The organism is Niallia sp. Kr1 (genome assembly GCF_050389805.1).
In the GTDB taxonomy this organism is placed as follows: domain Bacteria; phylum Bacillota; class Bacilli; order Bacillales; family Cytobacillaceae; genus Bacillus_BD.
This window is the reverse complement of sequence record NZ_CP130945.1, coordinates 625,001-682,420: the sequence shown is the minus strand read 5'-3', so window position 1 is coordinate 682,420 and position 57,420 is coordinate 625,001. Positions and strand designations below refer to the sequence as shown.

General features: G+C 37.6%; 53 protein-coding genes, 26 tRNA genes and 2 rRNA genes (2 of these 81 only partly in view). 13 read left to right on the top strand and 68 right to left on the bottom strand.

Translation table 11 applies throughout. The annotated features are described in order from the left end of the window. The 3 genes in view from Q5760_RS03485 to Q5760_RS03475 are tightly spaced (at most 11 nt apart) and all read right to left on the bottom strand, a layout consistent with a single transcriptional unit that may run on beyond the window. A protein-coding gene (locus Q5760_RS03485) for a hypothetical protein (RefSeq protein ID WP_428910861.1) crosses the window boundary here: on the bottom strand, positions 1–223 show its beginning. Its footprint begins 611 nt before the window's first position; only the first 223 of its 834 coding nucleotides appear in the window; it begins with the start codon at positions 221–223; the stop codon falls past the left edge of the window. After that, positions 220–909, bottom strand: a complete 690-nt coding sequence (locus tag Q5760_RS03480) for an ABC transporter ATP-binding protein (protein ID WP_428910860.1) — start codon at positions 907–909, stop codon at positions 220–222. The genes Q5760_RS03485 and Q5760_RS03480 overlap by 4 nt, the downstream gene beginning before the upstream one ends. A gap of 11 nt (positions 910–920) precedes the next feature. Beyond that, positions 921–1,295, bottom strand: a complete 375-nt coding sequence (locus Q5760_RS03475; protein WP_428910859.1) for a GntR family transcriptional regulator — start codon at positions 1,293–1,295, stop codon at positions 921–923. A 387-nt stretch (positions 1,296–1,682) separates the two neighbouring features. On the opposite strand from Q5760_RS03475, the gene Q5760_RS03470 reads away from it, so the two are divergent. Further along, the gene (locus tag Q5760_RS03470) at positions 1,683–2,894 is read left to right on the top strand and encodes an MFS transporter (protein WP_428910858.1); all 1,212 of its coding nucleotides are present in this window, start codon (positions 1,683–1,685) and stop codon (positions 2,892–2,894) included. A gap of 253 nt (positions 2,895–3,147) precedes the next feature. Here Q5760_RS03470 and Q5760_RS03465 read toward each other — a convergent pair whose 3' ends face one another. The 8 genes from Q5760_RS03465 to Q5760_RS03430 form a co-directional block, all read right to left on the bottom strand. Then, on the bottom strand, positions 3,148–4,716 hold the full coding sequence (locus Q5760_RS03465) for a hypothetical protein (RefSeq protein WP_428910857.1): 1,569 nt from the start codon (positions 4,714–4,716) through the stop codon (positions 3,148–3,150). Positions 4,717–5,178: 462 nt separating this feature from the next. Further along, the gene (locus Q5760_RS03460; RefSeq protein WP_428910856.1) at positions 5,179–6,165 is read right to left on the bottom strand and encodes a diaminopimelate dehydrogenase; all 987 of its coding nucleotides are present in this window, start codon (positions 6,163–6,165) and stop codon (positions 5,179–5,181) included. A gap of 307 nt (positions 6,166–6,472) precedes the next feature. After that, complete coding sequence (locus Q5760_RS03455) at positions 6,473–6,847, bottom strand: nucleotide excision repair endonuclease (RefSeq protein ID WP_428910855.1); 375 nt, start codon at positions 6,845–6,847, stop codon at positions 6,473–6,475. Positions 6,848–7,087: 240 nt separating this feature from the next. Beyond that, positions 7,088–8,818, bottom strand: coding sequence for an amylo-alpha-1,6-glucosidase (locus Q5760_RS03450; protein WP_428910854.1), 1,731 nt, complete (start codon positions 8,816–8,818; stop codon positions 7,088–7,090). Between the two features lie 15 nt (positions 8,819–8,833). After that, positions 8,834–10,168 carry a PTS sugar transporter subunit IIC gene (locus Q5760_RS03445; protein WP_428910853.1) on the bottom strand — a complete coding sequence of 445 codons (1,335 nt, stop codon included), beginning with the start codon at positions 10,166–10,168 and terminating at the stop codon, positions 8,834–8,836. Positions 10,169–10,192: 24 nt separating this feature from the next. Next, entirely contained in the window at positions 10,193–10,501 is a 309-nt protein-coding gene (locus Q5760_RS03440; protein ID WP_428910852.1) for a PTS sugar transporter subunit IIB, read from the bottom strand. 77 nt (positions 10,502–10,578) lie between these two features. Next, positions 10,579–10,935 carry a PTS lactose/cellobiose transporter subunit IIA gene (locus tag Q5760_RS03435; RefSeq protein ID WP_428910851.1) on the bottom strand — a complete coding sequence of 119 codons (357 nt, stop codon included), beginning with the start codon at positions 10,933–10,935 and terminating at the stop codon, positions 10,579–10,581. Next, positions 10,935–12,854, bottom strand: coding sequence for a BglG family transcription antiterminator (locus Q5760_RS03430; RefSeq protein ID WP_428910850.1), 1,920 nt, complete (start codon positions 12,852–12,854; stop codon positions 10,935–10,937). Before Q5760_RS03430 ends, Q5760_RS03435 begins: the two co-directional genes overlap by 1 nt. A 243-nt stretch (positions 12,855–13,097) precedes the next feature. Between Q5760_RS03430 and Q5760_RS03425 the strand changes: the two genes are divergently transcribed. After that, positions 13,098–14,057: a D-2-hydroxyacid dehydrogenase gene (locus tag Q5760_RS03425; RefSeq protein WP_428910849.1), complete on the top strand. Its 960-nt coding sequence runs from the start codon at positions 13,098–13,100 to the stop codon at positions 14,055–14,057. A gap of 178 nt (positions 14,058–14,235) precedes the next feature. Here Q5760_RS03425 and Q5760_RS03420 read toward each other — a convergent pair whose 3' ends face one another. After that, the gene (locus Q5760_RS03420) at positions 14,236–15,426 is read right to left on the bottom strand and encodes a YecA family protein (RefSeq protein ID WP_428910848.1); all 1,191 of its coding nucleotides are present in this window, start codon (positions 15,424–15,426) and stop codon (positions 14,236–14,238) included. A 391-nt stretch (positions 15,427–15,817) separates the two neighbouring features. Between Q5760_RS03420 and Q5760_RS03415 the strand changes: the two genes are divergently transcribed. Beyond that, positions 15,818–16,807 (top strand): aldo/keto reductase, encoded by a 990-nt coding sequence (locus Q5760_RS03415; protein ID WP_428910847.1) that lies wholly within the window; start codon positions 15,818–15,820, stop codon positions 16,805–16,807. A gap of 175 nt (positions 16,808–16,982) precedes the next feature. On the opposite strand, the gene Q5760_RS03410 is transcribed toward Q5760_RS03415, so the two are convergent. Next, positions 16,983–17,594 carry a DUF421 domain-containing protein gene (locus Q5760_RS03410; RefSeq protein WP_428910846.1) on the bottom strand — a complete coding sequence of 204 codons (612 nt, stop codon included), beginning with the start codon at positions 17,592–17,594 and terminating at the stop codon, positions 16,983–16,985. Positions 17,595–17,844: 250 nt separating this feature from the next. Here Q5760_RS03410 and Q5760_RS03405 point away from each other — a divergent pair, with 250 nt between their 5' ends. Continuing rightward, entirely contained in the window at positions 17,845–18,183 is a 339-nt protein-coding gene (locus Q5760_RS03405) for a DsrE family protein (RefSeq protein ID WP_428910845.1), read from the top strand. A 204-nt stretch (positions 18,184–18,387) separates the two neighbouring features. On the opposite strand, the gene Q5760_RS03400 is transcribed toward Q5760_RS03405, so the two are convergent. Then, positions 18,388–19,170, bottom strand: a complete 783-nt coding sequence (locus tag Q5760_RS03400; RefSeq protein WP_428912484.1) for an undecaprenyl-diphosphate phosphatase — start codon at positions 19,168–19,170, stop codon at positions 18,388–18,390. A gap of 320 nt (positions 19,171–19,490) precedes the next feature. Between Q5760_RS03400 and Q5760_RS03395 the strand changes: the two genes are divergently transcribed. Beyond that, entirely contained in the window at positions 19,491–20,108 is a 618-nt protein-coding gene (locus tag Q5760_RS03395; RefSeq protein WP_428910844.1) for a hypothetical protein, read from the top strand. 73 nt (positions 20,109–20,181) lie between these two features. Here the strand turns inward: Q5760_RS03395 and Q5760_RS03390 are convergent, their stop codons facing one another. The 3 genes from Q5760_RS03390 to Q5760_RS03380 form a co-directional block, all read right to left on the bottom strand. Then, the gene (locus tag Q5760_RS03390; protein ID WP_428910843.1) at positions 20,182–21,357 is read right to left on the bottom strand and encodes a M20 family metallopeptidase; all 1,176 of its coding nucleotides are present in this window, start codon (positions 21,355–21,357) and stop codon (positions 20,182–20,184) included. A gap of 81 nt (positions 21,358–21,438) precedes the next feature. Beyond that, a complete protein-coding gene (locus tag Q5760_RS03385; RefSeq protein ID WP_428910842.1) occupies positions 21,439–22,635 on the bottom strand; it encodes a hypothetical protein in 1,197 nt (398 codons plus the stop codon). A 232-nt stretch (positions 22,636–22,867) separates the two neighbouring features. Then, on the bottom strand, positions 22,868–23,440 hold the full coding sequence (locus tag Q5760_RS03380; RefSeq protein WP_428910841.1) for a helix-turn-helix domain-containing protein: 573 nt from the start codon (positions 23,438–23,440) through the stop codon (positions 22,868–22,870). 163 nt (positions 23,441–23,603) lie between these two features. Between Q5760_RS03380 and Q5760_RS03375 the strand changes: the two genes are divergently transcribed. Next, the gene (locus Q5760_RS03375) at positions 23,604–24,086 is read left to right on the top strand and encodes an HXXEE domain-containing protein (protein ID WP_428910840.1); all 483 of its coding nucleotides are present in this window, start codon (positions 23,604–23,606) and stop codon (positions 24,084–24,086) included. A gap of 289 nt (positions 24,087–24,375) precedes the next feature. On the opposite strand, the gene Q5760_RS03370 is transcribed toward Q5760_RS03375, so the two are convergent. The 3 genes from Q5760_RS03370 to Q5760_RS03360 all read right to left on the bottom strand — a co-directional run bounded on the left by Q5760_RS03370 (position 24,376) and on the right by Q5760_RS03360 (position 26,972). Further along, positions 24,376–24,828, bottom strand: coding sequence for a nucleoside deaminase (locus Q5760_RS03370; RefSeq protein WP_428910839.1), 453 nt, complete (start codon positions 24,826–24,828; stop codon positions 24,376–24,378). A gap of 400 nt (positions 24,829–25,228) precedes the next feature. Then, positions 25,229–25,921 carry a DapH/DapD/GlmU-related protein gene (locus Q5760_RS03365; RefSeq protein WP_428910838.1) on the bottom strand — a complete coding sequence of 231 codons (693 nt, stop codon included), beginning with the start codon at positions 25,919–25,921 and terminating at the stop codon, positions 25,229–25,231. 67 nt (positions 25,922–25,988) lie between these two features. Continuing rightward, positions 25,989–26,972, bottom strand: coding sequence for a glycosyltransferase (locus Q5760_RS03360; RefSeq protein WP_428910837.1), 984 nt, complete (start codon positions 26,970–26,972; stop codon positions 25,989–25,991). A gap of 139 nt (positions 26,973–27,111) precedes the next feature. On the opposite strand from Q5760_RS03360, the gene Q5760_RS03355 reads away from it, so the two are divergent. Next, positions 27,112–28,116, top strand: coding sequence for a DUF4855 domain-containing protein (locus Q5760_RS03355; RefSeq protein WP_428910836.1), 1,005 nt, complete (start codon positions 27,112–27,114; stop codon positions 28,114–28,116). A 277-nt stretch (positions 28,117–28,393) separates the two neighbouring features. Here Q5760_RS03355 and Q5760_RS03350 read toward each other — a convergent pair whose 3' ends face one another. From Q5760_RS03350 to Q5760_RS03335, 4 genes are read right to left on the bottom strand one after another with little or no spacing between them, the layout of a single operon-like run. After that, positions 28,394–29,383: a glycosyltransferase family 4 protein gene (locus Q5760_RS03350; RefSeq protein ID WP_428910835.1), complete on the bottom strand. Its 990-nt coding sequence runs from the start codon at positions 29,381–29,383 to the stop codon at positions 28,394–28,396. A gap of 3 nt (positions 29,384–29,386) precedes the next feature. Next, positions 29,387–30,331, bottom strand: coding sequence for an NAD-dependent epimerase/dehydratase family protein (locus Q5760_RS03345; RefSeq protein ID WP_428910834.1), 945 nt, complete (start codon positions 30,329–30,331; stop codon positions 29,387–29,389). Positions 30,332–30,333: 2 nt separating this feature from the next. Next, positions 30,334–31,410 (bottom strand): Gfo/Idh/MocA family protein, encoded by a 1,077-nt coding sequence (locus Q5760_RS03340; RefSeq protein ID WP_428910833.1) that lies wholly within the window; start codon positions 31,408–31,410, stop codon positions 30,334–30,336. Next, positions 31,411–32,514: a DegT/DnrJ/EryC1/StrS family aminotransferase gene (locus Q5760_RS03335; protein ID WP_428910832.1), complete on the bottom strand. Its 1,104-nt coding sequence runs from the start codon at positions 32,512–32,514 to the stop codon at positions 31,411–31,413. It abuts the gene before it with no gap. Between the two features lie 400 nt (positions 32,515–32,914). Here Q5760_RS03335 and Q5760_RS03330 point away from each other — a divergent pair, with 400 nt between their 5' ends. After that, positions 32,915–34,225, top strand: coding sequence for a nucleotide sugar dehydrogenase (locus Q5760_RS03330; protein WP_428910831.1), 1,311 nt, complete (start codon positions 32,915–32,917; stop codon positions 34,223–34,225). Between the two features lie 251 nt (positions 34,226–34,476). Here the strand turns inward: Q5760_RS03330 and Q5760_RS03325 are convergent, their stop codons facing one another. The 3 genes from Q5760_RS03325 to Q5760_RS03315 all read right to left on the bottom strand — a co-directional run bounded on the left by Q5760_RS03325 (position 34,477) and on the right by Q5760_RS03315 (position 36,644). After that, positions 34,477–35,019 (bottom strand): cysteine hydrolase family protein, encoded by a 543-nt coding sequence (locus tag Q5760_RS03325; protein WP_428912483.1) that lies wholly within the window; start codon positions 35,017–35,019, stop codon positions 34,477–34,479. 270 nt (positions 35,020–35,289) lie between these two features. After that, on the bottom strand, positions 35,290–35,808 hold the full coding sequence (locus Q5760_RS03320) for a hypothetical protein (RefSeq protein ID WP_428910830.1): 519 nt from the start codon (positions 35,806–35,808) through the stop codon (positions 35,290–35,292). A gap of 212 nt (positions 35,809–36,020) precedes the next feature. Further along, a complete protein-coding gene (locus tag Q5760_RS03315; protein ID WP_428910829.1) occupies positions 36,021–36,644 on the bottom strand; it encodes a YczE/YyaS/YitT family protein in 624 nt (207 codons plus the stop codon). A gap of 329 nt (positions 36,645–36,973) precedes the next feature. Here Q5760_RS03315 and Q5760_RS03310 point away from each other — a divergent pair, with 329 nt between their 5' ends. The 3 genes from Q5760_RS03310 to Q5760_RS03300 all read left to right on the top strand — a co-directional run bounded on the left by Q5760_RS03310 (position 36,974) and on the right by Q5760_RS03300 (position 40,132). Further along, positions 36,974–37,855 carry a VOC family protein gene (locus tag Q5760_RS03310; protein WP_428910828.1) on the top strand — a complete coding sequence of 294 codons (882 nt, stop codon included), beginning with the start codon at positions 36,974–36,976 and terminating at the stop codon, positions 37,853–37,855. A gap of 148 nt (positions 37,856–38,003) precedes the next feature. Further along, on the top strand, positions 38,004–39,266 hold the full coding sequence (locus tag Q5760_RS03305; RefSeq protein ID WP_428910827.1) for a phytoene desaturase family protein: 1,263 nt from the start codon (positions 38,004–38,006) through the stop codon (positions 39,264–39,266). Further along, the gene (locus Q5760_RS03300; RefSeq protein WP_428910826.1) at positions 39,263–40,132 is read left to right on the top strand and encodes an RNA polymerase sigma-70 factor; all 870 of its coding nucleotides are present in this window, start codon (positions 39,263–39,265) and stop codon (positions 40,130–40,132) included. The genes Q5760_RS03305 and Q5760_RS03300 overlap by 4 nt, the downstream gene beginning before the upstream one ends. A gap of 67 nt (positions 40,133–40,199) precedes the next feature. Here the strand turns inward: Q5760_RS03300 and Q5760_RS03295 are convergent, their stop codons facing one another. The 9 genes from Q5760_RS03295 to Q5760_RS03255 form a co-directional block, all read right to left on the bottom strand. Next, positions 40,200–40,499, bottom strand: a complete 300-nt coding sequence (locus Q5760_RS03295) for a hypothetical protein (protein ID WP_428910825.1) — start codon at positions 40,497–40,499, stop codon at positions 40,200–40,202. A gap of 45 nt (positions 40,500–40,544) precedes the next feature. Further along, positions 40,545–41,411 (bottom strand): HD domain-containing protein, encoded by an 867-nt coding sequence (locus Q5760_RS03290; protein WP_428910824.1) that lies wholly within the window; start codon positions 41,409–41,411, stop codon positions 40,545–40,547. 127 nt (positions 41,412–41,538) lie between these two features. Further along, on the bottom strand, positions 41,539–42,012 hold the full coding sequence (locus Q5760_RS03285) for a DUF4825 domain-containing protein (protein ID WP_428912482.1): 474 nt from the start codon (positions 42,010–42,012) through the stop codon (positions 41,539–41,541). Between the two features lie 126 nt (positions 42,013–42,138). Further along, on the bottom strand, positions 42,139–42,312 hold the full coding sequence (locus Q5760_RS03280) for a hypothetical protein (RefSeq protein ID WP_428910823.1): 174 nt from the start codon (positions 42,310–42,312) through the stop codon (positions 42,139–42,141). A 54-nt stretch (positions 42,313–42,366) separates the two neighbouring features. Then, positions 42,367–42,870 carry an N-acetyltransferase family protein gene (locus tag Q5760_RS03275; protein WP_428910822.1) on the bottom strand — a complete coding sequence of 168 codons (504 nt, stop codon included), beginning with the start codon at positions 42,868–42,870 and terminating at the stop codon, positions 42,367–42,369. Between the two features lie 217 nt (positions 42,871–43,087). Further along, positions 43,088–43,879, bottom strand: a complete 792-nt coding sequence (locus Q5760_RS03270; protein WP_428910821.1) for an ABC transporter permease — start codon at positions 43,877–43,879, stop codon at positions 43,088–43,090. After that, positions 43,880–44,665: an ABC transporter ATP-binding protein gene (locus tag Q5760_RS03265; protein ID WP_428910820.1), complete on the bottom strand. Its 786-nt coding sequence runs from the start codon at positions 44,663–44,665 to the stop codon at positions 43,880–43,882. It abuts the gene before it with no gap. A 7-nt stretch (positions 44,666–44,672) separates the two neighbouring features. Then, a complete protein-coding gene (locus Q5760_RS03260) occupies positions 44,673–45,716 on the bottom strand; it encodes an ABC transporter substrate-binding protein (RefSeq protein WP_428910819.1) in 1,044 nt (347 codons plus the stop codon). A 213-nt stretch (positions 45,717–45,929) separates the two neighbouring features. Further along, positions 45,930–46,682, bottom strand: a complete 753-nt coding sequence (locus tag Q5760_RS03255; RefSeq protein WP_428910818.1) for a Rossmann-like domain-containing protein — start codon at positions 46,680–46,682, stop codon at positions 45,930–45,932. A gap of 249 nt (positions 46,683–46,931) precedes the next feature. On the opposite strand from Q5760_RS03255, the gene Q5760_RS03250 reads away from it, so the two are divergent. Further along, the gene (locus tag Q5760_RS03250) at positions 46,932–47,234 is read left to right on the top strand and encodes an iron-sulfur cluster biosynthesis family protein (RefSeq protein ID WP_428910817.1); all 303 of its coding nucleotides are present in this window, start codon (positions 46,932–46,934) and stop codon (positions 47,232–47,234) included. A 362-nt stretch (positions 47,235–47,596) separates the two neighbouring features. Then, on the top strand, positions 47,597–48,895 hold the full coding sequence (locus Q5760_RS03245; protein WP_428910816.1) for a DUF3994 domain-containing protein: 1,299 nt from the start codon (positions 47,597–47,599) through the stop codon (positions 48,893–48,895). Between the two features lie 296 nt (positions 48,896–49,191). Here the strand turns inward: Q5760_RS03245 and Q5760_RS03240 are convergent, their stop codons facing one another. From Q5760_RS03240 to Q5760_RS03085, 32 genes are all read right to left on the bottom strand, one after another. Continuing rightward, entirely contained in the window at positions 49,192–50,046 is an 855-nt protein-coding gene (locus tag Q5760_RS03240; RefSeq protein WP_428910815.1) for an ABC transporter permease, read from the bottom strand. Continuing rightward, positions 50,043–50,957: an ATP-binding cassette domain-containing protein gene (locus tag Q5760_RS03235; protein ID WP_428910814.1), complete on the bottom strand. Its 915-nt coding sequence runs from the start codon at positions 50,955–50,957 to the stop codon at positions 50,043–50,045. The genes Q5760_RS03240 and Q5760_RS03235 overlap by 4 nt, the downstream gene beginning before the upstream one ends. 241 nt (positions 50,958–51,198) lie before the next feature. After that, positions 51,199–52,020 (bottom strand): conserved phage C-terminal domain-containing protein, encoded by an 822-nt coding sequence (locus tag Q5760_RS03230; RefSeq protein WP_428910813.1) that lies wholly within the window; start codon positions 52,018–52,020, stop codon positions 51,199–51,201. Positions 52,021–52,036: 16 nt separating this feature from the next. Next, the gene (locus tag Q5760_RS03225) at positions 52,037–52,405 is read right to left on the bottom strand and encodes a hypothetical protein (protein WP_428910812.1); all 369 of its coding nucleotides are present in this window, start codon (positions 52,403–52,405) and stop codon (positions 52,037–52,039) included. Positions 52,406–52,943: 538 nt separating this feature from the next. Further along, positions 52,944–53,017 (bottom strand) — tRNA-Arg (locus Q5760_RS03220). A gap of 18 nt (positions 53,018–53,035) precedes the next feature. Beyond that, positions 53,036–53,126 (bottom strand) — tRNA-Ser (locus Q5760_RS03215). 12 nt (positions 53,127–53,138) lie between these two features. Beyond that, positions 53,139–53,213 (bottom strand) — tRNA-Asn (locus Q5760_RS03210). Between the two features lie 15 nt (positions 53,214–53,228). Beyond that, positions 53,229–53,305 (bottom strand) — tRNA-Ile (locus Q5760_RS03205). A gap of 11 nt (positions 53,306–53,316) precedes the next feature. Next, a tRNA-Gly gene (locus Q5760_RS03200) sits at positions 53,317–53,390 on the bottom strand. A gap of 25 nt (positions 53,391–53,415) precedes the next feature. After that, a tRNA-Cys gene (locus Q5760_RS03195) sits at positions 53,416–53,487 on the bottom strand. A gap of 5 nt (positions 53,488–53,492) precedes the next feature. Next, positions 53,493–53,564: transfer RNA gene (locus tag Q5760_RS03190), tRNA-Gln, on the bottom strand. An 11-nt stretch (positions 53,565–53,575) separates the two neighbouring features. Next, positions 53,576–53,651, bottom strand: a tRNA-His gene (locus Q5760_RS03185). A gap of 18 nt (positions 53,652–53,669) precedes the next feature. Next, a tRNA-Trp gene (locus tag Q5760_RS03180) sits at positions 53,670–53,740 on the bottom strand. 8 nt (positions 53,741–53,748) lie between these two features. Next, positions 53,749–53,832 (bottom strand) — tRNA-Tyr (locus Q5760_RS03175). 31 nt (positions 53,833–53,863) lie between these two features. Continuing rightward, positions 53,864–53,939, bottom strand: a tRNA-Phe gene (locus tag Q5760_RS03170). Between the two features lie 184 nt (positions 53,940–54,123). After that, positions 54,124–54,200: transfer RNA gene (locus tag Q5760_RS03165), tRNA-Asp, on the bottom strand. 3 nt (positions 54,201–54,203) lie between these two features. After that, positions 54,204–54,277: transfer RNA gene (locus Q5760_RS03160), tRNA-Met, on the bottom strand. Positions 54,278–54,298: 21 nt separating this feature from the next. Further along, a tRNA-Ser gene (locus tag Q5760_RS03155) sits at positions 54,299–54,391 on the bottom strand. Positions 54,392–54,406: 15 nt separating this feature from the next. Then, a tRNA-Ile gene (locus tag Q5760_RS03150) sits at positions 54,407–54,480 on the bottom strand. Positions 54,481–54,508: 28 nt separating this feature from the next. Beyond that, positions 54,509–54,582: transfer RNA gene (locus Q5760_RS03145), tRNA-Met, on the bottom strand. A 28-nt stretch (positions 54,583–54,610) separates the two neighbouring features. Further along, positions 54,611–54,683 (bottom strand) — tRNA-Ala (locus Q5760_RS03140). A gap of 13 nt (positions 54,684–54,696) precedes the next feature. Then, a tRNA-Pro gene (locus tag Q5760_RS03135) sits at positions 54,697–54,773 on the bottom strand. An 8-nt stretch (positions 54,774–54,781) separates the two neighbouring features. Beyond that, positions 54,782–54,855: transfer RNA gene (locus tag Q5760_RS03130), tRNA-Arg, on the bottom strand. A gap of 14 nt (positions 54,856–54,869) precedes the next feature. Further along, positions 54,870–54,958, bottom strand: a tRNA-Leu gene (locus Q5760_RS03125). 10 nt (positions 54,959–54,968) lie between these two features. After that, positions 54,969–55,040 (bottom strand) — tRNA-Gly (locus Q5760_RS03120). A 133-nt stretch (positions 55,041–55,173) separates the two neighbouring features. Further along, positions 55,174–55,258 (bottom strand) — tRNA-Leu (locus Q5760_RS03115). Positions 55,259–55,262: 4 nt separating this feature from the next. Continuing rightward, positions 55,263–55,338, bottom strand: a tRNA-Lys gene (locus tag Q5760_RS03110). Between the two features lie 96 nt (positions 55,339–55,434). Beyond that, positions 55,435–55,510: transfer RNA gene (locus Q5760_RS03105), tRNA-Thr, on the bottom strand. A 4-nt stretch (positions 55,511–55,514) separates the two neighbouring features. Next, a tRNA-Val gene (locus tag Q5760_RS03100) sits at positions 55,515–55,590 on the bottom strand. A 44-nt stretch (positions 55,591–55,634) separates the two neighbouring features. Continuing rightward, positions 55,635–55,709 (bottom strand) — tRNA-Glu (locus tag Q5760_RS03095). A 62-nt stretch (positions 55,710–55,771) separates the two neighbouring features. After that, positions 55,772–55,887, bottom strand: a 5S ribosomal RNA gene (gene rrf / locus Q5760_RS03090). Positions 55,888–55,946: 59 nt separating this feature from the next. Further along, positions 55,947–57,420 (bottom strand): 23S ribosomal RNA (locus tag Q5760_RS03085) (it continues 1,463 nt past the right edge of the window).

The window sequence follows — 57,420 nt, the reverse complement described above, 5'->3', positions numbered from 1 at the left end:
GGGAATTAGTCGCATCGAATAATGAGAACGTCCCGTGTTGTTCAAGGAACTCTTTCATCGGCATGGATTCCTTATAAATGAGTTCATTGGCTTGGTCTAAGTATCTACGAGATGTAGTAAAAACAGCGATCATTTGAAAAAGGAACGTAATGCCAATTAACACAAGATAAATTTTAAAAAATCGATTCATTTCAAAATGAACGAGCTTTAAATAACGGTTCATGCTTGATACACCTCTCTCATGACATCCACTACAGACTTGCCTTCATTCTCTCTAACTTCTTCTGTGTTGAATTCTTTCAAAACCACTCCATTATCCACTAAAACGACCTTATCAATTAAATGTTCAATATCACTAATTTCATGGGTTGTAATAATAACGCCACGGTCTTCAATTAAATGACTTGTAAACACATTCGCTATTTGTTCCCGACTGAAAATATCAATACCTGAAAATGGTTCGTCCATTAAGACATAATCAACATCCAATGCTAGTCCAAGCAGAAGATTTACCTTTGCGGTATTTCCTTTTGAAAGGTCAGAAATTCGATCACTTTCCTTTAACTTGAAAAATTGAAGAAGTTCAGATGCACGAGCCTGATTCCAGCAATCATAAAAATCAGCCATAAACGTGAACGCATCACGAATCTTCATATGTGGCAGCATGGTAATTGTATCGGGAATAAACGTAATTTTTTCGTAGCTGTTCTTATTGATTTTTTCGCCATCAATAAGAATGCTCCCGCTGTCGATCGGGGTTAAGTTCATGATTGCTTTCATAATGGTTGTTTTCCCAACTCCATTAATTCCAATTAAACAAGTGATTTCTCCTTTCTGTGCTGTGAAGGAAATCCCGTCTAATACTTTTTTCTTTCCGTATTTTTTGGTAATATTCTTTACTTCAATCACGATAGTCCCCCCTATTCATTCCTTTTCTTTTCATACGTTTCTTTCACTAGACCCAATACTTCTGGGAGTGGTACATTAATGGTTTGGAGCGAATATACGAAATGGTCAACAGCCTCTACAATTAGTTCTTCTCGTACACTTTTGAGCATTTGTTCATCTTTTGTGATTCGGCTCGGGTTATTTCCTTCAGTAAAAATCAAACCTAGTTCCTCCATTTCTTTGTACGCTCTTTGCGCAGTATTCGGATTAATCTTCAATTGATTGGCTAGTTCTCTTCTTGATGGAATTTCCTGTCCTGGTTCAAAGTAACCTTTGGCAATTTGTTCTTTAAAATGCCGTATCACTTGCACATAAACAGGATCCCGATTATTAAATTTCGCTTCCATAGGTCCATCTCCTAAAAACTTAGTTTGTTTATTCTGTATCAAGTGATTGATACACCAAACGCAAAAAATAAGAATTCTCTATACTTCATGCGTCCCATGGCAGTGTATCACCCCCTTAATACAGCGGAGGTAAAAATCTCGTGTATTAATGGATTAATACAGACTAAGTAAAAATATGTATCAATACCTTAATACACCTTCGTAATGTATTATATGCTTCATACACTGTAGATGTCAATAGCAAAAAAAATACCCAATACCTTCATATTGAATTTAGTAGATTACATGACTACAATAGTTAAGGAAGTAAAATAATAGAATGGAATGAACAAACATTCCCTCATCATGTCGTACAGTTGCAAAACTGTAGGTAGAATGGAGGAAAATATGGAACAGAAAAAAGAAACATTTCCATGGCTGTATTTATTAATTCTCTCTAGTGTGACCTTTATGGGAATCTTATCGGAGCTGGTGCCATCAGGAATTCTGCCAGAAATGAGTGAAGGACTGCATGTTTCTTATTCTTCGATAGGCTTATTGGTCAGTGTGTATGCAATTGCCTCTGCAGTTGGAACGATTCCGTTAATTACATTGACGATGCCAATGAACAGGAAAAAGCTCCTCACGATATTGATGATTATTTTTGGTGTTTCAAATGTATTCATCGCCTTCTCTTCATCTTATTCACTTATTGCTGTTGCTAGACTCATCGGAGGAATTAGCGCTGGGGTATTGTGGCCCATGGTTTCAGCTTATGCCATGCGACTCGTATCCCCACGATTTCATGGAAGGGCCATTGCCGTGACAATGGCTGGATCCACCCTTGGTCTTGGGATTGGCTTGCCGATTATGACTACGATTGGGACAGAGTTTGGGTGGAGAATTGAATTCGGTGTTCTATCTGCCGTTATTTTTGTTATTGCTATTATTGGACAGATCGTTTTACCTTCAGTTGAAGGCGAGAAACGTACAAAAACGAATTCACCGCTTTATATCATCCGTAATAAGTCAGTGATGATTTGTTTAGTTGTGACTTTCCTTACCATCATGGCTCACTATGGTTTGTATACGTATATTTCTCCACTTGTCGAATATTTCGATTTTGCCGGTGGAATTACACTAGCTACTACCATATTCGGAATTGGAACGATAATCTCCGTTATCTTAGCTGGTAAAATAATTGATGATCATTTAGGACCCTTAACCGTCTTCATGTTAACGTTGGCTTTTGGAGCGATGTTACTGTTTGTAGGCTTTAAGGGAATGCCTGTTGTTTCACATCTTGCATTCCTTTTATGGGGTGTATCTTTCGGGGCACTCGTTACCATCTTCCAGGCTGCAGTAACTAGACAAGTTGAAACGGGAAAAGATGTCGCCACCTCCCTTCAATCCAGTACGTTTAATTTTGGAATTGTCATAGGAAGTGCATTAGGTGGTTTGATTGTGGATCAGGTATCAGTCTATCAAATTATATACGTAACGATTGGATTGCTTATTATTCCGATCATCTTAAGTGTTTTTTCTAAAAAGACATTTTGGAATAGTGACACGGACAAAAGTAGGTCTGAGGTTGTTCATTATAACGAAAAAACGTTATAAAATAGAAACCTCCATTTCGTTTAAATAGTTCCGATAATGTAGAGAAACTGTAAAAAAAATTTGAAATCATCGAAAAAACGCATGGACCCATGCGTTTTTTTAATGTTTTTGTGGACATGGAGTACGTTATTATTATAAATATTTCCTAAAAGAATATGAAATCGCAATTATTGTTGCAAATAACGGAACCTGTGTCCTACTATATGTTTCTCCACAAAAACTGAACTACTTACATATCGTTGGAGGTTTCTTCTCAATCTATGAGCCAGTTATAAATCTCTAATGCGGTTTTCTTCATATTGGTTTGTCCGCTTAAATAATAAAGGGGGGTTTGGTTTTCACTTAATTCTTTCATTATTTTTTTATAAAAAGAATGGGCAAATACAGTTGTATTGACAAAAACGGCATCGACTTGTTGGATCTTCGAAATATCTCTATTTATCTCATCAACATCAAAAAATTCAATGGTTGGCAGATGGTCTCTCAGTTTTAACTGCCAATTTCGGTTTCCGCCAAAGACGACGACCCGTTTCGACTGAATCAACTCGGTTATCGTTTGTAAGGAAGGTACTTGATCAACGTGATCGAGCTTTTGTTCCTCTCTATGGATATAGTTTCGAAGAGAATACACTTCCTTTTTATAATCATCCATGTCCTCAATATGCTGTTCCAATTGCCGAATTTTAGCTTGGGCGTCACGAAGCTCCTCTGTTAATCCGTCTATTTCTTTTTGTTTCTTTCGTTGCAGAACCATCCATATTTGTTGCTTCCTTAGCAGTTCCGCTTCCTTCTCACAAATTTCAGCCTCTTTTGCCTTCAATTCTATATAATGGTCCCGCTTTGATTGGTCCAAATAAACTTCTTTTGTTTCATGATAAAGAGAACTCATGCCTTTTAAATATAAACATGTAATAAAAAACAAATCTTGATCTTCTTTTGAAATATATCGACTTTTTTTGGCGTAAAAAAGTTCTAAAAAAACATGATCCAGATCTCTTTTTGTAAATGGGACCTGTTCAGTGGCGTCCAGCTCATGTATTTTAAGGGATTTCAACCAGCCGCCAATAGCTCCGATATATTTAGCCGGAGATCGCTGAAAAACTTTTTTCTCCGCCATTTCCGCATCACAATATGGATAGGTTCGATAGACTTCTTTTAAACTGTTGCTAATCAAGTAATCAATAAAGTTCCCTAACGTTTCAAAACGGAGTGTTTTTGGAATGTTGTATTCTTCATATAGATCACTTATTTCATCTTTGTATTTTTCTAAAGACTCTTTCGAAAAAATGATATCTTTTAATTTTGTATCATTTATCGATGCAGATAAGACTTCCTGAAAAGATAGCCAAGCCACATTCGTGCTATTGAAGGGCTTATTTTCTCGAACACACAAGTACCAAAGGATGATATTTTGATGAATGAGCTCAACCTCTTTTACCATCTTTCCTTTGCTCTTTAACATTTTGGCAAAACTACGCATAAAATGCTCAAAATCGATTCTTGTTTGACGTTGAAAATAAAGATAAGCGAATTTATAGCCTTTTTTAATTAATTGATCGAGTTGTGAGAACTGTTGAGTCTGATAACACCACTCAACAAGCCCTGCTACCTGCCTAATTTTCTCTTCACTTTTTGTTGTATACATGGAAAAAAGCGGATTTCCATTCAACTTACTCTTTTGATACGCTTCATAAAATTCCCACTCATTTTTACGATAACAAGCATCAATGTTGGGATGTAAAAAAGGATTAGCCCCTAAGGCAATACATAAAAATGGAGATAATAGTTGCTCTTGATGCAAGGCCTCAATTTGATCGATCATTCGTCTTCACACCTTGTTTTATTTTAAATAACGGATTGCTAGGACTCTAAGCCATCTCATATCGACTATCAGAGGGTTATCTATTTTTAGAAATTATAATGGAGCCATTTCTTCACTACAATGACTTTTGTTACGTTTTATTAAGTTTTGTTTAGTTCTATATCAAAATTAACATAATTGTCACAATTTGTTCAATTTTTATCGTGATCGAATCAAAAATAAACGGACTTACCCATTATAGTAAGTCTGTTTATTAGTACATTAATTTGTAATGATCATTTTAAATTATTCTTTAACAACTTTTGTAGAATAACTAAATAGATTTTGACCATATGCATCAAGTAATATGAGTTTCAAATATTAGGATGTCTCTTACAAAATGGAGAAAATGATGCTTTCTCTAGAAATTAAAAAAGACCTGCCTTCTGAGCATGGAACGTCGCTCAGGAAGCAGGAACCTTCTTATAATAGATCTCTTCTCAAATCTTCTGGAGATTTTGGTGATAAATATCCTGGTGCCACATCAAATACTGTTTTCGCACCAGCTTGTCCTTCTTTATTCAAACGATAAGCTGCACGAGCATACGCTACAAGGACACTTGCTGTAAACTCTGGGTTACTATCTAGGTTAAGGGAGAATTCGATAATTTGATTATTATCCTCTCCTGTTTTTCCACTTCGAATCACAAATCCACCGTGTGGCAATTTAGAGTGATTTTCTTTTAACTCTTCTGCTGTAATAAAGTTTACTTCTGTTTCATAATCAGCAAAATAGTTCGGCATTGTTTTAATATCGTGTTCAATTTTAGCTGTATCATAGCCTTCTTCTGCTACCACATAACATACACGACGGTGTTTTTCACCTGTTGAAAGCTCAGGGTTTACCCCACTTTTTACCTTCTCGATCGCTTCATCAATCGGAACCGTATACTGAACTCCACCTACTACACCTTCTACACGACGGATTGCGTCTGAATGTCCTTGGCTAAGTCCTTTCCCCCAGAATGTATACGTTGCTCCATTTGGTAAAATCGCTTCTGTCATTAAACGATTGATAGAGAATAAACCTGGGTCCCAACCAACAGAAATGATACTAATCTTGCCACTTTCTTTAGCCGCTTGATCAACCACACTAAAATACTCAGGAATCTTTGCATGTGTGTCGTAACTATCAATGGTGTTAAACATTTTAGCAAATTGAGGAGCTTGTTCTGGAAGGTCGGTTGCAGAACCGCCACATAAAATCATGACATCAATTTTGTCCTTATAATCCTCAGCACTTGAAATATGTAAAACCTCTACTTTGGGTTCATTGACGGACAAACTTTCAGGTGCTCTTCTAGTAAAGAGTGCCACAAGTTCCATATCTGAACATTGTTTAATGGCTTCAATTGTTCCTCTTCCTAGGTTACCATAGCCTACAATTCCTACTTTAATTTGACTGCTCATAATCTATACCACACCTCTGTCCTTCGTTATTTTCTAAATATAGCTTTTACCTACAAAAACCATTAAATAGAATATTTTTACTTTATTTATTTTAAATACTTTTCGACAAAAAAACTACCCCGAAGCCTTCATTTTTTCCATTTAATACTAAATAAATTTTAATACTATTTTTCAACCCCTCAATAAATATCTTGGAGCCCTTTGCAATTTAAGTATTTTCTAATAAACAACTGCTATTCCAAACTGTGAACCTTCCCTTTTACCGGTTGCTGTCTGACAATTTTTTCAGATTCAGTCTGATTAGAGCTTATTTATAAAATACTTTATCAATATTATACTTAGCTTGTTTTGTGTTAATGATATAGGTTTCATAAATTTCTCTTTCCATTGGATCTTCCACAACGGATACCGCAATTCTATATACCTCATCGCGATGCATCTTAATAGGAGAAACATTATCCTCAAAATGCTTTTTCACTCTCGGACGTAGCTTCCTGGCTTTACCAACAAATAAAAGTTCATCCTCTTTGTTGAAAAACAAGATCATTCCGCCTTTATCACGAGGAATTCGATGATAATCAGTAAATCCATATTCACTGCTAATGACGGCCTCTACTTTTTCCCCTAACTGGTTCTTTTTCGTTAATACAACATCCGGATTCGGAATTTCAATTTTTATCATATTCTACACGTCCTATTCTGTATTTCTCAATAAATTCTATCAGTATGTCTCAAAATACATGAGTTTGTTATGTTTTTCAAGTTATTTATGAGAGGCCATAAAAACAGTTACGCCATTTTCGGGGACTTCGAAGATATTTTTGTTTTTATCCCGATGGGGTACTTCCACGCTGTCCCTCTATCCCTCTAATAAAGAAAGGTGCTCAATTCGTTGAGCACCTTCTAATAATAGGATATTTGTTTAGGTTATTTTATTACACAAGTATATAAAACTGCTTGATGTCCACGTATGAGCTTTATCACATAAAGCATCTCCTGTAACCGCATCAAAGTTTTCTGCACATCCACTCTTTTTCACAAGTTCACAAAACCTAACCGTTAGTTGGTTTGCAAACTCCACTTCACCACAATCCTCTAATGCGTCAATTAATAGGACCATGGTTGGTGCCCAAATCGGGCCTCTCCAATAACCATCTGACTCGTAATATGGACTATCTACAGCCTCTGTAGCAAGACCATAATCTGTTAAAAATTGAGTGCTTTTTAGCTTAGCAATCATCGAAGCTCTTAATTCAGCTGGTAATCTTTCCCCCAACACTAATAAACTGTATGGAAGAATAGAATCAGAGTAAATTGCCTTTTTGCCGATGGTTTCTCTTGCAATGGGTTGATTATTTTCAACGAATGTCTTTAATGTTAATGCTGTCAATTGATCCGCTTTCAGCTTCCATTGCGATTTCTCATATCCTCGTCCTAACTTCTCGGCGATTGAAGCTAGTAGATCCATTGCTTTTATGAGAAAAGCAGATAAATCAGGAGATTCTACCAAAAATCCATTGATAAAAATGGTACTATTATCATAACCTGAATCATTTCCATGATGGTACTCACAAATTCCATCCTGGTCACTGTCCTTATAATTCAGCCAAAAATGAACTTGTTTTTCAATACTTTCGTAGACTTCGATAAGTTGCTCGTTTGTAAATGACATTTTCTCCATCATTTTTTGAACGAATAATCCATGAATAGGTGGCTTAGCAAAATTCCAGCGGATTGTAGAGTCACTGACTGAGCCTGGAAGTTGGCCACTCTCATCTTGATGATCAAAAAGAATCATCATTTGGTCGTACGCAAGTTGATTATGGACGCCTGCAAGTCCAATGGCATTATAGCAATGATCCCAGCTCCAGATTCCGGGAAATACATTATTCGACATATACACTGAATCCCTACCAAGTAACCCTTGTTTTTTAACGGTACAAGACCATGTTACATATACTGCTAAACGATTCGTTTCTTCATACTCAGGGCTAACCTTTGGAAACTTGGAATAAAATGTTTCAAAATCAGTGATGGTCTTTTGAACGCTTTCCTCAAATGAATATTGCTTTTGGGTTGGTTTGATCATATGAGTTGGGATTTCTTCTACGACAGCTAAAAGTTCATTTGTTTCATTAGCGTTAATATCAATATAGCTTTCTAAGCTGCCCAGCATACTTTCACTATATTCCTGTACTATGTTAGTAGATCCAACTACATTTTGGACGATATACTTTGTTAATGTTTTATAGCTATTAATGATATGATAGGTACCACTCTCATTTTCTAATGAAAAGTTATAATCATATTCATTTATTGGCATACAGTCGAGGCGAACCCCAATATTTTCTCCTGTACCTTTAAAGACCAGCCTTGTATCGCCGTCAAAGGTAATCCCTATGATTCCGGCGTCTGTTTTTAATTCAATCTTCCCATAATCTGCTTCATACGTATAATCAACTGGTTTCTCGTTTATGGTTGGAATGATTTTAAAGACAGCTGCGTTTCCCCTTGACTTTCCCCGAACTGATTTTAAATAAAGCCCTTCTCCCTGTACATTTTTAAAGCTTTTAAGTAAACTTTCATCCCCATTATAATAAGCGATGGCCATGTATGACCCATACACACTAAATGGTACATCAATGATATTCATTTTTACTTCCTTTCTTTAAGCTTTTTTTATATTTAAGACCTTTTCAGATGAAGACTTTGTTGGTTCTTCTGTTCCTGCTTCCTCTTTATATTTTTGCTTATCATACATTTTTACAAATGGAATTGAAATGAGTATATAGATTACTCCTAATATGATTTGCCATACAAAGCCTGAGATATGACCGCCTGTTGCTAAAAATCCATAAATTCCAGGAGGGGTTGTCCAAGGTACACCCGTGCCTGTAAGCTTTGCAACCCAGCCAAGGGAGGTAACGATATAAGTTAAGATAACCCCTATAACGGGAGCCATAATATAAACAAATCCTAAGAATGGGTTGAACATAATTGGATAACCGAATACCAATGGTTCGTGAATTCCGAAAATCGCCGGAACGATCCCTACTTTTGAAATTTCCTTCATTTGTTTACTTTTGGCAACGATTAATGCAGCAATACAGATGTATAACCCAACGCCGCCTGTGTAAGAAAAGAATTCATAGGTTAAGATATTAGGAAGCTCTAAGCCCGCTTGAGCTGCTTGTCTATTTGCATCACTAGCCATTAATAAAACTGGAGCTAAAGCACCAAACATAATAATCGATGATCCATGGATTCCAAAAACCCATAATAGATTCGTTAAGAATACGGCAATTGTAAATCCTACAACACTTGTTCCTAATCCAGCTAAAGGCTCTCCAATGATCGTATTGATGATGACATGAATATTTTCAAAAGGAGTGGCTAATAAAATTAATTTAATAATCCAGAAACCAAATAGGATGATTCCCATCGGTATTAAAGTAGCAAACGATCCTGCTACTGCTGGAGGTACAGAGCTTGGTAATTTAATTTGCAAATTTCTATTCATTAAAAATCGATAAAGTTCAGGTACAGTAAGACCTACAAAAATAGCAACAATTAAACTAGTGGCGCCTAATTTTGCATATTCCAGCATGACCGCTCCATCAACAGTTTGAAGTGGGGTTACTAGAAAATATACACACAAACTGATAACGCTTGCATACATAGGGTCAATTTCTTTATATTCCTTCGCTAAATAATAAGAAATAAATAGTAAACAGATAATGGAAGCAATGTCCATCGTTCCGTTCATAAAATAATTAAGTTTTTCTTGCCATACAGCTGCTTCTGAAACCCTTAAAAGCTTCGTTACAAAATTTATATAGGTTTCGGAAGGAAAGTTTGCCAAAAGTAGGGCAATCGATGCAATAATGGTAAAAGGTACATACGCAATCATCCCATTTTTTATGGCATTGATGTGACGTTGAGATGTAAATTTTTCAATGGCATCAAACATGATATCTTTAGCTTTTTCCATTTTTACTCCCATTTGAACATTCCTCCGTATGAAAAATTAGTTAAATGATTGATACATTTCCTCTGCTGCTTTTAATACGGCTGCTCCATCACATTTACCATAATCGACTGGATTGATTGTATCGACAGGAGCCTTTCCATCTACAAGCTTTGTCAATTTCCTTTTTAGATAACTGATCTGAGGTCCTAATAATAAAACATCAAAATTCCCTAATTCTTTTTCCACGGATGCTTGATCCACCGCCCAAATTTTATAATCCTTTCCTTGCGCTTTAGCAGCCTCCTCCATTTTTGCTACAACTAAACTAGTGGACATTCCCGCATTACAAGCTAACATAATATTCATTGTGACTCTCTCCCTTTTCCTATTTTTGTTGACAAGTAGTTATTTTTTTCGATTTAAATCGTTTGGCAACGCCTTCATTACACGATATTGGTGTTCTTTTTTGTTACATATTGTTCTTTGATTTCTTTAATCATTTGGTATAAATTAATAAATTCTTCAGCCTGATCCTTTATTAGAATCGCTCCCGATAAGTGATCTTGGGCATGAACAAGGATGATATTTACCTTCACCTTTTCGCCTTTTGCCTCATTTTGAATTAAGTTCAAGTGAGAATTATGGGCTTTCGTCAGTTTCTCACCCGCCTTCATTAAATGTTCTTTTGCCTCTTCAAATTGAAATTCTCTTGCACATTCGATTGCCATCATTGATTCTGATTTAGAATCACCAGCATGTGAAATTAGCTCAAATGCTACTGTATATTCCATCTCCTCCATTAATAATCCATCTCACTTTCTACTGTATTTAATAAACGTATGAGTGTTTCAAAGTCCTTCTTTTTCCGTAATTCATTGATGTAGTTTTTATGAATAAGGAGCTTTGAGGTTGTTTTATAAAACTTTTGAATTTCTTTACTTGGCTGATCTTCAATCGATACAAGAAAGACAACCTGTACTTCTTGTTTCTCCCAAATAATCGGCTTCTTTAAGATTGCGACACAAGCGAAGGTTTTTTTACTTAAAGTCCTCGAGGGATGAGGGATCGCCACAAAATTTCCAAATTCTGTTGGTGCGAGCCGTTCTCTCGCAAAAACAGCGTCCTGAAAATCATCGGGTACATCCTCTATCTCCTGGATCCTTTGACACATATATTGAAGAACTTCTTCCTTAGTAGATAAATCTAAATCCGCGAAAAATAGGGATTCACTATAATATTGAGTAATGTTTTCACCGGTATCTCTCGTTAATACTTCAAATACATGTTGTGCATCTTTATTTTCTAAAAAGTATTGGACTTCCAATATGGGGACCTTTACTTTCGCTTTAATAGGAACCGTTGTAAAAATATAGTCAATATTATCTAAACTTCTACTGGCTAAAGTGTGAACATCGCATGTTTCAATCTCATTAATATAGTTCCCAAATCTTTCAAGGTACTGATGTTTCAATAGTTGGGCGCTTCCTTTTCCTGAAGAACATACAATTAAGATATTTTTTTTACGAATATTGTATTTATCTCTTTGTAATGCCAATTCAAACGACATAGCAAAGTATGCGATTTCATTTTCATCTAATAGTTTGTTATAGTGCTGACCGATAATTCCACATGCAAAAGTTGCAATTGAATAGGCAAATAAAAATCTCTCTTTAATTTCATTCAATAACGGGTTTTTCATCGTCATATCAAATTTCAGACGAACCTCTAAAGGAACAATATGTTGGCTTAAAGACATTCTCAGGTCAAGATTATCTCTAAAATCAATCTTAAAAGATTCATATATTTTCTCTAATATTTCTGTAACGAGTTGATCGATTCTTCCACTAATAACCAAGTTTTTCCCGCTTTTATTACCGTCCAGCATCCTCTTGCCTGCTAGATGAATAGCTAGGTATTTTATTTCTGATTTATTAAAAGAAACGGAGATTCTTTGTTCAAGTTTTTCAGCTATTTCATTCGCAATGATAAGCTCTGTTTCGAATGTCAATGTCAAAGAACCTAATTGTTCGTCGTTTAAAACAATTTCATGCTCCTCTTTAATTCTTTCGATCGAAACGAAAATATGAATAAGTAAATTCTGAAGAGCAACATCCGACATTCTAAATTGGTGTTCCTGAAGTATCGGATTCACACATAACGCTATATCATCCATTTGCTGTTTTTCTTCTTCATTTAATGATATAGAGCCATATTTCATGGCCAAGCAACTGGCTTGACATAACCTTAGATCAAATTCTTCTCCTTGAACTTTGATTCCATGATTTGTTCGTATGAGCTTAATATTGTATTTGTCAAAGTCCTCTTCAACCTTTTTTAGATCATTTGTAATGGTTTTTCTTGAAATATAAAGAAGCTCACTCAATTGATCTAATTTACAATAACCTGTTTGATTCAATAAATATTCTTTTAAAAATTGAACCCGTTCTTCAGGCGTATTAGGTATTTTTTCTTGGTACTCTTTTGATAAGGACCGTTTAAACTTTTCAAACTTTTTATGGTTCTTAATCTGAAGCCGATATCCCTGTCCATGTTTAACTTCAATATGGGCTCCACTTTCTTCGAGAATGTCATTTAATTCATTAAGAAGCACTCGGGCTGTTTTATCACTTGTCTCAATTTTTTCAGCTAAATAAAGTGCTGTTTGGTACTGATCTTCTTTAAGGTGTTGAAAAAGATCCATGTATCTTTTATCAAGCATCGTTTCAACTCCTTTCGTTAAAGAATTGATTTATGTTTGTAATATGATGGTAACATTCCATTTTAGAAATCTCCATGAAGGTTTTTTCCTTTATAGTAACGGAAATCCTTTCTAACCAAATGGACTCCGGAACTTTCCACGTCCCCAGAGTCCCTTGTATTTGTATAGTTTTTTAAAAAAACTTTAGAAGTTAGATAGTCTGAGTTTGGTATGATAGATATAGAACCAAAAAGGAGGATTTGGATGAGCAGACGTAGTCCTAATATTTTAGTATTTAGTCCTAGCCAAACAGAAGTGGATGGATATGTTGAATCTATCCGTAATCAGGGATTTATATCCGTAAAGGGCGCAACCACTTTCGCGGAGGCAGAAAAATACCTACCAAGTACCGAGATTATATTAGGTTGGAAATTTCCTACCGAACTCTTAAGTGAGCCCATTGCTGCGTCAGTCCGATGGTTTCAGTCGATGGGAGCGGGCGTTAATGACCTCATTTTAGACAAGTCAATTCCTGAAACCATTACGTTAACCAGAATCGTCAATCAATTTGGGACTCACATCTCTGAGTATGTATTTTCATTTCTTTTATACATCGTGAAAGATGGTCAACGAATGCAAGAGTCCCAGTTAAACAGCATGTGGGACCCTTTTATTTCCGATACGCTTAAAGGGAAAACGATCGGGGTGGCAGGCCTTGGATCAATTGGGGCCGAAATTGTCCGAAAAGCCCGTGCATTTGATATGAGTGTGAGTGGATTGAGTTTTAGCGGAAATCAAGCATCATTAGTTGACCAACACTATTATCCGGATCAGTGGCTGGAATTTGTGAAGGACTTAGACTACTTGGTCTTGACTCTTCCTTTAACGAACTCTACTCATCATATTGTTAACAAGGACATTCTATTAGGAATGAAACCAAATGCTTGTCTTGTAAACGTTGGTCGAGGCGCATTAATAGACGAAGGGGATTTAATAACCGTTCTGCAATCAGGTCATCTTCAGGCTGCTGTTCTCGATGTATTTGAGAAAGAACCGTTGCCCAAAGACCATATCTTCTGGTCTATGTCGAATGTATTTGTCACTTCCCATTTATCGGGACCAAGTACAGTTGACGATGTCAGTACCTTTTTTATCGAAAATGTAAAACGATATCTAAATGAAGTGCCTTTACACGGTCTAGTAGACCGACAAATAGGGTACTAAAAGGAGGGACAGTATATACTGTCCCTCTCTCTATCCGAGTAGGCGTAAAACCTATTATTAATCATTAAATGACTAAGACCAGGGGTATATCGGCCTGCATTTTTTTAAATATGCAGTAAGATCCTCTAATACTATACCATCCAAATGGCGGGCTATGTTCTCATTTGTTTATACCCATTTACCCTTCTAATACCAAGGAATTAAGCTCATATCGTTTCTCTATCCATTTGATAAAGGCATTTACGGTAGATTCAATTGCTTTTTTCTGGGTCTTTGTTCGAATATTATTTAATTCGAATTCTTCATCGGAAATGAGTTGCTCTAACGAATCCAGTATACGTGCATCCCAAGAATCTACGCTCTCATCCAAACTAGAAAAATAGTCTACTAGATATTTTAAGCTATTTTCATATTTAGCAATGGTCCTCTCCGTCTTTCCATCTGTTTTTTCTAAAAAGAAATCTACAATATCTTGTCCATAAAATTTAGTTGCTGTTTCAGGAGTAAAGCCCAATTGCTGAAAATAAGGACTTTCCGCTTCATTCATTTCTACTGTATCTTCTGGTTCTGCTAGTTGGCTCAGACTTGTTTCTTTTTCTTTAGTCGAGTCGGTCAATTTTTCCTGAATCACTTGTTTTGGATCGTTATCCTCACTTGATACACGTACATTAGTATGGTTAATGATGATCGAGATCAGCTCAGGATAATATTCTATAACAATTTCATTATAGGATTTTCCCGTTTTAGCTATTAATCGATCAATCTCATTTTTTACCATATCCGCTGTACCTGGAACTGCCCATGCCGTAACACCATTAAGATAGTAATCATGATCGAAGGGCTCAATTAAGCCAAACGTTACTTTCCCTTGTTTTACATTGGGTAAGGTTTCACAATAAGGCATATATACCGTTTCGTTTGATGGGTATGTTTCGACACTGATCCCATTCTCATCATGGTTAACGGCTTGAATAAGTGTAGGTGTAAGGGTTGTCCATCTCTGAGCTAACTCTTTCAGTTCAGGAAGAAGAGTTTCTCCTCTTTCTTCATAAAACCATTCGACCCCACGACGATTATTTTCAAATTCGTGGAAAAAGAGAAGGTAGAATTGAAAAAACGAATTGAAAACATCTTTAGGTATTTCTGCATTGATTCGTTTTCTAAATGTATTTTCTAGGATAAATCTTTCTTTAAATGATACCTTTGAAGAAGTAAAACTTGATGCCATCCTCACCATTTCATGTTTTAATTCAAAAAACCGCTCACGTTTGGCTTGTTTCAGAGCGATCGCATGATCTTTTATAAGACAACACTTTTTATATTTCTTTCCACTTCCACAAGGACACGGATCATTTCTTTTAACTGACATTTTCTTCACATCCAAATCTATATGTATTTCTTGTTGTTAAGATCCTATTAAAGTCATAAACATGATTAAAATCAAGTTATACCTTATTCTATTCATTCACTAACTAATTGCAAGTATACCTTATTTTCCAATAATAAGTTTATCATGTTAATAATAATGTCCCAATAGTTTTTTATGAATTTTAGCTATTCACTACAAGGTCTTTATAAATCGGTTGTAAGACAAATAAGGAATATTCCTTGCCTTGATTGATTTTAGCCCTAGCAAATGACGTATACAATGCAGCTAAAGAATGATTAAAATTTGACTTACAATCTTATATTGATTTTAATGAAACTAACATATGTTTACGTTTACAGAGATAATTTCATAAGAATAGGAGGCGATTAATATGAAATATCGACATCTTGGAACCAGCGGATTACGAGTTTCTGCACTCGGACTTGGGGGAAATTCATTTGGCAAACGTGCTGACAAAGATACATCTATCCGCATCATTCATCAAGCGCTCCATCAAGGGATAAATTTGATTGATACTGCGAATATCTATTCAGGAACAAAGTCAGAGGAAATCATCGGTGAGGCTTTGGCAGATCGCAGACATGAGGTGATCATTGCAACAAAAGCAGGACTTCCCTGTGGTCAAGGTCCAAATGACAAGGGCTCTTCTCGGTATCATATTCAACGTGAAATCGAAGGAAGCTTAAAACGACTCCGAACCGACTATATCGACCTTTACCAAATTCATAGCTTCGATCCTAATACTCCATTAGAAGAAACATTAAGAGCACTTGATGATCTTGTAAAGTCTGGAAAGGTCCGCTATATTGGCGCTTCGAACTATGCAGCATGGGAACTCATGAAGGCGATTGGAATTAGTGACAAACAAGGACTATCTCGATTCGTTACGGTTCAACAATCCTATTCCCTCGCTGACCGTACGCCGGAGCAAGAATTGATTCCATGCTGCCTCGATCAAGGTGTTGGGATCATCCCTTATTTTCCACTTGCAGGTGGTCTTTTAACTGGAAAATATGGCGATGGAAAGCAAATCCCGGTAGGTTCGAGGTTAGATAAAGATCCCAACTCGAATATCGGAAAACGTCTTGATGATAAACATCTACAGCTAGTAAAACAAGTTGCACAGTCGGCAAAGAATCTTGACACAACCCCAGCAGCATTATCGCTTGCATGGCTGTTAAGTCGTTCAGTTGTTTCTTCCATTATTGTCGGAGCAACAAGCGAAGAACAGGTGATTGAAAATCTTAGGTGTCTATCACTAAACTTAGACTCAACCACCATCGAGGCACTTGATCACGCTAGCAATCCTTTCCGTTATGGGGAGCCCTTTGCTTCGTATCGATTACCTAAAGAAGAGTAGGAAAGTAATTCGGACTTGATTGTTTTTTTATTAATTACTCTCCGAAGAGGGGTTTTATATGGACTTGTCCATATCGGGCTTCTTTTCGGACTCAATTACTTCTTTCTTAAATTTTTGTTCGAATCTTTTCCATAAATAAGCCTATCCTCTTCGTTTTACAACAAATGTTTGTCCTTTATGAAGGCTCATTTTTTCCTTCAAATTGTTTTGTTTTCACTTCTTCAAAAATATTAGTTACCTGATTTTCAAACGATTGTGTATTTGTATAAACGCCCAATGATTTCTTTAGCCCAGAGATTTCATTCATGAGTAAATTGAAATCTTCTTTCGTCATTGTTTTTTTATTTTCCTTTAATTCATAACCGATTTGACCACTCACTTCAATCGTAGCGTATTTTACATCTTCAATGGAAGACACCCCAACTTGCCTTAATCGTGTTTCAAGTCGATCAACTGACATTCGAAGTTTTCTTAAATTCTCTGTGTTGATTTGACCATTTTCGATGACCATTTTTGCTTTTCCCGTTGAGATAGTTTCCATAAGGTCAAACTTCATCTCTATGTATTCAGTTAGGACCATTAGAATAATGATCAATAACGCGATACCAAAGGTACGTGATAGCCCTTTACCAGATACGGGTTGAATTAATAACGACCCGATCCCGACCATGACAACGACCTGAGTAATGGTCATCTGGGAAATTGATTTTCTTCCGGCTATCCTCAAAATAAATCGACCTATATAAAAAATTAAGATTGTCTGCCAAATCCAATGTAAATCATCCACACGATCACCTTCTTAGTCAATATCCACTTTCAAATATAATAATGCTATAAAGACGAAACACTAATAAACTTTGGGAGTGAGTCTCTCATTACTAGTGTTAATTAACTACACGTCTTTCATTCATTAAATAGATGTTTTTTTATCATTCCCATTAATTAAATGAATAGGAGACCAAATGAATAGAATGATAAAATGAAGTTGTGAAAAACATAACAATGATATATCTAATTTAATCAGCGAGGTGCAATAATTGAAAAATAAAGTGATTTTACTATCATCCGATCAGCTTGGTAAAGGAGAAAAAGAATTAGGCGAAGGCTTATTAGAAACGTTCTTTACTATTCTTAAACAGAAGGAAGGGTTGCCTGTTGCTGTTTTTTGTGTAAATCGTGGCGTTTTTACTTTAACCGAAGAATCTCTTGTATCTCTTCAATTAGCAGAACTGCAAAATAAAGGGGTTGACATTCTTGCTTGTAAAACATGTGTGGACTACTATGAGCTGAATGAGAAACTAGTAGCTGGAAAAATTAGCGGAATGGATCAATTTATTGGATTAGCATCAGAATTTGAAGTGATTACTCTATCATAGGTTTTAAAAAATCAAGAAAAAGTATGGAATCTTTTTTATTATTATTCCGGATTTTAAAAAATAAATCTCTACTGATTTTCAATTTTTCTATTTGATTTTGTAAAAAAGGAAGGCTCTGTAGGGAGTCAAATCACTACAAAACTTTCCTTTTCCTTTAACCCTCATATTCTATTAAAATTGTCATTTTTGGAAAATATCGTTCCATTAAAAGAAAAGGAACAGTAAAATTCCAACGATGAAACAATAATAACTGAAATAGACGAGTTTTCCACTTTTCATAATACCCATAAACCATTTTAACGCAAAGTAGGTCATAACAAGGGTGGAAATAAAAGCAGCTAAATATGGAATTGCTAAATCAGCTTTATTGGGTTCATCGATAAAATCAGTAAATCCGAGGATTACACCGCCCAGACTCACAGGAATATAAAGCATAAATGAAAATCGCAGCGCAGTTTCTTGTTTCATTCCAACTGCAATTGCCGAAATAATCGTCGCCCCTGAACGGCTAATTCCCGGAGTTAAAGCAACAGCTTGTCCCAATCCAACTAATATTGCATCCTTCGTAGTAAGTTGATGATCATCTTTCGTTCCTTTCATATTCCGAATGAACCAAATCGCAATCCCTGTAACAAAAAGCATGAGTGCAATCGTCGTCATACTAACATTTTCAGCAATAAAGTCATTTAATAAAACACCAAGAACTCCTGCAGGAATCGTTCCAATGACAACAAAACAAGAAAAACGAAAGTCACTTTTATAGCGTTCTTCCCTCGTTTTTAGATAATGAATCGAATGGATGACGAGTCTTGCAATATCTTGTCTGTAAATAAAAAGAACAGCCAGCAATGAAGCTGTGTTTGTTAATATCGCAAACGTAAATCCTTGTTCACCAAGTCCCAAAATTTCACTCGCAATCATAACATGCCCACTAGATGACACAGGAATCGGCTCAGTAAAACCTTGTACCAATCCGATAATGATCATCTTAATAATGTAAATAATATCCAATTGTCCTATTTACCCTCCCTTTCCATGCTTGTTTCATTATATATAAACCCTATTAAATTTAATATGACTTTCTGTTAATAAGTTCTTTACAAATCTGAAACAAACACTCCAACATACCGTTTTCCTTAAATCTTTATTCGTTTGGTCAAAAAAGATCAAATATTATATTGACTTTTTTTGATAAAGTTGTAAAATATAATTGAAAGGTCAAAGATAGTCAAAGTCAAACATTGGCTGTGACCTGAATAAACTATTATTTTAGCAGTTATTAATACTATATTTAGGAGGTTTTTCATATGTTCCCATTTTTTAACAAAGACTTCTTCAAATCCATGATGAATGGTCAAAAAGAATTGGAGATGAAAGCCCCGAACGGAGCGATTTATCGTTTTTCAACGAATGCCATCGATGAAAAAATGTTCGATAACTTCCGAAAAAAACTTGAAGAAGCAACAAAAAATAATGATCAATCTGCATTTGATCAAACATGGAAAGAATTAACTGGTCAGAACCAACTGATTCCAAATATCGAAACAGAATTTAAAAAACTTCATGATCACGTCCAGCAATTATTCCAAGAAACAAGTCCGTTTTTCAAAAGCAATTTTTCATTATTAAATGATCCCTTTTTCGCTGAACCGAAAATGTTATCAGAAGAATCCATCGACAATCAAATCCAACAATATCAACAAAAAATCGATGAACTTCAAAACAAGAAAAAGAATATGGATGTAGAAAAAAGAAAAGTACAAATTAAAGAAGTTATTGCGAATAAGAAAAAAATGATCGATGAGAAATTGGATGAATTTGCGAATAACCTAGACAATGAAGACATGAAGAAAAAGTTAACAGAAGAAATGACAACCTTAAATAACGAAATTAAGCAACTCGAAAATGAATTACAGAACCTATAAAAATAGGAAAAAGGGGTCAGCCCCCAACTGCGTTAATCCTTTAGCAGAGGGGGCTGATCCCTTTATTTTGTCCCTATTTATTTAGATATGCCCAAGCATATTGTGCATACAATTCTGCTCCGGTTGCCAGGGCGTCTTCATCCACATTAAACTTACCATGGTGATGGGCCCACTCTGTATCCTTATCTGGATTTCCCGAGCCTACTAAGGCAAAGCTTCCTGGTACTTCGTCTAAATAGAAACTAAAGTCTTCCCCACCCATTGTTGGTTCTTCATAGTAAAGTACATCTTCACCAAATGCATTTGAAGCGACTTTTTGAACTAACTTTGCACTTTCTTCATCATTGATAACCGCTTGAGTTCCGCGGAAATAGTCTACCTCTGCAGTTGCCCCATAAATGGATGCAACTTGCTCTGCGTATACTTGTAATTGCTTCTCAATATGATCACGTGTTTCTGGATCAAAGCAGCGAACCGTTCCTTCAATGACAGCATTTTCGGCAATAACATTAAAACGTGTTCCTACGGTCATTTTCCCAATGGTTAACACAGCAGGTTTTTGCGGATTAATCGTTCTTGAAACGACAGATTGTACATTCATCACAAAAGACGAAGCCACAATCGCTGCATCAATACAGTCATGAGGCATAGCTCCATGACCTCCCCGGCCTTTAAAGGTTACCGTAAAGATATCCGCTGATGCAAAGGTAGGACCTGGGTAACAAGACACTTTTTTCGTTGGCATTTGCGACCAAATATGCATACCAAAAACATTATCGACACCCTCAACTGCCCCTTGTTTGACCATTTCCTTTGCACCTGTGGCGACTTCTTCAGCAGGTTGAAAAATCAAACGGACATTACCTGGAAGTTCTTCTTTTATTTCATTTAATGCTTTTACGGCAATAAGGAGCATGGCAGTGTGCGCATCATGACCACATGCATGCATTTTTCCTTCCGTTTTTGAAGCATATGGTAGGTCTTTATTTAACTCTTCCACAGATAAAGCGTCCATATCTGCTCTTAATGCCACCGTCTTCCCTGGCTTGCCTCCCTTGATTTCAGCAATGACTCCAGTAGGATTTGTTTTTTGATTCTCAATTCCGAGCTTGTTTAGATATTCTGAAACGTACTCGGTTGTATGGTATTCTTCCCAGGATAATTCTGGCTCACTATGCAGTTTTCTACGAATTTCCGTTAATTCTTCACTATATCGCTCTATTGCTTCTTTTATTTTTTCATGTATCAATATATTCAACCTCCGTTAATCTCTTAACTGCTTCACTCCGTCCGAAACTCCAAACACGACATCTCTTCGAAACTTCCATTCTTATAAAAAGGATACAAATATTCCAGCCAAAAGAACGGAAACGATTGTTACGGTTATAAAACCACCGACCAACATTGGTGGCATCATATGACTTGTTAATACTTCTCTTTCCTTCTCAACTTTTGTTAAAGATTTGATGACTTCATTTGTAATAATATAATCAGCTGGAAATCCGTACAAAGCTGTTAAAGATACGGCGAAAGCCATGTTTTTACTGACTTTTAGTAATTTTCCTACAATTAAAGAGAAAATATACATACCGATTACCGCCAAGATAATCGTAACGATCAGCGGGGTGATAATTTCCATCATCATTCCTGGTGTTGCATGTTTTAAACCATCGAAAATGAATAGCATAAGTCCCATAATAGCTAAACCAAACCCATTCGCCTTTTGCAGTGCTTGTGTTTCGAGAAAACCTACACTCTTAGCAATAACACCGAAAAGTAAGCAAAGGACAAGCGCATTAACTTCAACGAATGGAGCTAATAAAGTAGAAACTAAATAAGCAACATAGCCAACAACTGCTATTCTTAAAAACTTGAAATAATCCGTATTATATTTTTCAGGAATTTTTTCAATGAATTTCAGCTTTGGTGCTGTTTCTAAAGTTGCGGCCACTTCCTCATTCGCGTCTTTTTTAACCGTTATTTGACCATTACGGTATTGTTCTAAAAGTTTTTTACCTTCTTTTTTCAAAACAATAGAGGTTAATGGATATCCCGCAAATCCTTGCATCACATAAATAACAATCGCAAATACGGATAAACTCGTTAGTCCTGCATTTGCAGCCCCTTCAGACATAATTAACGCTGATACAAGTCCTCCTACTAATGGTGGAATCGCAACGATCATCGTTTGTAAATCAAAGATAAATGATCCGACTCCAAAAAGAACAACGATAATCCCTACAATACCAGATAGCGCAATTAAGATGGTTTTCCATTGTGCCAATAATTGTTTAACGGATAGTAATGTTCCCATATTAACAATTAATAGATACATCATCATCGTCGCAACTACGGATGGAATACCCGCTAATGCAACAATATCCTGTGGAAAAAAGGTCCAATATCCGAATAAAAATAACACCGCACACACAAACACGGATGGTACCCATGCCTTTGTTCTCACTGAAACAAAGTCTCCAATAAATAAAATGAATAGTAAGATAACTAAAGCTAACATTTGAGACATTTTGAGATCCATCTCCTTTTGTGTATTATCATATTTTAATATTTTAATATAATAACATATATCAATATAATGAAAAGTCTTTTTTGTAAATTGATATAATTTAGCAATTATTATTATCTTCTCTGATTCTACTGATGATTTTATTTTTTAAAAATAGTATTTAAATAATAAAAAGAGGTTAGCCCCCCCCACTGCATTAATACGTTTGCAGACTGGGGGGCTGCCCCCTTTATTAAATGGTGTATGTAAACTTTTTGAAGAGATTGCCATCCACAACACATTTCTTACCTTCAAATTTATCATGTAATTCTTTACTCTCTATAAAGGTTTTCGTTTCTTGTACGAGTAGATGCTTGTTATCCATTTCAACCAAATAGTATGAGGACGTATCATTAAATGCATCTGCAACTTGCAAAGTACCTGGCTGAACAATGAAATCAACAATTTCTTGTGCAAAATTTAGTTTTTTCCTTCTAATTAAAGGGTAAATAATTTCAGCATTTGGATACTTTTCTTTTACAACGGCATCGTACTGAGAACGACATTTTCCAGTTACCCCATAGGATTCAATATCAATTTCTTCTTTTATTACGATTGCCTGACTATCTTCCGGACTATTAATCAGTGAATCAATACTTACATCAAATAACTTTGCTAAGTATTGCAAGTTTTTGATATCTGGAATTCCTCTATCGCTCTCCCATTTTGTAATAGCCTGCCTGGACACCCCTATTTTTTCTGCTAACTGTTCCTGCGATAACCCTACTCTCATTCTAAAATCCTTTATTTTTTCACCTAATGTCAAAATGAACTCCTCCCTGTTCTTTTCATTACGAACTTTATATCATTTTGTTTCACAAAATACTAGAAATTTCAGTTAACATTGGTGCTACTTTGCGTAGCATAAAGGGATTTTAGGAATATTTGTAGAATTAATTATAGAAATTGTGTGGTATGGAGGGGTATGAATGAAAAGTTACTATGCTTTTTTCTTTTGTTTAGCGATTACTCTTCATAATGTAGAAGAAGCATTATGGTTGCCCCAATGGTCACAAATTGGGGCAGCATTACAAAAACCAGTAGCACAAAATGAATTTCATTTTGCGGTACTCATTATAACTGCACTTGCCTATTTTATTTCTTTTCTTTACTTAATTTTCCCCAAAATATCGATATTGAAATGGGGATTTATCGGATATTTAGGGTCTATGATAATGAATGCCTTTTTTCCCCATCTCATGGCTACCATAATCATGAAAACATATGCTCCTGGTCTCGGAACAGCCTTGTTATTAAACGTACCTATTAATAGCATAATCCTTTATAGATTTTATAAGTCAAATGTAGTTACCTTAAAAGAAATTTCTATTTCAACAATTGTGGTAGGAGCTCTTTTATTGGCGATCATTCCTTTTTTGTTTATGCTTGGAGGCAGCCTCATCAATTATTAATAGTAGTAAGCTAAAAACAGAAAAAAGAAAAAACATGACCCCTCGATTATGTCTGTATCATTAAAAAATTCCAAATTCAAACCTAATTAGATCATAACGGGTACAATGACAAAACTCGAAAAAACCTTTTCGTTTTGATCCTTTCTTCACCATCCCCTGTGTTTTTTATCACGATCGAACACAAAGTAATCCATAACATTGAATAAACAAGAACTGTCCTTTATTTCTACATTAGGAGTGCTAAGGTTTGAAAATTCGCATTCATTTATCCATCCACACAATTAAGGAACTATGATCGTTCCTTCCAAAGCATCATCGGATTTTCCTGTTCCTTATTTAAGGGCATGTGCACCATCGAAAGGGCTCGTTCTGCTTTTGTTTTTTGAAGATCTTCATAGATCATTTTTGATTTTCCTAGTCCCACTTCAACAGCATCTTCGACAGTTGCACAGTAATAAACTATTTCAATCCCTGCAAAATACATGGCGGTTAGACACATCGGACAAGGTTCCCCACTTGCATACATCTTATAACCAGAAAGATCACTTGTTTGATACTTCTCCTGCGCACGACGGATTGCAAGTAATTCTGCATGTCCACTCACATCATACTTTTTATGTAACTCATTCACACCTTCAGCTACAATCTCATTATCTTTTACAAGCACTGCGCCAAAAGGTTGTCCTCCAGCACGCACATTTTCAGACGCTAGTTGAACCGCACGTTCCATATATTTATCCATTCAAATACCTCCAATTACTGTTTTTAGAAAACACAGGACTAGTTTTCTTGTTCTCCAATACTCCATTTTAAAATATAGGAACCATCCTGCAGGTCCATTATACCATCTAAACTTTTATGTATAATTTTAGTGATTTACATATATTAAATCGATTCTAGGGTTTTGGGTGCATCAATTGGGATTAAACTTGTTTTCAAAATTAATAGAGAATAAAGCCTAATTCTGAAATTAGGCTTTATTCGTTGACTAATCTATTTCGTTTACACAATAAATCTATCAAAGGATGGTTATTCTTTCTTCTCTAATCAACGCACAAGCACCCTATCATCAAAATAAGAATAAAGCATCCCACTCCTTGAAGTGCCCTTTTTTTATCCTTATCTGTACTTATATCATGAGGCTATTTAATAATCTTCCCCGGATTACCAACAACTGTTTTATTTGCAGGCACATCCTTCGTAACAACGCTTCCTGCCCCCACAATCGCATTTTCTCCAATAGTTACAGCCGGTAGCAAGGTGGCGTTGTTACCGATTTTAGCTCCTTTTTTAATAATGGGTCCCTGATGCTTGAAATTCCCCATTCCCATATACTTATCATTCGAGGATGAACAGCATGGTCCAATAAACACCTCATCCTCGATCTCCATATCTGCCGTTATATAGCAACCTGTTTGAATGGTAACACGCTTTCCGATTTTCGTGTTTGTCTCCACGATAGCGTTACGCCCGATAATGCTGTCTTCTCCTACTGTAACTTTTTCGCGGATACTTGTTAAATCTCCAACAAAAACCCCTGTATCAAGCTTTACATGGCGGTAAATAACACTGTTGCAGCCAATGGTGACATGACTTTCGATTATTAAAGGATCAAGAACCATTTCTGGCTTTCGTTTCATTTTTTTATTCGAAGACGTCGGTTTGCCAAGAACCGTCAGCTCCCCAATTTGCACAAAATCCCCGATTTTAGTATCTTTTTTAATAATCACGTGATGCCCGATGGATACATCATTTCCTATTACAACATTTTCTTCGATTACTACATTCTCCCCGATCGTAACATTTTCCCCTATTTGTGCTGATGCATGGATCATACACCGTCCCCCTTTTTTCTCAATAAGCTATAAGAGAAGCCACTTCCAGCTTAAAGAACTTCACTTATTATAACTGCTTATAAATATTTAATAATTCATTTGTTACCCGTTCTGCAGAATGATAATTTTCTACATACTGTCTGCTAGCCTTTCCGATTTTATGCCGACGTTTTGGATTTTGAATTAAGTCAAGTAGCACTTCAGCAAGGGTTTCCGGTGTTGCCTGTACAATTGGCAGGGCATCCGGGAACTTGCTGCGGACATCATCTCTGATAAAAGCTATAACAGGCTTACCCATTGCCATGGCTTCCACACTAAACATTCCATATGTTCCACATAGCAGCTGATCAATGATGATATCTGCATTCCTATACATAGCAAGAGCCTCATCATGACTCTTTTTTTCAAGAATCTGATACGTAAACTCACATTTGCCTTGAATTTGATTAATAGCTGATTCTATATAATCCGATCCTTTAAATGCTCGATTCGTTGGGGCATGGATAATGAGAGGTTTATTATTTTTGACTGATGGATAAGAAACTTGAAAGTCTTCAATATTACATGCGAGTGGCAAGACAAAAACGTTTTTGTAGTAGTCTTTTACGTAAGAATAAGCTTCATAATCCTGAACAATTGCTGTATCAATGAACTGTGATAGATCTGTAAGCTGCTTGTGAATCTCTTCATCCGTATAATAAGTCGGAGGAAGAGGATAGGGATTTAACTTATTAACCATTTGAACGGTACGAACATCATTTCCCCAGTGATGCATCACCATTTTCTTCCCCTTCTCTTTCAATAGTGGAAGATCGGCGAAATCCTGAATAAAAGTGTTGGCATTATGGAAATGAAAAATATCAGTATGCTTCAAAAGGAAATCTATTTCCCTTATCACCTCAAATGCATCTGTATTGATAATAGCGCCTTTATAATTCAAATAGGTGTGAAAACAGTTGTACCCTACTGCATGGTGCCCATTTTTCCTCAACTCTTTGCAGAGAGTCCCCATCTGTCCCGCTATTTCCGTTGGGGCATGTACAATTTTCATACACATTTCTCCTTTCACCATAGTATATTCACGAGAGATCAATTGGTTATTTTAACTTGATAAATAGGGACATGTAGACTCACCATTTATTCCGCGATCTCATACTCTGTAGTAGAACTAAAAAAAGGGTGAGATTCATTTGTCAACAAATCAATTTATGACAGCAGAAGAGATCGGTGTACAAAATCATATCTGCCTGCTTCCCTGTGGAGAAGAATCTGGAAGTGCGATTATCAACTGGTCAGTAACGGACTTAAAGCCGTACCAATCTTATCTAGTTAATGAAGAAGTGGTAGATACTATGTTTAGAGGTTTGATCTTCAACCCCATCAGTGGAAGAACAAACCATTTTATTCATCCCATGTATGCTCATTTTGGAGCTACAGCAGAAAAGAAGGATTGGGAAATAGCATTAAAGAGGCTTTTTTTGGACAACTATAATTTCGATGCAGCGGCAATCAATACAGAAGAAGGGAAAAAAACCGATTTATGGGTAACGATTCCTTATCCTATTCTTACCCAAACAAAATTTGGCAAAGTAAAGGATGAATGGTTGAATTTTAATGTGGAAGAAGATAGATTTACAGCGGTAAAGTGGTGGGTGAAAAAGTTTTTGAAAAAGTGGGAAAAAGCAGAACATCTCCATGAAAAATTAACATTTAAAGGATTTGTCTGGCCACGTGCCTCTATTGACGGCCGTGATGAAATCTTTGTTAAGAGAATGACAGCCTTTATTCGTGAAAAAGATCTGCTGTCATTATGGCTACAGCAGTATGGCTCAACTGGGTGTGTGGAATGGAAGGAATTTGGGTTTGACGCCGCTTGCACTCATCCTAACTATTACGGAGCAACTGGACCAGACTTTAAATGGATTAGTAACGCTTCGGCATTTGCCCGGCATTTCCATCTAGGCATGCAAATTCCCTTTGGCAAAGGCATTCTTTTTAAGGAAAACCATTTGTTGGATTATTTAAACTACGGTATATACAACGAATATATGGACAAGAGCCTGCTCGTTTTTCAATTTCCTAATCAAACAATGGGTGAGATATACAAAAATCAACGTACTGAATATGACTTCATCTATTCTTTCATAAAAAAATCCTATACACCTATTTATCCAACTGCAGCATTCCCATCATAAAGACTTCTCCAACTATTACAATCAATATATTTGAAGTTACCCCGAACAGTTTGCTTAGAATGGTATATATTACCTGAGGATTGAATCCTATTGTAAAGGTCTCAATCCTTTTCATGTTTGACATTTTAATTAAAAATCGATAACTGTTAAATCATATATACGAAAAAAGCATTGTTTTCCTCGATTTTACGAAGGAAGACCATGCTTTATTATTCGATTTGAACTTTTTCCGTTCTCACTCAAAGTACGTTAGGATCCACCGTAAATGAACCCCGTACTAGGGTCTCAAGTTTGAATAGATTGTTAACAATTGATCTACCAGTCTATCATGTGAATGATACTTTTCTGAATAGCGGCGCCCTTTTACTCCAAGGTCCCGGCGCAGCTCCGGGCTGTCGAGTAATCTTTTGACTTGTTCATATAAATTATCTGGATTGGCATTAACAATTGGCAGATCAGTAGGAAAGGAAGAAACAAGGTCAGGACGAATAAAAGTTAAAACAGGCTTTCCTAACGCCATCGACTCCACACTGAGCAATCCGTAAGATCCACATAAAACCTGATCAATGATTATATCTGCCTTTTCGTAAAGCTTAATCACTTCTTCATGATTCATTTTCTCGATGCGTTGATAATCAAAGTCATACTCCTCTTTCAATTTCTCAATCGTTTTTTCAATATAGAAGGTCCCCTTAAAATCTGGATTTGTGGGTGCATGCAGAATGAGTGGCCTTCTCTTTTGTAAAGACGGGTATTGAGGTTGAAAATGTGCAAGGTCAATAGCAATTGGCAATACATGTACTTTATCATAATAGTCTTTCACATAATCATACACTTCGTAGTCCTGAACAATCGCCTCTTTAATATAGGCAGTGATTTTTGTTAATTTGGCATGGATGACTTCATTAGGCGGTGAGTCCCCCGTATATACATAAGGATTATGGATTCTTGCTTGTTCATGAAACCTTACATCGTTACCCCAGTGATGCATAATCATTCGCTTATTTTTTCTTTTAATTTTCGGCAAATCGGTAAAGTCAGGGGAGAGAGTCGTTCCATAATGAAAATGAAATAAATCATAATTTTCTATAATTTCCTGACACATTTGCTCAAGTCCTTCTTGAGTAGTATTAATGAGATGATCTTTATAGCCTAGATAAGAATGGAAAGTATTATAGCCAATGGAGTCGTGACCTCTTTTTTTTAAGGCGCTGCTCAAAATTCCCATTTGCCCCGCAATTTCAGTAGTTCCATGGAAAATCCTCAATGTTTACTCCTCTCCTTTAAGCCAGCTGTAGGTTTTTGCTATCCCTTCTGCTATGGAATGTTTGTTTCTCCAATTCAATTCTGTGAAAATTTTCTCAGTCCCGATGCTTCTTCGCTGCACAACATCGACTTTCCGTTTTGGCTCAAACTGTAATGGAAGGTCCTTATGTCCGCTAGCCTTTTGAACCTCTTTTGCAAGGTCGAGGACGCTTGTCTCCATTCCCGTTCCAACGTTATAGACAGTTCCCACTGCTTTCTCTGCCACTGCTGCCAGCAACACGGCATCCATGGCATCCTCAACATACGTAAAATCCCTTGTTTGGCTGCCGTCACCAAATATGATCATTGGCTTTTGATTCATTGCCGCTTCAAAGAACTTCGCTACTACCCCACAATATGGATTTGCTGCGAGTTGCCCTGGACCATATACATTTGAAAATCTTAAAATCGTTACTGGTAACCTATACATTTGATAATAAACATGGCAGTAATGCTCCATTGAAAATTTACTAGCTGCATATGGAAGTTTGATATCATAGTAAGATTCTGGTGTGGGTAGGATTGTGGCTTGACTATAAATAGAGGTGGTGGAAGCATATACAAACCGTTTTAGTCCTTTACAGTATTCCTGGGCCTTTTGAAGCAGTAAGAAGCCTCCGTACAGATTCGTCTCGAAGTCATCATTCAAATTTTCAACAGATAGGACAAGATTTTTACATGCAAAATGAAAGATATAATCAACTTTTGGCAATACTTCTTCCAAAATTTTTTCGTTTGTAATGCTTTCTTCATAAAATGTTATCCGTTCTGATTGAGGTACAGCCGACCTATTTCCAGTTGATAAATCATCAATAATGAATATATGGTCAGACAAAGGTAGAAGCCTTCTCACAAGCTGTGACCCTAAAAATCCCGCTCCGCCTGTTACAACAACTTTTCCAAGTTTCATGGTCATTTTCCTTCCTTTCTAATCATTTCAGATGTGGCGAATGATGTTAAAGGAAAGTGAACAACCTGTTTAGACAATTCTGATTGGTAAATAGCAAAAATGATTTCAAGAGCTTTTTTTCCTTCCGTCCCATCAATCAACACATGTTTATCATGTGAATTTACAGCCTCAATAAAATTTTCATACATATACATTTGCTCCATATCATCACTAACGAGACGATCTAGTTCTTCCTTGTCCGTTTGCTCTCCATCAATGAACCAACGGGAAATTTTATTAAGAGAAGGTCCTTCAATAGAAATGGTTCCTTTTTCACCAAAAATGGACAAAGAATACCCTAGATTATTAGGCTGAGTTACAATATTGGCCTCAACGATCCCCTTTGCCTGATTCTTAAAATTGATAATCCCTACAGCTGCGTCTTCTGTTTCCTTAATAAAAGATTGCTGTCCAGTTTCCCCGTACACCGTTTTTACTTCACCTAGAAACCACTGTAACAAATCAACAACATGAATCCCTTGATTAATGAGCATTCCCCCATCACTTGCCCATTTCCCTCTCCATGAAGCTGAAGTATAATAATCCGGTGACCGGTTAATTCGAATTGAAGCAACGCCTAAAATAGGTTTTCCGATCTTTCTTTCCTCCATAATCCTTTTGACTTTTTGCATCAACGGCCGAAAACGGAGCTGGTGACAAATCATAAGCTCTTTTTGCTGTTTTTGTGCCAATGCAATGAGTTCATTGGCTTCTTCGATAGACAAAGCCATTGGCTTTTCAAGAACAACGTGTTTTTGGGAAAGAAGCGCTGCTTTAGCCATCTCCGCATGAAGTCCAGAAAAGGAAGAGATTATAACAGCGTCGAGCTGTGGGTCTGATAGCATTTCTATATAATTTTGATAATACTTGATAGGATGGGGATCACTTGAATATTCTTGATAATATTTTTTCGCTTCTTCAATTCTGGTCTCTTGAAGATCACTAAGTGCATCCAGCCGTGCACCCTTACAGACTGCCAGTACCTGTAAATGTTTTTTTGAAATATAACCGCAGCCAATCAATCCAAATCGAACGACCATTTAGTTCCCTTCCTTTTGCTGTAGTATGGAAATAATTTGATCCTGTTCACTCTCTGATAAAAACGGATGCATGGGAATGGCAAAAAGCTTTTCTGATAAAGCTTCAGCTATTGGGAAATCCCCTTCTTTATAATCCAGTGAAGAGTATACTTCTTGTAAATGTAGACAACGCGGATAATAAATTCCAGTTTGAATTCCTGCGTTCAATAGTGCCTCCGTTATTTCTTCACGATGCTCTGACTCTATACAAAACAAGTGGTAAATATGATAGCAATCATCGGCTTCGGTCGGCAATTTTAAATGTGACGTATTCCCAAGTTGCTGTCTATAGCGTTGGGCAAATCTTCTCCTTGCTTGATTCCATTCATCTATTTTCGTGAGATTTACAAGCAAGATCGCAGCATGCATTTCGTCAAGGCGGCTATTATAACCGATCTGGTCATGATAATATTTCTTCGTTGTTCCATGTGTGCGAAGTTTTCTGATTTTATCAGCCAATACTCCATCTGAAGTTGTAATGATTCCTCCGTCACCCATAGTCCCTAGGTTTTTTGTTGGGAAAAATGAGAAACATGCAGCATCTCCTAAACTCCCCACCTTCTTATTGTTATAAGAAGCCCCAAACGCTTGACAGGCATCTTCAATTACCAAAAGTTCATGTTTTTTAGCAATCTTGTTTATGTTATCCATATCAGCGGGATGTCCAAATAAATGGACTGGAATGATTGCTTTTGTAGCTGAGGTAATTTTTTTCTCAATTTCAGACGGATCAATATTGTAGGTAACCAGATTAATATCCGCAAAAACAGGAACGGCTCCAACACGCGATATAGCCTCAGCACTCGCAAAGAAAGTAAAAGGTGTAGTAATGACCTCATCCCCCTTACCAATTCCATAGGCTTCAAGTGTAAGAACAAGAGCATCTGTACCATTTGCAACAGCAACAGCGTCAGAGACACCGAGCCTTTTCGCTACTTTCTCCTCTAGTTCCTTGACTTTTGATCCTAATACGTACTGCCCGCTTTCAATCACGTCATCGATTCCTTTTAGAATCTCATGTTTAACGCTTTGAAATTGACGTCTTAAATCCACTAAGTTAATCATCTTTTCCCCCTCATCTCTATATCATTTATGCTGTTTATAAAAATGGTTAGCGTATCTTCTTTTAACAGTGCCAATGTGAGATTCTTCCATGCCCTTATTTCACTGCTATTGCTAGAGAAAAGCAGAAAAAACGGATTCGCATAATTAGATACAGGTATTAAATTTATTTCACCATAACCTATGACTCGTCTTTTCGCTGTGGAACGGCTAGAAACCATTATTCATTTCTATTTTTAATTTTTTATCCTAGCGAATACTTCTTGCCTGATCCATACAAGGTATTTTCTTTTCATATCAAAACTTAAAATTTTTATAGAAATAGTGGTTTGTCCACTCCATTCTCTGGCACAGTGCATAGTTTAAAAGGAATTCTTTTTTTAGAGAGCGGGGAGTAAATATAATGAACATTGATGATTCACCGAGAAAAAATGAGAAAATCGCTGTTATTGGTTTAGGGTTTGTCGGTCTTCCGTTATCTGTCATGCTTGCAGAAAAAGGGGGGAATGTTACGGGAGTTGATTTAGATCAGAGTAAAGTAACTAAGCTTCAAAATTCTAAAAGTTATATTGGAGATATTAGTGACAATGCGATAAAGAAAGTTATAGATAGTGGTCATTTCCATGCAACTACTAATTTTGATGAAATAAAAGAAGTGGACTGTATTATTATTTGTGTACCTACTCCTCTAACTGAACAAAAAACACCGGATTTGCGCTTTATCATCAGTGCAGGCATGGAAATACAAAAGAGACTTCAGAAAGGGCAGCTCATTATATTAGAAAGCTCAACTTTTCCTGGCACAACAAAGGAAGTATTATTGCCTATTCTTGAAAAAAGTGGGTTACACGTTGGCATCGATTTCTTCCTAGCCAATTCACCCGAAAGAATTGACCCCGGGAATACTCAATTTCTTGTTGAAGAGATCCCGAAGGTAATCGGAGGAATTACAAATAAATGTAAAGAGAAGGCATTATCCTTTTACCAGAATATTTACGAAAAAGTTGTTCCCGTTTCCTCAACGGAAGCGGCCGAGTTAACCAAGCTTCTTGAAAATACGTTCCGTTTTGTTAATATTTCCTTTATAAATGAGATGGCCATTCTTTGTGATCAATTAAAGGTTAATATCTGGGAGGTAATCGGGGCTGCTGCTTCAAAGCCGTACGGATATACCCCATTTTATCCCGGTCCCGGTATAGGTGGTCATTGTATTCCAGTTGACCCTTTGTACCTCCAATGGAAGATTCAGCAAATCGGGACAAATAGTGAATTTATCACGTTATCGGATCGGACAAACCAAAAGATGATCGACTATATCGTAAGCCGCACAGATGAGCTTATAAAACCTAAACATTCTCTATCAACAGCCAAAATTCTTATTTATGGGATTACCTATAAAAAAGATGTAGCAGATACACGAGACTCATCGGCTTTAAAAATTATCAAGCAACTCAAACAAAAAGGGGCTTCCGTCCGCTATCATGACCCCTATATTCCCTCAATATATATTGGACAAGACTTATTTACGAATACAGATCTTACAAAAGACATGTTAAGTGAAATGGATTGCGTTCTCATATTAACCGACCATTCTGTTATTCCACTGGACAAAATCTTAAACCATGCTTCACTTGTTTTTGATACTAGAAACGTGACAAAAGGACATCATGGAACTTCTCGTGTCATCCGCCTCGGAGAAGGAGATGATCTATAATTCTATAGAAGCGACCAGTCTACATTACCAGCCGCTTTGATAAAATAAATTCTATTTTCCAACCTTTTCGTGATGAAAAAAGGGGACAGGCACTTCCAAATGGGATAGTGCCTGGCGCTTTAGATTGCATTACCCGGATTGATCAAATGCCGAATGTATATTGAATAAATATAAGTTTAATTAGGTTAACAGGATCATATTTGGAGGACCTACTTCTGTCTGCATTGAAGAGAGATCAATAGCCCCCTCCATTATTCGATTACTTCAGTATGGAAGCAACGTTTCATATGGTTAAGCATTGTGTCTCCAAGGTCCGTAAATGTAGCGACCCCTCGTCGATGAATGGTTGTTTTAAATCCTTCTGCATCGGCTCCTGCTACGGTTAAAAAATCACAAATATCCGTAGTAACTCCAACAATATGAACCTTTTCTACTCCTGAACCTCTTAATTTTTCAGCTAAATCGGTTTGAAAGAATGCATTATAGTTCGTTTTCGGTGAATAGATGACATTTTCATGCTCTTTATGAGTTTCAAACCAATCATTTAATTCCCCATACAATTGCTGACCTTCAGTATCTACAATATTATGTGGTGGCCATAATTCAAAATGTGGGTCATCTGGTTGATGGGCATCCATCGATACGACAACGACATTTCCCTCCGCTAAAAATCTTGTTGCCAAATGTTTAATATAAGGCACGATTTCTTGCCCAGGTTTCCCAACCGTTAATGTTCCATGATCGGCTACAAAATCATTACTCATATCCACAATTAATAAAGCCTCTTTTGTCATTTTCATTTAACCCCCATTATTTAAATTGCAATTTACATTCATTTTTTAGTGGTTCAGCTACCATTTATTATAGTCGTTTGATTACTTATTTTCACAGGTTTGGATTTATCTAACTACTACCATTTCATTATTTTGATAACCATTGAAAGTTAATGTTTCTGATAATAAAAAGGGAATATAAAATGATGGTTTAGTTCATCTTAACTACTTACACAGCTGAAGCAGTGAGCTTTCTCGTTCGGGAAGTTCTGTAAAAAATATCCAGCAATTTTAAGCTTTCGAAAAACCTGTTATAACCATACATGTAACAAATGCCATAGAGGTCACGATCATAGCAAATACTAATCCAACGGCACCCATGAATGTATCATCGCCAGGATAAGATGGCGTCAAAGTAACTAACCAAAATACAAACATCATGGTTAAGAAAAGATAAAAACTGCTTCCTACCGCTCCAAGCTTTAAACGGTTCCTTTTTGTCCCTTTCCAAGACTTATGAATGATTATCCAGACATAGATGCTTATCATGACAGCTAATAACATAACAAAAAAATGAACGAACGGGATAAATAAAAACATAAACAAATAGAGAATAAGAACAGTTGAAAAGAATAAAACTGCGTTCAGACCAAACAAGAATAGTCCAGATAACCAATGGTTTTGAAACCAATTTGCATTTTGGAACTTATACACTATCTTATTATCTTTAGCGATTGTATCGATTATTGGTCTTTTTAAAAAAAGAACGAGTAAGATTCCAATCATACCCATTAATAAAATGAGACTCATATCATCATTCCCTCCATTGCAAATGAATTATTATATTTCTATCTTAAAACAAAATTTATTGATTATCAATAAATTTTTATTGTTTATTATAGGAATCTTACTCATGTTTTATTTGTTTTTTAACGCATCTAAAAAAATGAACAGGGAGTCGATTCTAGCGTTTTCTAGATGCATAGCATCTATGAAACGCCTAGAACCGTCCCCCTGTTTCACTACGCTTGAATTTCTACGGTATCAGTTTGAGTGCTTAATAGCTTTTTAACTTTAGCATTAGAAAATTGAATGATTCTTCCTAAAAATAATGCGGTTACGATGGTCCCAAATCCTACTGGTCCACTTAATAAAAATCCTAAGATCACACCCGTAATCTCAATACTCATTCTTGATTTGTTTAGACTCCAGTTCCATTTTTGACTTAACGCAACCATTAATCCATCGATCGGTGTTTTTGGAAAGCGGGCCTCCATATAGATTCCCATCCCAACTCCCGCTAGAATCAGACCCATGGTAAAAGCAGACCATTGAAATACCCACGAAAATGAAAAGTCAACGTTCGCCAAAACAACATAAATCCAAATATCTAAGAAAAAGCTCCTGATCGCAATAGGAATCATGGATTCAATCCTAAATCTAGTTTTTTCTAGTAACCAAGTAATCAATGTGAATGCAATTTGGGAAATAATCGACCATGTTCCAATCGTTAACCCCAGATGATTCGCTAATCCGGTTGCGACTGCATCCCACGGACCTGCCCCGACAAAAGAGAGGATAATTAAGGCAATCCCCAACGCAGTAGTCGCCAAGCCAGTCAGATAAATAACGATTCTTCTCCCCAATTCTTACACCTCATTTTATAAATATTCCAAAAGAATGATATAAGTATAGCACTTTTAACTGTAACAATTATCGTCTAGTGTTATATACTTTCTAGAGTTACCTAAAAAAGTGGACAACTTCTAACATTGACTTTGTTCAAGATAAAAAAGATATTTTTCCTATAATAGGGAGATCATAATAAACAGGGGGACGGTTCTCCTGTTCCATCCGTTTTGTCTTTTTTGCAAAAAAGATAAACAAAGAGATTATGCTAGCATTAAATGTATGCATACCATCTATGAAACACTGAGAACCGTCCCTCTGTTTCAATTATCGAGGAGGATTTTTTATGCAAAAAATTATTCCACATTTATGGTTTGATCAGGAAGCTGATGAAGCTTCGCAATTCTATATGTCCTTGTTTGAGGATTCCAAACTAAGGGATAAAACGGTTTTACATAGTACGCCGTCAGGAACGGTTGAATTGATTACAATTGAATTGGCTGGACAAGAATTTATGTTACTTTCCGCTGGACCTTATTTTAAATTCACACCAGCGGTATCCTTTGTTATCGCTTGTAACACAGTAGATGAGGTGGATCGTTTATGGGAACAACTGATTGATGGTGGCGTAGCTCTCATGCCTTTAAGTGAATATCCATTTAGTGAAAAATATGGTTGGTTGAATGACCGATACGGCCTTTCATGGCAGATTATGTATATGGGGGATGTTGAGATCAAACAAAAAATCACCCCTGCCCTTCTGTTTGTAGGTGAACAATGCGGAAAAGCTGAAGAAGCGATTAACCATTATACGAGCGTCTTCCAACATTCTACGATTGGAAATATCATTAAGTATGGGGAAAATGCAGCACCTGATAAACCGGGAACGATCATGCAAGGAGCATTCACCCTTGAAAATCTAAACTTTACAGCAATGGACAGTGCGCACGAGCACCCTTTTACATTTAACGAAGCGATTTCTTTTTTGGTCAACTGTGATACACAAGAAGAAATCGATTATTATTGGGAAAAATTATCTGCATTTCCTGAAGCCGAGCAATGTGGTTGGCTGAAGGACAAATTCGGATTATCCTGGCAAATTAACCCCTCGATTATGAATAAAATCATGGAAGAAAAGGATCCGGAAAAACTGGCAAAAGTAACAGAAGCTTTTCTTAAAATGAAAAAATTTAATATCGCTGAATTAGTGAAGGCGTATGAAAGTTAAGAGAAAAAGGGTTCATTCCCCTGCTGTGTTAATACTTTAACAGCTTGGGGAATTGAACCCTTTTTCCTTTTTCATCGTGTTTCACTGTCACAAATCTCTTCTCTCCATCGTCTTAAGTGTGAAATATTAGGTATAGGAGGTTTTCTTGATGACTCAAATGTGGGATGTCGTCATTGTTGGTGGTGGTTTAGCAGGTTATGTGGCGGCAAATGCGTTAGCAAAAAGAAAAGGATCGATCGTCATCCTCGAAAAAGGAAAAGATGTTGGCGGTAGGGCGAGAACAAATAGAATACATGGTCAATATTTCAACTTAGGGCCTCATGCCTTTTATAAAAAAGGAAAAGCGAAAACCATTCTCGAAGAAATGGGTATTCGTTTTCACGGGAAATCACCGAAATTAGGAGGTGTTCTCATTGAAAACCAGATTGAATATTCCGCCCCTTTTACTCCTTTAGGGTTTTTTTCTACTAATCTATTAAATGGAAAGGAACGGATGGAATGGGTCAAAGTTTTATTTAAAATGACGAACATGGATTCCGAAAAATTGACCAACCAAACATTTCAACAATGGGTTAAACAAATAGCAAAATCAGATAAAGTTCAGTCATTACTCTACCTATTAGGTAGGCTAGCGACATATTGCCACGCACCAGAAAAAGTGAGCGCAAAAATAATGGTTTCGCATATGAAGGCTGTAATGGGCGGAGTCCTTTATCTTGATGGCGGCTGGCAGTCGCTGGTTGATCAACTCCATAATCGTGCAGTCAGCTCAGGTGTAAAGGTTCAAACGCATACTGTTGTAAAACAAATCATCGCAGAGGAACAGCAGATTCGACTGGTTTTATCAGATGGTAAGGACATTCTCGGAAAACATGTGATTTATACATCGGCACCGAACGAACTTCCAAACATGGTCCATTGCCTGAAAAGTAGTTTTTTTACCAATACCATACCTGTTACCGGTTCGACACTTGATGTTGCCTTATCTCAGCTTCCGAATCCAAAGAGATTATTTGCCATGAACCTGTCAGACCCACTGTATTATTCTGTCCATTCAAATGTTGCCAAACTTTCTGACGATGGAAAAAGCATAGTTCTACATCTGTTTAAATATCACCACCCAGATGAACACATAGATGGGAAAAGAGTACAAAAGGAGCTGCATCAATTTCTAGAAAAACTACAACCGGACTGGCAAAAATACCAGATTACAAGTCGCTATATTCCGCGTCTAATCGTAAATCAGCGCTTCCCTCAAATAGGAGATGAGAAACAACTGCTCCGTTCTAAAACAGAGATCCCCGGATTATATATAGCGGGAGACTGGGCTTCTCCTCACTCGATTTTAGCTGAAGGCGCTGTTACAAGCGGGCTACAGGCCGCCCAAGAAATTCTAGAAAAAAAGAGGTGAATCACCTGCAAATTAGCAATGAAGATTATATAAAGTTTAAACCCTTATTATTCTCCATCGGCTATCGAATGTTAGGTTCAGTTGCCGAAGCAGAAGATCTTGTACAAGATACTTTTTTAAAAGCATACCAAATCAATGACAGCCAGATTGATAATAAGAAATCATACCTCTGCAAGATCATGACGAACCGCTGTCTTGATGTATTAAAGTCTGCACGGTACAAACGGGAACAGTATGTAGGTCCATGGAATCCCGAGCCCCTATTCCTAGAGAACGTAGCCCACTTTGGTCCGTCTGAAGTGCTTATTCAAAAAGAGGGGTTGAGTATTGCCTATTTACGGATGATGGAGCATTTGACACCCGATGAACGAGCTACCCTCCTTTTAAGAGAAATCTTTCATTTCTCCTACCTGGAGATTAGTCACATCATTGAAAAGAAAGAGGAGAACTGCAGGAAAATGGTGAGCCGGGCAAAACAGAAAATCTCGCATATCAAGGGGGAGAGTTTAAACTATGAGAAAAACAAAGCCATCATTGATCGATTTATCCAAGCCTTTCAGACTCATAATACCAACGTCATATTAGAACTGTTATCGGATAAAGTTACGCTCTATTCGGATGGTGGAGGAAAGGTCAAGGCCGCTATTCGTCCAATCGAATCTCCATCCCACGTCTTGGCTTTTTTATACGGAATCAGCAAAAAGACTGATACAGACTTTTATTTCGAAATCAAAAATGTCAACGCTCAACCCGCTATCATCATATATTTGAACGACAAACTTCATAGTATCATCAGCTTCTATATTTGTAATCAAACCATCAACGAAATCTATTTAACGATGAACCCGGAAAAATTTCCGACTTAAAACAAGAAGAAAAGGGGCTGTCTCCTCCTCTGTTAATGCTATAGTGGATTAGGCTGCCCTCTACACATTACCCCCACCACATAGCTAAAACAAATATTGACCACCAAGAGGTAAGGAATCCTATGACAAAAGGGATTGAAAAAAGCAAACCGTATTTCTCCCATTTCACTCTTTTTTTCTTGTAGAGCAAATAGGTTAAGAAAAGAGAACTTAAAAAGAAAAATAAGCTTATAATCGTTAAAACCGTTAAGTATTGAATTGGCGGTATTTCAGGGGAATTTTCATTTAAAAAATAAGCGATATCTTGACCGTAAATTAGAATAGCTAAAATTAAACACCCAAGTATAACAGCCATACTTTTTCTCACGATTCTCTCCACCTAATATTTATTAAATCAATGACAATAGTAAATTTACAACAATGATAAGTTGTTCTTAACCTGTTTAAATAACTCTTGATCCGACCATTGCATTTTATGTTGAAATGCCATACAAAACGAAGTAAGAATGAATGGTCCTTCTGAATTTGATTGAAACTCGATTCCTCTTGATTGAAGTTCATTTAATTTTTCCGTGATACGCTCATCTTGATTCCGATATAGATTCTCCGCTTCCTCCATCAATTCCTCTGCAAAACGGTGTAATTGCTTAGATTCCAATCTTTCCTGTAAATCATGATCAACATGAAGATAAGCACACGAAAACAAAAAGGAAATCTCTTGTTCAGAAAGAATATCTAAAGTGCCAAAAACTCCTTTTACTTCCTCTTCCAATTCTAGTATTAAGTTGAACTCATTTTTTCTAGGTGATAGGCTTTTCACAATACTAGCGTAGTACCAGTGCTGATCCCGTTTACCGCGATTGAATCGTTGCCATATGGAATCCCCATGTAGATTAAGATCCGCTCGGATTGATCTCAAGTTATGTAATTTATCAGCGACAATGACCTGAATTTCTTCAATAGAAGCCTCTTTTAACTTATCAATGGTATGTTGTTTTCTTACTTCCCATGGCTGTCTTTTGTCAATTTCAGTGGCAGCTTGAACAAGAATTGCGATATGTACACCAAACGCTTCAATCAAATCGGTTAAAGTGGTTTCGGTGTCCTCAAGTGTATCGTGCAAGATCCCCGCAGCAATCACTTCTTCTGAACACTCCGCTTTTTGTAAAAGCATCCCAACCGCATAAGGGTGTGTGATATAAGGAATGTCCGTTCCTTTTCTAGCCTGGTTTTGGTGGGCTTTCGCCGCAAATCCAATAGCCTTTTCTATCAGTTCCATGAAAATCCCTCCTTTGAAACAGGGGGACGGTTCTCTTGTTTCAAAATTTTTTCCAGTTTAACCAAATGTACTCATTGTATAGATGCCATCTATGAAACACTTAGAACCGTCCCCCTGTTTCACCTTGTTACTTGAAAAACTCGTTTACTTTATTTTCGTCTTTTAAATATTCTTGCGTTAATTTTCTTAGTTCATCTTCACTCGTAAAATTACGCAACTCTTCCCCATACCAATTTTGTAGTTCTTCTTTTTTTAGCTTATATTCCTTGTGATCGAAACGAAATGTAACCCACTCTGCATTTTGAACCAAAGCAAATATAAAGCTTGCATTGTAAATAGCTGTTTCTTTATACGTTTTTTCAATTTCTTCCGCTTCTATACCTTCATAATTTATAATGATCCCATAAGGCTCGTCATTGGTTTCCAATTTAAAGCCTTTAACATATTCACCACTCGGCAATTGATTAATAATGCTCCCTATCGAACTATTATCACCAACAAACGAATCTTTAAATTCAAATAGATCTTCTTTTTCATTATTAAATTGACACCCGTTTAATAAAACTAAGAATAAAAATGAAAAGAAGAAGAGTTGAATCATCTTTCCCAATAATAATGCCTCCCCAAAAAGCAAAATCATTTGTATATACAGATACTCTTTGTATCAGAGCTTTGCATTCCAGAAACGTAGTATCCTTCCTATCCTTTTTTAGAAAAAAACAACAAACTATTCTGTTTTGGATTCATTCTTTTTCACTTTTAATATTTCCTTCAATGTCCTGTGGATATTATTTAAAGCTATTAATATAAACCCTAACATTAAAAATGTTACAAGTTCCTGCGTATAAATAGAAATAACTCCAATAATAAATATGTATAACGTATTCCATTTATCTTTCATCATGTTTCACCCAACCCTTCCTTTTACTTTAATGTGATGATTCATCCAAGATCATTATAAAAACAAAATCATAAAGTCTACATCATAATAAACATCGTGATCTACTCGTAATCCTTTCTTCTCTGTGCCAAAAACGGTAAATCCCAGTGTGGAATAAAGTTTTTTTGCTGGTTCATTCGTGGAAACTACCGCTAAATAGATTTGCTCGATTCCCTCAATACTTTTAGCTTTTCTTATAGCTTCTTCCATTAAAACCTTTCCAACACCTAAACTTCTTTTAGAAGAAGAAACATACATCGCTCCAATATGTGCACGATGACCTAATTTATATGGCTGATCCAAATATAACGTAATGATTCCAACGAGTTGATTCTCCTCAAAAGCACCATATGTAAAAGAACCATCTGATTGAAGTTGGTGCATAAATGTTTCGATAGAAAAGTCTTTCTCCTCCTCATAACTAGCAACAAATGATTCTGGACAATTTTGTAGAGATTCCAGTCTTATGATGCGATATTTCTCTGCGTCTTCTAATGAACGTAACCTTCTAATTTCCATTATCTTTCCCCTTAACTAATTAATCTCTTTGTTTATTTTACAATAAAATGATGACATATTGGTCAACATTAAAAAAACTACTACCTTCATGGGAAAGGAAATACGAAAAAATTGTTCAAAGGTTTCTCATCTACCTCTAATCTATGAACCTATCCGATCAATTTTAAAATAAAAAAATGCCTGATAACATTCATTTCTGATTGTTATCAGGCATTTTTTATTTCCATGGAAGAAGTTTTCTTTCAAGCCATAGTAATCCTTTGTTAAAAAGTAAGCCAAGAAGAGACAAGACGACAACGCCAACCATCAATTTGGTAGTCACCATTAGGTTTCCATAATGCAAGACTAATGCACCAATTCCTTTTTCTGCTGCAATCATTTCAGCTGAAACAAGGAGCAAAAGGGAAGTACCTGCAGATAATCTCAAGCCGGCAAAGATTGTTGGCAAAGCACCGGGCAGAATGACTTTTCGAATTACATTAAAATGATTCGAGCCAAATGTAACTGCTGCCTTTATTAGAATGGAATCAACATTTTTAACACCGGCATACGTGTTGATCACAACAGGAAAAAAGACCCCGAGTGCAATAATCGCAACCTTTGGCATTTCACCAATTCCAAACCATAAAATGATCAATGGTAATAAAGCAATTTTCGGAATGGGATAAATGGAATAAACAATCGGATTAAGAACAGCATCTGCCCATTTCGAAAATCCAAGAATTAATCCAATGATGATTCCAACAATAGCTCCAATGAAATAGCCACCCAAAATACGATAAAGACTCGCTAATAAATTTTGGTGAAGCTCTCCGCTTACAATCATTTCCCAGCCAGCTACTAAAATAGCTGTAGGTGCTGGCAGAAATAACGGAGGAACAATTTGTAATCTACAAACGATCTCCCATAATAGTAAGACTCCCACTATTCCTAATACAGAAGCATAGCGTGGAATCTTCTTATCAAGAAAATCCACTTTATTTTTAATCAAAGTTCTAGTTTCTTGCATCTAATACGCCTCCTTTAATGCTTCTTGTGCATCATGACGTATTAAATTCCAAATCTCATTGGAATATTGCTCAAATCTTTCACGATACTGCTCTTGATGTCGCTCCATTTTTGGTAAGTCAATCGTAATCACACTCTTGATTTGTCCAGGGTGTCTTGACAACACGATTACCCGGTCAGCTAAATAAACAGCTTCTTGAATGTTATGGGTCACATAAAGTGTACTTAATCGGGTCCGATCCCAAATTTGGAGTAGCTCTTCCTGCATCAGTGTCCGTGTTTGAGCATCCAAAGCTGAGAATGGTTCATCCATTAATAACAAATCTGGTTCCACCGACAGGGCTCTGGCGATTCCGGCACGCTGTTTCATTCCTCCTGATAACTGCTTAGGAAAAGCGTCCTCAAACCCTGTTAATCCAACCATATCAATATAATACTTGCCTTTTTCTTGGCATTCTTTTTTGCTAACCCCGTTTTCCTCTAACCCGTAAATGACATTTTCATAAACCGTTCGCCAAGGAAATAAGGCAATTTCCTGAAACACAACCCCTAATTTAGGTTCCTTTGCTGTTGCACCTTCAAAATACACTTGACCCGTACTAGGCGACAGTAAGCCGCCCACAATATTCAACAAGGTTGATTTTCCACATCCGCTGGGTCCTACAAGAACGACAAATTCTTCTTTCCCAATTGAAAAATTAATATCTTTTAAAGCCGTTACTTCGTTCTTTTTAGAATCAACAAAGGTTTTTCCAACATTTTCTACGACAATTCTCATGATGTCCATTCACTTCCTATTTTTTCAAAGCTTCCTCAAGAAATTCAGTATTCACAATTTCACTGCTATCAATCTTTTTATCTATTAATTTTTTCTCAGCATACCAATCAATCTGAGTTTGGATATCCTCTTCTAATAATCTTCCTTCTGGGTCAATATATGGAAGACCTTTTTCAATTAAGGCTGGCTCTTGGTCAGTGTATTTAGCGATTATATTGATGACTTCATCAAAATTTTCACCCTTTACCAATTCTCCGTTTTCTTTAGTCAGTACAGCCTCGTGATAATAGTTCACTGCTTTCTCATAAGCTTTCATAAAACGGACCGCTAAATCTTTATTTTCTGCAAATTTTGGTGAATAAAAGACTGCTGACGTTTGATAATCAATTTCTTCCCCAACTTGAGTAATGACTTTTCCATAGCCCTCTTCCACTGCAATCGAAATGTTTGGCTCATTCAATAGGACAGCATCTATTTGTTTACCTTTTAATGAATCCATCAGTCCTGGAATACTATTAAGCGGTACTAATTCAATATCGTCTAGAGTTAAGCCATGGTTTTCAAAAATTCGTCCCGCCATATAATGGAAAGTTGAGCCTGTTTGAGTGATCCCAATTCGCTTCCCTTTCAGCTCCTCTACTTTCGTAACGTCAGAATCATTCGCTACTAGTAAAGCTGTAGATGAATATCCTTCTTCTTCACGTCCTTTATCGGCTACGATCCAAAGTTGCTGTCCTCCTGCAACCATATTGTAAATGCTAGCCGTAATGCCGGTAGCCCCCACATCAACGCTTCCGCCAGCTGTTGCTACAGCAATCGGTTGAGCAGCCTCAAACCAGGTTGCTTCCGCATCAATATTTTCTTCTTCAAAAAAGCCTTTTTCTAAGGCAATGAATAACGGTGCCGAACTTGTTAACTTCAACATTCCGATATTGACGGAATCTTTCTCCGTGCTTTTTTCCTCTCCGTTAGATTGTTCATTCTCTTGATTTCCACAACCAGTTAAAATGAGACTGATTGTGATGAGAGTAATAAAAATAAGACCTGATAATTTTTTCATTTGAATCCCCCATCTATTTCTTTTTACAAGATTCTTCATTATAAAAACTATTTTAATAGACTGAATCTTTAACGTAATATAATTCGACACATTTTTTAGTACTCCTCCTTTTTTCCTGTAGAATTTTGAAATATACAAAAGAGGTCAATTCCCCGCTACATTAAATTTAGTAGAATGGGAAACTGACCTCTTTTTACTAAATTGAATCTATCCTCACAACCGTACAGAATATTTTTCAAAGTGAGCTTTCAATTTTGACATTCCGGCATTTAATGAAACTTTTCTAAAAATGTTCTCTCGATCATCTTTCTTCCAAACCCCGCCAGCGATAATGGTTACAGTTGTATCACGATAGGCGTTTGGATACATGGGTGTGGTTGGTCCAGTGATGATGATATCGCGAGCATTTTGACAATTGTTCAAAATTTGATCAATCGTTTGATTAATAAAAGCCGTTCCGCTAATGAACACAACATCACAGGTTGGAAGTAATTCAGCCTGTTTTTCGGATGGATAAACAAACTCCGCTTCCCCATTATCAAAGACATAAACTTGCCGAGCCTTTTCTTCAGCAACTTGAACTAAATGACGCATCCAGCCGATTACACCGACTGTATCACTCGGTTTCAAATCAACGTATGTTGAGGCTTCCACCCTTTTACCATTGCTTAAATCTTGTGAGTACGCACAAGCATTCATCGTCGCAATTCCCAACATTCGCTTTACCACATGTTCATGCGGGTTTAGTGCCCATTTTGCCATATCCGCAGCCTTCATATTTTTAATCAAGTCTGGATCAATCGCTACTGGATCTGACACTAAGACCTCTTCTAACAATACGAGCGTTGATCCAATTGCCCCATTATCTAGGGAAACAACGATAACCGTTAAGCCAATATACACTTCACCAATTTTTCGTTCTCGTAAAAAAGGCTCTGCTTCTGCGAAAACTCTATCGATTAACATCGTAACTCCTCCATTACAACATTCGACTTTTCTATGCTCATTTTAGCAAACTATGTGACGTACAGGCATCTCTTTGTCTGTTTGATCATGAACGTTCAACAGAATAGTGATTATCTTCGACACAATCCTATTATTTTATTATTTTCAAAAAACATGTTATATTTACTACAGGGGGTATATTACGACTGGAATTTTGCGATTCGGTCGGTCTATTCCGCTATATTTAAATAAAAAATGGGGGAATCTAGAGTGGAAATCACAGTTAGTGACATTGCTTTAGAAACAGTTAAAAAACTATTGGAAAAAGACAAAAATAAAAAAGGCATTTATGTATACTTAGCAGGTGTTGGTTGTGGGGGCGGTGGAACAGCTAGTTATTCACTCGCACCTGTAGACCAAGAAGATGGAGAAAATGTCGTAACCATCGAGGGAATTCCATTTATTTATGACAATTTAATGTTAAAGCATACAGACAAAATCTCAATTGACTATAAACCTTCTGCCTATGGCAACGAAATATGGCTTGAACAGTTTCGGGTAAAGGCAGTTTGAAACACGGGTTCTCGTGTTTCTTTTTTTGTGAAACACGGGGACGGTTCTTGGTGTTTCACTTTTTTTGCAAAATATGATTCTGACTGCTTTAGAAGCTTACTTGAAACACAAAATAACATTCAATGTTAAACTCTTACATCACAACTATCCCCATTTTCTCCAAGCATCCATATATTATTTTAGCAAGACAAATCTCACCACTCCCTACTAAAGTAGCGGTTCGCTCTTCCTATTTTCAAACATTCCCGCTCAATCTTATTGCTTTTACTAGAAAAGTTTAATAAATTAAAAGAGTTGGAATAAACTGACTCTTTTAATAATTACTAAGTTATACCTATTTAAAGAATTGGAGTGGGGATGGAATGATAGTAAAATGGGGGATGGGCTTAGCTATATCAATCGCTTTATTGGCCGGTTGTAACTCTGTAGTGGAACAAAAAACCACACAAGAGGTCCAGAATGAAGTAAAAGCAGAGCAATTATCTTTCGAGGAGTTCACAAAAGAAGCGGTGCGATTACGTTCTAAGTTCTCTACTTCTATCCAAGAGTTCGGAGAAATACGTCAAAATCAAGACATGGAACAAAAACAATGGCAAGAAACTTACTTAGGAAAAGTAGATGCTATTCGCGATGTTATCAAAGAATTTCGTACTATTGCTCCACCCGATGATAAAGAGCAAATTGGTCAAGAAATCAAAGTAGCCTTAGATGAATTTGACAAAGGGATGATCCTATATAAAGAGGCTATTCAAGAAGGAGACGCAAATAAGGACCGAAAAGCCTTAGATCATATGGCAAAAGGACAAGACTATTGGAATCACGCATTCGCATTACTATCTATCAATAATCCAATACCGGTTGAGGGCAGTGATGGCACGATTGACACACAGGATCTAAAGGACTTAGATCTAAATGCTGGAATTGATCGTGACAGCGTTCTGTTGAATGTAACTGAAGATGGAAAGGAATTAGTTGGCCAATGGGGATTCTTTAACGATGACGGAACACCGAATGTCAGCATTGTCTTAAGTGAAGATGGCAGCTATGAAGGATATGGAAACGGGGAATTTCCGAGTAAAGATAATGCATTAATTGGAACATGGGAATGGGATTACCTCAAAGGAGTGGTCACCTTCCACCATGAATATAAAAATCAGGACGGAGTAAAGGGAAAGGCAAACCGTGATCAAATGCCTATGGAACTCCAACGATATGACGAAAAAGGAATTCAATTATTTGATCTTGAAGCCCAAAAAACCTTTGTCTATGAAAAGGTAGATGGAAAGAAGGAATCATCTACAGCTACAAGTGAAGCTGATGAAAAAACTACCGCAACTAAGACCGAAAACGCAAAGATCTCTTTATCAGACCTCCATAACTTTTGGATGACTGATGGCGGAGCAACCACTTTAGATTTAAAAGAAGATGGAAATTTCATTATGAAATATAAAATGACGAATGATCCTGATCATCGCTACTTCAATGGAACGTATGAGCTGAAAGATTCCAATTTAGTTCTCCACGTAGATAAAGTAAATATCGATTTGATGAAAGAGGACAAGAATCACCCTCGAAAAGAATTTAATTTCCAAATTGAGTCATTTGATGGTAGCATACTCAAAGCATCCGAAAATGGGGATATTTGGGAGTGGGAAAAATAAACTTGGTTAAGCGGGAGGTAACAGTCCCGCTTTTTTTAGTTAGCTGTAGTATCGCTTCTACTCCTGTAGAGCCTTTTTTCACAAAGATAAAAGCCTCAGTAAAGCCACTCTCAACTTCCCCTATAAATCTCTACAATTCCACGTTAGCTTATAATCCTTACTCCTTCATTTGTTTACGCTAGTATTCGAGTTTATCCCCCTTCAATAAATGGGTCCAGGCATCATCCATTTCGGTGCACGGGACCTTTTTTGAAACTTTGCTCTAATGAAACAGTTAGACCCGTCCCCATGTTCGTTTATCTTTCCTTTTTTGAAATCTTCATTACGGATAGGATAAAGAAAATAACGATAAAGATCAAAATGTATAGGATGCTAGTTATTGGACTTAAAAGGGTATCACCGATTTGGAAGGAAACGCCTAAATTAATTCTAAAATCCTCCAATATCTCTGTTGATGCCCCAGCGAATGTTACTTTTTCTGCTTGTTCCATCATTATGTTTCGGAACAGCACAACTGCATGAGATGGGGGGAAAAGTTTAACAATCATTTGTACAAAATCAGGAAGATTTCCAATTGGGATATAAATACCGGTTAGAAATCCGATTAATGTTCCCACAATCGTACTTGCCGTTGTGAAAGCATTAATGCTCTTAAACCACGATACAATATAATACATCATAAGGCTGGATGCAGCTGTTGTAAAAATAATGAGTAAGATGACTTTGATTGCAGCTTCGATCGATAATAACTCTCCACCAAAGGCGACAATATACAATTCTGCGAAAATAAAAGTAATAAAGGTCAAGATTAAACTAATGCAAAAACCACTCAAAATATACCCGCTAGCCAAAGTGCTCCTTTTCAAAGGGGATGAAATAAAATCTTTATGGATATGATTTTTTTTATCCTCGACGATGGTGGCCATTGCTCCCAGGGATGTGGTCACAGGGGTGATCGCTAAAACACCTGCCATTATCCAGCTGTCCATTAAGAATCTGGCACCTTTTAAATCTTCCATACTCGTAACCATTAAATCTCCTAAAAATAAAACATAGAGTCCGATAATGATTAAAACCCCAAGAAGTGAAAAGAATACGCTGCTTTTTTGCCGAAAAAAGATCAACAAATTACGTTTTATTAAGTATCTCATTGTTGGATCTCCTTTCCTGTTATATTAATAAAAGCATCATCCATATTTCCTTCGATTACTTGAAAGCCTCTAATTTTATCCTTACAAGCCTCTAAAATTGGCAGTGCATCCATCGTCGAATGTAATTGTATGGTGATGGTATCTACCTTTTTTTCGAACGAATATCCATGATTTGTTAAAATCTCTGTGACTTCTTTCATTTGTGAAGTATGTATTATGATATGGTCGTTACTATACTGCTCTTTTAACTGGGCGGGGGTTCCTTTTGCGACAATCATCCCCTTTTCAATAACGACAACATAATCTGCCTTTGCAGCCTCTTCCATATAATGAGTAGTTAGGAAGATCGTCATATTTTTTTCCTTTTGTAACAGTTCAATTGCCTGCCAAACATCCTTTCTTGTATGTGGATCAAGTCCTGTTGTCGGTTCATCCAAGATAAGAATTTTTGGGGTGTTAACCAGCGCTCTTGCGATATCAGCTCTCCGTTTTTGACCGCCTGACAATTTTCCGTATGGTCGATCTAAATACTCGATTACACCGGTTTGTTGCGCTGCATCCTCAACAGCTGCCATTAGGTCCTTTTTGTTAGAATAGTAGAAGCTTCCTCTTGTAATTAAATTTTCTTTTACCGTCAAAAGATTGTCTAATACATGATCCTGAAAGACTGTCCCAAGGACCGAGCGAATTTTATCATCCTCTTTTCCCAAGCGATACCCATCAATCACAACCTCACCGCTATTTGGCTGCAGCAAAGTACCAATCATATCAATCGTTGTCGATTTACCAGCACCATTGGGACCTAAAAAGGCAAAAAACGATCCTTTTTCCACATAAAAATCAATGCCTTTTACTGCTTCTAATTCACCAAAGGACTTTTTTAGACCTGTTACTTCAATAATCTTATCCATATCACCATTCTCCTTAACCTTATTAGGTTACCCAATTTCATTTTTATTCAAGAAAATAAGGTCTCTTAAGTAGATCATACTGCTATATGCTAAAATTATCGATCTATTTTAAAAATATTTAGGAATCCTTTACAAACAAAAAGTACCGGTATTCATCCACTTTTTGGATGGGTACTGGTACCTTTTTATCAGTTTTAACTAGTTGAAACAGTAGAACCGTCCCCATGTATCAATTTCTTGTCTAGTCGTCAAGATTAAAATCCTCTTCTCTGTAGGTTTTCTTCCCGCTCTTTTGGTTTAGATAAGATTCAAATTTTGTTCCAAATAAGGTTTCTGGTCGCAAATACTTACTCCAAACTGGATCTATCCTCCACTCTTCGCTTTTGATTTCGATGACTTTTTTAAAATCCTCTAGTTGATAGGCTTCGTCAAGACGTGCTCGAATTAATTCCCTTGTTTTCTTTGAAGTCAGCTTATAATTAGAATTCGTTTTGTCATTCAAGTATGTAATGATTTCGGTGAAAGGTGAAGTATTCATTTTATTCTCTGAGTTAGTCTCTGAAATAATCTCTGGTAATGGTTGTTGCAAACTGTCTGACTCAGTTAGACAGTCAGTCTGTTGTGCCACGTCCATTAGTCCTGTTGCATCTACCGTATTGTCTATCTTGATTGTACAAATTGCCTCATCCAGTTCGGCAATTTGTCCTTTAGAAGATGACAGATTTTCTTCAACATGTTCATCTAATTCTGCTAATTTAGCATAATTGATGGTGTACCATTTTGTTTTATCTTGTTTGGATCGATTGTAGTTTGCTGATTGTAAATAGCCCTGTTCCTCTAGGGAACGGATGGTTCGTTCAATCGTCTTCCCTGACCAAAACACAAACTGTTCTTCCCACTTTTTATATGAATTATAGATCCACTTTCTCCCATCAATGGTATGTTTACTCGATACGAGCCAATAATGAAATTGCTGGATCACAATTGCTTGATTTAAGCCAATTTTCTTAGCTAGAGAAGGGAGAATAATCATAGGGTTATCTTCGATTAACAATTTACTCATTGCACATTCCTCCTAGTCATTTGCTTGAAAAAGGTTGAAAGATATAGAGATTACAAGGAATCAAACCATCCACACTTACCTTTGGATATATCTTTAGCAGCCCCACGGATTTCGCTTTCGTTAGCATTCTTAAAAACGTTCTACTTGAAATCCCTCTACATTCAATGGAAGTTTGAATCCCTTGCAACAGTTGGGGAACCGTGATGTACGTGATACCAGGATAAAGGGATACTCTTATTAGTTGATTCAAGCCCAACAGCTCAGTATTTGTAAACTTCTGTTTATACGTCTGTAACCACCTCTCCATATGCTCCTGATATTCCTCCTCTGTTTGAAACAGGGACATTCGCTTTAATTGATTTGATGTGTAAGTAGAATAACTCATATCTGGATGAACATCTCCTTTTTTATAATCTTGAACTAACCAATTCTTCTAACAGGGCTCGTCACCATCTCAAGGTCTCCTTCCACTATTGTTATATCTACTTAACTTCAAATATGGCACTGTAAAAAATAAGGCAATATGGTGAACTTGGATATGAAATTTTTTTATTATCTCTTAAAACTTAGAAGTTCTTTTAAAGTTTGGTTAAGTTAAACATACAGGCATAAAGAATTTTATTCGAATACATAAAAATTGAATTCATCGTTCAATTGATAATATGAATGGTGGAATTATACAAATTGAGGCTGTATTTGGGGGAAATTGCAGGAGAATTTCAAGAAATTGAAATGACTTTATAAACTACTATAAAATCTATTAAAGAATTATCAGTAATGAAAAAGCTAGGACTCATTTTTACCAAAAGTATTAGCTTTATCTATTATTACGGGGAGAGGGAACTTACCTTTTTCTTTGCTAGATCATCAGCAAAGCACGTAAATAAAAAACTCATTCTTTAATAAAGAATGAGTTTGATTTACGCGCCTTAGAGGATTCGAACCTCTGACCGTACGCTTAGAAGGCGTATGCTCTATCCAGCTGAGCTAAAGGCGCATTTATACAGTTTATATATGGCGGAGAAGGAGGGATTTGAACCCTCGCGCCGGTTACCCGACCTACACCCTTAGCAGGGGCGCCTCTTCAGCCACTTGAGTACTTCCCCAAAAAATAAAAATGGCTCCGCAGGTAGGATTCGAACCTACGACCGATCGGTTAACAGCCGATTGCTCTACCACTGAGCTACTGCGGAACAAGATGAATATAATGGTGGGCCTAAATGGACTCGAACCATCGACCTCACGCTTATCAGGCGTGCGCTCTAACCAGCTGAGCTATAGGCCCATTATTTTATATGGAGCGGGTGATGGGAATCGAACCCACGACAACAGCTTGGAAGGCTGTAGTTTTACCACTAAACTACACCCGCATATATGATTTATAATTTCGTCCAAAGGCGGCAACCGGATTCGAACCGGTGAATAAAGGTTTTGCAGACCTTGGCCTTACCACTTGGCTATGCCGCCAAAAACTGGGCTAGCAGGATTCGAACCTACGAATGACGGAGTCAAAGTCCGTTGCCTTACCGCTTGGCTATAGCCCAAAAACCTTAAATGGGGCGGCTGATGGGAATCGAACCCACGAATGTCGGAACCACAATCCGATGCGTTAACCACTTCGCCACAACCGCCATTATGATATTTTAGAACAGGGGTAGTAGGAATTGAACCCACACCAAAGGTTTTGGAGACCTTCGTTCTACCTTTAAACTATACCCCTATTATGTATGGTGGAGGGGGACGGATTCGAACCGCCGAACCCGAAGGAGCGGATTTACAGTCCGCCGCGTTTAGCCACTTCGCTACCCCTCCAAATTTATAGGGACATAAGGGATTTCAATTATGGTGGCTCAGGACGGAATCGAACCGCCGACACATGGATTTTCAGTCCATTGCTCTACCGACTGAGCTACTGAGCCGTATAAAATAGCACTTCCTAAATTTAACTGGTGGTCGATCTTGTGCTTCAAAAGCCTTTGACTTTTGTTGCAAAACGAATCCCCTACGGGACGATTCGTTTCTCTACCGACTGAGCTACTAAGCCACAAATATATTTAAACAGTAGTGATCCATGGTATCCTACTGGAAAACAAAAAATATAAATGGCGGTCCGGACGGGACTCGAACCCGCGACCTCCTGCGTGACAGGCAGGCATTCTAACCAACTGAACTACCGGACCAGATTGCGGGGACAGGATTTGAACCTGCGACCTCCGGGTTATGAGCCCGACGAGCTACCGGACTGCTCTACCCCGCGATAATAGTATTTATATTTAAATGGCGGAGGAAGAGGGATTCGAACCCCCGCGCGGTTTAACCCGCCTGTCGGTTTTCAAGACCGATCCCTTCAGCCAGACTTGGGTATTCCTCCATTTATATATAAAGATGGATCTTGTAGGACTCGAACCTACGACCGGACGGTTATGAGCCGTCTGCTCTAACCAGCTGAGCTAAAGATCCTTAGATTCTAACCTATTTAAAAATCTAATAGCGGCGATAGGGATCGAACCTACGACCTTTCGGGTATGAACCGAATGCTCTAGCCAGCTGAGCTACACCGCCATAATTGAAAATATTTTTTTAAAGTAAGTGGAGACTAGCGGGATCGAACCGCTGACCTCCTGCGTGCAAAGCAGGCGCTCTCCCAGCTGAGCTAAGCCCCCATTATTATAATCCTGGTCGGGAAGACAGGATTCGAACCTGCGACCCCTTGGTCCCAAACCAAGTGCTCTACCAAGCTGAGCTACTTCCCGTAAATAAGCGCGCCCGAAAGGAGTCGAACCCATAACCTTCTGATCCGTAGTCAGACGCTCTATCCAATTGAGCTACGGGCGCATTGTTAAATTAGATGGTGCCGAGGACCGGAATCGAACCGGTACGGTAGTCACCTACCGCAGGATTTTAAGTCCTGTGCGTCTGCCAGTTCCGCCACCCCGGCATTATTCAAGAGCGGAAGACGGGATTCGAACCCGCGACCCCCACCTTGGCAAGGTGGTGTTCTACCACTGAACTACTTCCGCCTATTAAAATTTAAAAGTATTTCTGAATATATTATGTGGTCCTGTGCTCTAAAATCCTACGGCTTTTATCGCAGATTGAGACTCTTCGAGTCGTTCAATCTTCTACCACTGAACTACTTCCGCATTTTAGAATTGGTGCGGGTGAAGGGAGTCGAACCCCCACGCCTTGCGGCGCTAGATCCTAAGTCTAGTGCGTCTGCCAATTCCGCCACACCCGCAAAATGGTGAGCCATGCAGGATTCGAACCTGCGACCCTCTGATTAAAAGTCAGATGCTCTACCAACTGAGCTAATGGCTCATATTAAAATATCTTCCTAAAATAAGCTCATGGTCCTGTGCTGCAAAAGCCTTTGGCTTTTGTCGCATGTTTCATCCTCTTCAGGACGATGAAACATGGTGCCGGCCAGAGGACTTGAACCCCCAACCTACTGATTACAAGTCAGTTGCTCTACCAATTGAGCTAGGCCGGCAATATGGTGGAGGATGACGGGCTCGAACCGCCGACCCTCTGCTTGTAAGGCAGATGCTCTCCCAGCTGAGCTAATCCTCCGACGTACAGGATGTCGCGCACTTAGCAGACCTTCCTTTTAAAAATGGTGACCCGTACGGGATTCGAACCCGTGTTACCGCCGTGAAAGGGCGGTGTCTTAACCGCTTGACCAACGGGCCATAGTTACCTAAGTTTGTCCATTAGACAAAAATAAAGCCCCTAATATTTCTAAAAGGGGCTAGCCTGGCAACGTCCTACTCTCACAGGGGCAAAGCCCCAACTACCATCGGCGCTGAGAAGCTTAACTTCCGTGTTCGGGATGGGAACGGGTGTGACCTTCTCGCCATTGTTACCAGACTATTTTATTGAAGGTTTGTTCCTTCAAAACTAGATAATGCTGACATTCATCATGAATTGTGGTTAAGTCCTCGACCGATTAGTATTTGTCAGCTCCACATGTCACCATGCTTCCACCTCAAACCTATCAACCTGATCATCTTTCAGGGGTCTTACTAGTTTAACACTATGGGAAATCTCATCTTGAGGGGGGCTTCATGCTTAGATGCTTTCAGCACTTATCCCTTCCGCACATAGCTACCCAGCGATGCTCTTGGCAGAACAACTGGTACACCAGCGGTGCGTCCATCCCGGTCCTCTCGTACTAAGGACAGCTCCTCTCAAATTTCCTACGCCCACGACGGATAGGGACCGAACTGTCTCACGACGTTCTGAACCCAGCTCGCGTACCGCTTTAATGGGCGAACAGCCCAACCCTTGGGACCGACTACAGCCCCAGGATGCGATGAGCCGACATCGAGGTGCCAAACCTCCCCGTCGATGTGGACTCTTGGGGGAGATAAGCCTGTTATCCCCGGGGTAGCTTTTATCCGTTGAGCGATGGCCCTTCCATGCGGAACCACCGGATCACTAAGCCCGACTTTCGTCCCTGCTCGACTTGTAGGTCTCGCAGTCAAGCTCCCTTGTGCCTTTACACTCTACGAATGATTTCCAACCATTCTGAGGGAACCTTTGGGCGCCTCCGTTACTCTTTAGGAGGCGACCGCCCCAGTCAAACTGCCCACCTGACACTGTCTCCCAGCCCGATAAGGGCTGCGGGTTAGAATGTCAATACAGCCAGGGTAGTATCCCACCGATGCCTCCACCGAAGCTGGCGCTCCGGCTTCCAAGGCTCCTACCTATCCTGTACAAGCTGTACCAAAATTCAATATCAGGCTACAGTAAAGCTCCACGGGGTCTTTCCGTCCTGTCGCGGGTAACCTGCATCTTCACAGGTACTATAATTTCACCGAGTCTCTCGTTGAGACAGTGCCCAGATCGTTACGCCTTTCGTGCGGGTCGGAACTTACCCGACAAGGAATTTCGCTACCTTAGGACCGTTATAGTTACGGCCGCCGTTTACTGGGGCTTCAATTCAAAGCTTCGCCTTGCGGCTAACCTCTCCTCTTAACCTTCCAGCACCGGGCAGGCGTCAGCCCCTATACTTCGCCTTGCGGCTTCGCAGAGACCTGTGTTTTTGCTAAACAGTCGCCTGGGCCTATTCACTGCGGCTTCTCAGGGCTTTAACACCCTAAAAAGCACCCCTTCTCCCGAAGTTACGGGGTCATTTTGCCGAGTTCCTTAACGAGAGTTCTCTCGCTCACCTTAGGATTCTCTCCTTGACTACCTGTGTCGGTTTGCGGTACGGGCACCTGCTTCCTCGCTAGAGGCTTTTCTTGGCAGTGTGGAATCAGGAACTTCGGTACTATATTTCCCTCGCCATCACAGCTCAGCCTTCACGTCAACGGGATTTGCCTCATTGACAGCCTAACTGCTTGGACGCGCATATCCAACAGCGCGCTTACCCTATCCTCCTGCGTCCCCCCATCACTC

Bases quoted from the DNA above. Each gene is read 5' to 3' on its own strand.
- Q5760_RS03475 (WP_428910859.1), bottom strand. From the start codon at position 1,295: ATGGAAGCGAAATTTAATAATCGGGATCCTGTTTATGTGCAAGTGATA.
- Q5760_RS03470 (WP_428910858.1), top strand. From the start codon at position 1,683: ATGGAACAGAAAAAAGAAACATTTCCATGGCTGTATTTATTAATTCTC.
- Q5760_RS03465 (WP_428910857.1), bottom strand. From the start codon at position 4,716: ATGATCGATCAAATTGAGGCCTTGCATCAAGAGCAACTATTATCTCCA.
- Q5760_RS03460 (WP_428910856.1), bottom strand. From the start codon at position 6,165: ATGAGCAGTCAAATTAAAGTAGGAATTGTAGGCTATGGTAACCTAGGA.
- Q5760_RS03455 (WP_428910855.1), bottom strand. From the start codon at position 6,847: ATGATAAAAATTGAAATTCCGAATCCGGATGTTGTATTAACGAAAAAG.
- Q5760_RS03450 (WP_428910854.1), bottom strand. From the start codon at position 8,818: ATGAATATCATTGATGTACCATTTAGTGTGTATGGGTCATACATGGCC.
- Q5760_RS03445 (WP_428910853.1), bottom strand. From the start codon at position 10,168: ATGGGAGTAAAAATGGAAAAAGCTAAAGATATCATGTTTGATGCCATT.
- Q5760_RS03440 (WP_428910852.1), bottom strand. From the start codon at position 10,501: ATGAATATTATGTTAGCTTGTAATGCGGGAATGTCCACTAGTTTAGTT.
- Q5760_RS03435 (WP_428910851.1), bottom strand. From the start codon at position 10,935: ATGGAGGAGATGGAATATACAGTAGCATTTGAGCTAATTTCACATGCT.
- Q5760_RS03430 (WP_428910850.1), bottom strand. From the start codon at position 12,854: ATGCTTGATAAAAGATACATGGATCTTTTTCAACACCTTAAAGAAGAT.
- Q5760_RS03425 (WP_428910849.1), top strand. From the start codon at position 13,098: ATGAGCAGACGTAGTCCTAATATTTTAGTATTTAGTCCTAGCCAAACA.
- Q5760_RS03420 (WP_428910848.1), bottom strand. From the start codon at position 15,426: ATGTCAGTTAAAAGAAATGATCCGTGTCCTTGTGGAAGTGGAAAGAAA.
- Q5760_RS03415 (WP_428910847.1), top strand. From the start codon at position 15,818: ATGAAATATCGACATCTTGGAACCAGCGGATTACGAGTTTCTGCACTC.
- Q5760_RS03400 (WP_428912484.1), bottom strand. From the start codon at position 19,170: ATGATCATTATCGGATTGGTACAAGGTTTTACTGAGCCGATTCCTGTG.
- Q5760_RS03395 (WP_428910844.1), top strand. From the start codon at position 19,491: ATGTTCCCATTTTTTAACAAAGACTTCTTCAAATCCATGATGAATGGT.
- Q5760_RS03385 (WP_428910842.1), bottom strand. From the start codon at position 22,635: ATGTCTCAAATGTTAGCTTTAGTTATCTTACTATTCATTTTATTTATT.
- Q5760_RS03375 (WP_428910840.1), top strand. From the start codon at position 23,604: ATGAAAAGTTACTATGCTTTTTTCTTTTGTTTAGCGATTACTCTTCAT.
- Q5760_RS03370 (WP_428910839.1), bottom strand. From the start codon at position 24,828: ATGGATAAATATATGGAACGTGCGGTTCAACTAGCGTCTGAAAATGTG.
- Q5760_RS03365 (WP_428910838.1), bottom strand. From the start codon at position 25,921: ATGATCCATGCATCAGCACAAATAGGGGAAAATGTTACGATCGGGGAG.
- Q5760_RS03360 (WP_428910837.1), bottom strand. From the start codon at position 26,972: ATGAAAATTGTACATGCCCCAACGGAAATAGCGGGACAGATGGGGACT.
- Q5760_RS03345 (WP_428910834.1), bottom strand. From the start codon at position 30,331: ATGAAACTTGGAAAAGTTGTTGTAACAGGCGGAGCGGGATTTTTAGGG.
- Q5760_RS03340 (WP_428910833.1), bottom strand. From the start codon at position 31,410: ATGGTCGTTCGATTTGGATTGATTGGCTGCGGTTATATTTCAAAAAAA.
- Q5760_RS03335 (WP_428910832.1), bottom strand. From the start codon at position 32,514: ATGATTAACTTAGTGGATTTAAGACGTCAATTTCAAAGCGTTAAACAT.
- Q5760_RS03330 (WP_428910831.1), top strand. From the start codon at position 32,915: ATGAACATTGATGATTCACCGAGAAAAAATGAGAAAATCGCTGTTATT.
- Q5760_RS03325 (WP_428912483.1), bottom strand. From the start codon at position 35,019: ATGACAAAAGAGGCTTTATTAATTGTGGATATGAGTAATGATTTTGTA.
- Q5760_RS03320 (WP_428910830.1), bottom strand. From the start codon at position 35,808: ATGAGTCTCATTTTATTAATGGGTATGATTGGAATCTTACTCGTTCTT.
- Q5760_RS03310 (WP_428910828.1), top strand. From the start codon at position 36,974: ATGCAAAAAATTATTCCACATTTATGGTTTGATCAGGAAGCTGATGAA.
- Q5760_RS03305 (WP_428910827.1), top strand. From the start codon at position 38,004: ATGACTCAAATGTGGGATGTCGTCATTGTTGGTGGTGGTTTAGCAGGT.
- Q5760_RS03290 (WP_428910824.1), bottom strand. From the start codon at position 41,411: ATGGAACTGATAGAAAAGGCTATTGGATTTGCGGCGAAAGCCCACCAA.
- Q5760_RS03285 (WP_428912482.1), bottom strand. From the start codon at position 42,012: ATGATTCAACTCTTCTTCTTTTCATTTTTATTCTTAGTTTTATTAAAC.
- Q5760_RS03280 (WP_428910823.1), bottom strand. From the start codon at position 42,312: ATGAAAGATAAATGGAATACGTTATACATATTTATTATTGGAGTTATT.
- Q5760_RS03275 (WP_428910822.1), bottom strand. From the start codon at position 42,870: ATGGAAATTAGAAGGTTACGTTCATTAGAAGACGCAGAGAAATATCGC.
- Q5760_RS03270 (WP_428910821.1), bottom strand. From the start codon at position 43,879: ATGCAAGAAACTAGAACTTTGATTAAAAATAAAGTGGATTTTCTTGAT.
- Q5760_RS03265 (WP_428910820.1), bottom strand. From the start codon at position 44,665: ATGGACATCATGAGAATTGTCGTAGAAAATGTTGGAAAAACCTTTGTT.
- Q5760_RS03260 (WP_428910819.1), bottom strand. From the start codon at position 45,716: ATGAAAAAATTATCAGGTCTTATTTTTATTACTCTCATCACAATCAGT.
- Q5760_RS03255 (WP_428910818.1), bottom strand. From the start codon at position 46,682: ATGTTAATCGATAGAGTTTTCGCAGAAGCAGAGCCTTTTTTACGAGAA.
- Q5760_RS03245 (WP_428910816.1), top strand. From the start codon at position 47,597: ATGATAGTAAAATGGGGGATGGGCTTAGCTATATCAATCGCTTTATTG.
- Q5760_RS03240 (WP_428910815.1), bottom strand. From the start codon at position 50,046: ATGAGATACTTAATAAAACGTAATTTGTTGATCTTTTTTCGGCAAAAA.
- Q5760_RS03235 (WP_428910814.1), bottom strand. From the start codon at position 50,957: ATGGATAAGATTATTGAAGTAACAGGTCTAAAAAAGTCCTTTGGTGAA.
- Q5760_RS03230 (WP_428910813.1), bottom strand. From the start codon at position 52,020: ATGAGTAAATTGTTAATCGAAGATAACCCTATGATTATTCTCCCTTCT.
- Q5760_RS03225 (WP_428910812.1), bottom strand. From the start codon at position 52,405: ATGAGTTATTCTACTTACACATCAAATCAATTAAAGCGAATGTCCCTG.